General features: G+C 62.3%; 60 protein-coding genes (2 of these 60 running past the window's edge). 38 read left to right on the forward strand and 22 right to left on the reverse strand.

The window, feature by feature from the left end; genetic code table 11:
• A protein-coding gene (locus tag BLW80_RS10735; protein ID WP_093757895.1) for a serine protease crosses the window boundary here: on the reverse strand, window positions 1-433 show its 5' portion. Its footprint begins 929 nt before the window's first position; 433 of the gene's 1362 nt are visible here — the first part of the coding sequence; the start codon lies at window positions 431-433; the stop codon falls past the left edge of the window.
• A gap of 234 nt (window positions 434-667) precedes the next feature.
• Between BLW80_RS10735 and BLW80_RS10740 the strand changes: the two genes are divergently transcribed.
• Entirely contained in the window at window positions 668-1468 is an 801-nt protein-coding gene (locus BLW80_RS10740; RefSeq protein WP_093757896.1) for a HesA/MoeB/ThiF family protein, read from the forward strand.
• A gap of 65 nt (window positions 1469-1533) precedes the next feature.
• Here BLW80_RS10740 and BLW80_RS10745 read toward each other — a convergent pair whose 3' ends face one another.
• The gene (locus BLW80_RS10745) at window positions 1534-2535 is read right to left on the reverse strand and encodes an aldo/keto reductase (protein ID WP_093757897.1); all 1002 of its coding nucleotides are present in this window, start codon (window positions 2533-2535) and stop codon (window positions 1534-1536) included.
• A 118-nt stretch (window positions 2536-2653) separates the two neighbouring features.
• On the opposite strand from BLW80_RS10745, the gene BLW80_RS10750 reads away from it, so the two are divergent.
• A complete protein-coding gene (locus BLW80_RS10750) occupies window positions 2654-3607 on the forward strand; it encodes a LysR family transcriptional regulator (RefSeq protein ID WP_093757898.1) in 954 nt (317 codons plus the stop codon).
• Here the strand turns inward: BLW80_RS10750 and BLW80_RS10755 are convergent.
• Window positions 3584-4687 (reverse strand): DUF2336 domain-containing protein, encoded by a 1104-nt coding sequence (locus tag BLW80_RS10755; RefSeq protein ID WP_089266433.1) that lies wholly within the window; start codon window positions 4685-4687, stop codon window positions 3584-3586. The genes BLW80_RS10750 and BLW80_RS10755 overlap by 24 nt on opposite strands.
• Window positions 4688-5049: 362 nt before the next feature.
• Here BLW80_RS10755 and rimP point away from each other — a divergent pair, with 362 nt between their 5' ends.
• The 13 genes from rimP (at window position 5050) to BLW80_RS10825 (ending at window position 19189) form a co-directional block, all read left to right on the forward strand.
• Window positions 5050-5829, forward strand: a complete 780-nt coding sequence (gene rimP, locus BLW80_RS10760) for a ribosome maturation factor RimP (RefSeq protein ID WP_093757899.1) — start codon at window positions 5050-5052, stop codon at window positions 5827-5829.
• 3 nt (window positions 5830-5832) lie between these two features.
• Complete coding sequence (nusA, locus tag BLW80_RS10765; RefSeq protein WP_068734140.1) at window positions 5833-7437, forward strand: transcription termination factor NusA; 1605 nt, start codon at window positions 5833-5835, stop codon at window positions 7435-7437.
• Between the two features lie 16 nt (window positions 7438-7453).
• A complete protein-coding gene (locus tag BLW80_RS10770; RefSeq protein WP_093758215.1) occupies window positions 7454-8242 on the forward strand; it encodes an RNA-binding protein in 789 nt (262 codons plus the stop codon).
• Window positions 8243-8251: 9 nt separating this feature from the next.
• Entirely contained in the window at window positions 8252-11035 is a 2784-nt protein-coding gene (gene infB, locus BLW80_RS10775) for a translation initiation factor IF-2 (protein WP_093757900.1), read from the forward strand.
• Window positions 11036-11203: 168 nt separating this feature from the next.
• The gene (gene rbfA, locus BLW80_RS10780) at window positions 11204-11620 is read left to right on the forward strand and encodes a 30S ribosome-binding factor RbfA (RefSeq protein ID WP_068734171.1); all 417 of its coding nucleotides are present in this window, start codon (window positions 11204-11206) and stop codon (window positions 11618-11620) included.
• Window positions 11617-12777 (forward strand): tRNA pseudouridine(55) synthase TruB, encoded by a 1161-nt coding sequence (truB, locus tag BLW80_RS10785; RefSeq protein ID WP_093757901.1) that lies wholly within the window; start codon window positions 11617-11619, stop codon window positions 12775-12777. The genes rbfA and truB overlap by 4 nt, the downstream gene beginning before the upstream one ends.
• 2 nt (window positions 12778-12779) lie before the next feature.
• A complete protein-coding gene (gene rpsO, locus BLW80_RS10790; RefSeq protein ID WP_068734145.1) occupies window positions 12780-13049 on the forward strand; it encodes a 30S ribosomal protein S15 in 270 nt (89 codons plus the stop codon).
• A 323-nt stretch (window positions 13050-13372) separates the two neighbouring features.
• On the forward strand, window positions 13373-15520 hold the full coding sequence (gene pnp, locus BLW80_RS10800) for a polyribonucleotide nucleotidyltransferase (protein ID WP_089266441.1): 2148 nt from the start codon (window positions 13373-13375) through the stop codon (window positions 15518-15520).
• A 168-nt stretch (window positions 15521-15688) separates the two neighbouring features.
• Window positions 15689-16141, forward strand: a complete 453-nt coding sequence (locus tag BLW80_RS10805; protein ID WP_093757902.1) for a MarR family winged helix-turn-helix transcriptional regulator — start codon at window positions 15689-15691, stop codon at window positions 16139-16141.
• 29 nt (window positions 16142-16170) lie between these two features.
• On the forward strand, window positions 16171-16734 hold the full coding sequence (locus tag BLW80_RS10810; RefSeq protein WP_089266445.1) for an isochorismatase family protein: 564 nt from the start codon (window positions 16171-16173) through the stop codon (window positions 16732-16734).
• 1 nt (window position 16735) lies between these two features.
• Window positions 16736-17065: a hypothetical protein gene (locus tag BLW80_RS10815; protein ID WP_089266447.1), complete on the forward strand. Its 330-nt coding sequence runs from the start codon at window positions 16736-16738 to the stop codon at window positions 17063-17065.
• Window positions 17062-18306, forward strand: coding sequence for an MFS transporter (locus tag BLW80_RS10820; RefSeq protein WP_093757903.1), 1245 nt, complete (start codon window positions 17062-17064; stop codon window positions 18304-18306). The genes BLW80_RS10815 and BLW80_RS10820 overlap by 4 nt, the downstream gene beginning before the upstream one ends.
• Window positions 18307-18442: 136 nt before the next feature.
• Complete coding sequence (locus BLW80_RS10825) at window positions 18443-19189, forward strand: superoxide dismutase (protein ID WP_089266451.1); 747 nt, start codon at window positions 18443-18445, stop codon at window positions 19187-19189.
• A 167-nt stretch (window positions 19190-19356) separates the two neighbouring features.
• Here BLW80_RS10825 and BLW80_RS10830 read toward each other — a convergent pair whose 3' ends face one another.
• The gene (locus BLW80_RS10830; RefSeq protein ID WP_093758216.1) at window positions 19357-19956 is read right to left on the reverse strand and encodes a septation protein A; all 600 of its coding nucleotides are present in this window, start codon (window positions 19954-19956) and stop codon (window positions 19357-19359) included.
• Between the two features lie 13 nt (window positions 19957-19969).
• Window positions 19970-20914 (reverse strand): signal recognition particle-docking protein FtsY, encoded by a 945-nt coding sequence (ftsY, locus tag BLW80_RS10835; RefSeq protein ID WP_093757904.1) that lies wholly within the window; start codon window positions 20912-20914, stop codon window positions 19970-19972.
• 163 nt (window positions 20915-21077) lie between these two features.
• Here ftsY and BLW80_RS10840 point away from each other — a divergent pair, with 163 nt between their 5' ends.
• Window positions 21078-21713, forward strand: a complete 636-nt coding sequence (locus BLW80_RS10840; RefSeq protein WP_244528182.1) for an RluA family pseudouridine synthase — start codon at window positions 21078-21080, stop codon at window positions 21711-21713.
• Between the two features lie 44 nt (window positions 21714-21757).
• Here the strand turns inward: BLW80_RS10840 and BLW80_RS10845 are convergent, their stop codons facing one another.
• Window positions 21758-22450 (reverse strand): RhiA family protein, encoded by a 693-nt coding sequence (locus tag BLW80_RS10845; protein ID WP_093757905.1) that lies wholly within the window; start codon window positions 22448-22450, stop codon window positions 21758-21760.
• Window positions 22451-22601: 151 nt separating this feature from the next.
• Window positions 22602-23474, reverse strand: coding sequence for a diaminopimelate epimerase (dapF, locus tag BLW80_RS10850; protein WP_093757906.1), 873 nt, complete (start codon window positions 23472-23474; stop codon window positions 22602-22604).
• Window positions 23475-23669: 195 nt separating this feature from the next.
• On the opposite strand from dapF, the gene BLW80_RS10855 reads away from it, so the two are divergent.
• Together BLW80_RS10855 and BLW80_RS10860 are read left to right on the forward strand one after the other, a co-directional pair.
• Complete coding sequence (locus BLW80_RS10855; protein WP_089266456.1) at window positions 23670-24410, forward strand: GyrI-like domain-containing protein; 741 nt, start codon at window positions 23670-23672, stop codon at window positions 24408-24410.
• 66 nt (window positions 24411-24476) lie between these two features.
• Window positions 24477-25190 carry an SIMPL domain-containing protein gene (locus BLW80_RS10860; protein ID WP_093757907.1) on the forward strand — a complete coding sequence of 238 codons (714 nt, stop codon included), beginning with the start codon at window positions 24477-24479 and terminating at the stop codon, window positions 25188-25190.
• A 167-nt stretch (window positions 25191-25357) separates the two neighbouring features.
• Here the strand turns inward: BLW80_RS10860 and BLW80_RS10865 are convergent, their stop codons facing one another.
• Both BLW80_RS10865 and BLW80_RS10870 read right to left on the reverse strand, forming a co-directional pair.
• Complete coding sequence (locus tag BLW80_RS10865) at window positions 25358-26422, reverse strand: MBL fold metallo-hydrolase (protein WP_170849634.1); 1065 nt, start codon at window positions 26420-26422, stop codon at window positions 25358-25360.
• A 109-nt stretch (window positions 26423-26531) separates the two neighbouring features.
• Window positions 26532-27140, reverse strand: a complete 609-nt coding sequence (locus BLW80_RS10870) for an NAD(P)-dependent oxidoreductase (protein WP_093757908.1) — start codon at window positions 27138-27140, stop codon at window positions 26532-26534.
• 105 nt (window positions 27141-27245) lie between these two features.
• On the opposite strand from BLW80_RS10870, the gene BLW80_RS10875 reads away from it, so the two are divergent.
• The 4 genes from BLW80_RS10875 to rimM all read left to right on the forward strand — a co-directional run bounded on the left by BLW80_RS10875 (window position 27246) and on the right by rimM (window position 30286).
• A complete protein-coding gene (locus tag BLW80_RS10875; protein WP_089266461.1) occupies window positions 27246-27656 on the forward strand; it encodes a winged helix-turn-helix transcriptional regulator in 411 nt (136 codons plus the stop codon).
• Window positions 27657-27855: 199 nt separating this feature from the next.
• Window positions 27856-29373 carry a signal recognition particle protein gene (ffh, locus tag BLW80_RS10880; protein ID WP_093757909.1) on the forward strand — a complete coding sequence of 506 codons (1518 nt, stop codon included), beginning with the start codon at window positions 27856-27858 and terminating at the stop codon, window positions 29371-29373.
• A 49-nt stretch (window positions 29374-29422) separates the two neighbouring features.
• Window positions 29423-29755, forward strand: a complete 333-nt coding sequence (gene rpsP, locus BLW80_RS10885) for a 30S ribosomal protein S16 (RefSeq protein ID WP_089266465.1) — start codon at window positions 29423-29425, stop codon at window positions 29753-29755.
• Between the two features lie 6 nt (window positions 29756-29761).
• Window positions 29762-30286 carry a ribosome maturation factor RimM gene (gene rimM / locus BLW80_RS10890; protein ID WP_093757910.1) on the forward strand — a complete coding sequence of 175 codons (525 nt, stop codon included), beginning with the start codon at window positions 29762-29764 and terminating at the stop codon, window positions 30284-30286.
• Between the two features lie 3 nt (window positions 30287-30289).
• Here rimM and BLW80_RS29840 read toward each other — a convergent pair whose 3' ends face one another.
• Window positions 30290-30586 carry a hypothetical protein gene (locus tag BLW80_RS29840; protein ID WP_139285804.1) on the reverse strand — a complete coding sequence of 99 codons (297 nt, stop codon included), beginning with the start codon at window positions 30584-30586 and terminating at the stop codon, window positions 30290-30292.
• Between the two features lie 110 nt (window positions 30587-30696).
• Here BLW80_RS29840 and trmD point away from each other — a divergent pair, with 110 nt between their 5' ends.
• From trmD to BLW80_RS10915, 4 genes are all read left to right on the forward strand, one after another.
• Entirely contained in the window at window positions 30697-31458 is a 762-nt protein-coding gene (gene trmD, locus BLW80_RS10895) for a tRNA (guanosine(37)-N1)-methyltransferase TrmD (protein ID WP_093757911.1), read from the forward strand.
• A 122-nt stretch (window positions 31459-31580) separates the two neighbouring features.
• Window positions 31581-31979, forward strand: coding sequence for a 50S ribosomal protein L19 (gene rplS / locus BLW80_RS10900; RefSeq protein WP_089266471.1), 399 nt, complete (start codon window positions 31581-31583; stop codon window positions 31977-31979).
• 354 nt (window positions 31980-32333) lie between these two features.
• Window positions 32334-33749 carry a 3-isopropylmalate dehydratase large subunit gene (gene leuC, locus BLW80_RS10910; RefSeq protein ID WP_093757912.1) on the forward strand — a complete coding sequence of 472 codons (1416 nt, stop codon included), beginning with the start codon at window positions 32334-32336 and terminating at the stop codon, window positions 33747-33749.
• A 79-nt stretch (window positions 33750-33828) separates the two neighbouring features.
• On the forward strand, window positions 33829-35007 hold the full coding sequence (locus BLW80_RS10915; RefSeq protein WP_502688592.1) for a winged helix-turn-helix domain-containing protein: 1179 nt from the start codon (window positions 33829-33831) through the stop codon (window positions 35005-35007).
• Window positions 35008-35179: 172 nt separating this feature from the next.
• Here the strand turns inward: BLW80_RS10915 and BLW80_RS30595 are convergent, their stop codons facing one another.
• The 3 genes from BLW80_RS30595 to BLW80_RS10930 form a co-directional block, all read right to left on the reverse strand.
• The gene (locus BLW80_RS30595; protein ID WP_210185316.1) at window positions 35180-35836 is read right to left on the reverse strand and encodes a hypothetical protein; all 657 of its coding nucleotides are present in this window, start codon (window positions 35834-35836) and stop codon (window positions 35180-35182) included.
• A gap of 311 nt (window positions 35837-36147) precedes the next feature.
• Window positions 36148-36594, reverse strand: coding sequence for a hypothetical protein (locus tag BLW80_RS10925; RefSeq protein ID WP_093757914.1), 447 nt, complete (start codon window positions 36592-36594; stop codon window positions 36148-36150).
• 163 nt (window positions 36595-36757) lie between these two features.
• On the reverse strand, window positions 36758-37045 hold the full coding sequence (locus BLW80_RS10930; RefSeq protein ID WP_093757915.1) for a hypothetical protein: 288 nt from the start codon (window positions 37043-37045) through the stop codon (window positions 36758-36760).
• Window positions 37046-37286: 241 nt separating this feature from the next.
• Here BLW80_RS10930 and BLW80_RS29855 point away from each other — a divergent pair, with 241 nt between their 5' ends.
• Window positions 37287-37502: a hypothetical protein gene (locus tag BLW80_RS29855; protein WP_139285806.1), complete on the forward strand. Its 216-nt coding sequence runs from the start codon at window positions 37287-37289 to the stop codon at window positions 37500-37502.
• Between the two features lies 1 nt (window position 37503).
• Here BLW80_RS29855 and BLW80_RS10940 read toward each other — a convergent pair whose 3' ends face one another.
• Entirely contained in the window at window positions 37504-37791 is a 288-nt protein-coding gene (locus BLW80_RS10940) for a hypothetical protein (protein ID WP_502688598.1), read from the reverse strand.
• Window positions 37792-37996: 205 nt separating this feature from the next.
• On the opposite strand from BLW80_RS10940, the gene BLW80_RS10945 reads away from it, so the two are divergent.
• The 3 genes from BLW80_RS10945 to BLW80_RS10955 all read left to right on the forward strand — a co-directional run bounded on the left by BLW80_RS10945 (window position 37997) and on the right by BLW80_RS10955 (window position 39888).
• Complete coding sequence (locus BLW80_RS10945) at window positions 37997-38398, forward strand: metallopeptidase family protein (protein WP_093757918.1); 402 nt, start codon at window positions 37997-37999, stop codon at window positions 38396-38398.
• Between the two features lie 71 nt (window positions 38399-38469).
• Window positions 38470-39075 carry a 3-isopropylmalate dehydratase small subunit gene (gene leuD / locus BLW80_RS10950; protein WP_089266479.1) on the forward strand — a complete coding sequence of 202 codons (606 nt, stop codon included), beginning with the start codon at window positions 38470-38472 and terminating at the stop codon, window positions 39073-39075.
• 21 nt (window positions 39076-39096) lie between these two features.
• Window positions 39097-39888, forward strand: a complete 792-nt coding sequence (locus tag BLW80_RS10955; protein WP_093757919.1) for a glycosyltransferase family 32 protein — start codon at window positions 39097-39099, stop codon at window positions 39886-39888.
• A 239-nt stretch (window positions 39889-40127) separates the two neighbouring features.
• Here BLW80_RS10955 and BLW80_RS10960 read toward each other — a convergent pair whose 3' ends face one another.
• A complete protein-coding gene (locus tag BLW80_RS10960; protein WP_093757920.1) occupies window positions 40128-41006 on the reverse strand; it encodes an HpcH/HpaI aldolase/citrate lyase family protein in 879 nt (292 codons plus the stop codon).
• Between the two features lie 209 nt (window positions 41007-41215).
• Between BLW80_RS10960 and BLW80_RS10965 the strand changes: the two genes are divergently transcribed.
• A complete protein-coding gene (locus BLW80_RS10965) occupies window positions 41216-41866 on the forward strand; it encodes a carbonic anhydrase (protein ID WP_093757921.1) in 651 nt (216 codons plus the stop codon).
• 102 nt (window positions 41867-41968) lie between these two features.
• Here BLW80_RS10965 and BLW80_RS10970 read toward each other — a convergent pair whose 3' ends face one another.
• Window positions 41969-43003 carry an aspartate-semialdehyde dehydrogenase gene (locus BLW80_RS10970; RefSeq protein WP_068737914.1) on the reverse strand — a complete coding sequence of 345 codons (1035 nt, stop codon included), beginning with the start codon at window positions 43001-43003 and terminating at the stop codon, window positions 41969-41971.
• A 115-nt stretch (window positions 43004-43118) separates the two neighbouring features.
• Here BLW80_RS10970 and BLW80_RS10975 point away from each other — a divergent pair, with 115 nt between their 5' ends.
• The gene (locus tag BLW80_RS10975; protein ID WP_093757922.1) at window positions 43119-43922 is read left to right on the forward strand and encodes a hypothetical protein; all 804 of its coding nucleotides are present in this window, start codon (window positions 43119-43121) and stop codon (window positions 43920-43922) included.
• A gap of 186 nt (window positions 43923-44108) precedes the next feature.
• Entirely contained in the window at window positions 44109-44486 is a 378-nt protein-coding gene (locus BLW80_RS10980; RefSeq protein WP_089266485.1) for a hypothetical protein, read from the forward strand.
• A 224-nt stretch (window positions 44487-44710) separates the two neighbouring features.
• Here BLW80_RS10980 and leuB read toward each other — a convergent pair whose 3' ends face one another.
• Window positions 44711-45823, reverse strand: coding sequence for a 3-isopropylmalate dehydrogenase (gene leuB, locus BLW80_RS10985; protein ID WP_093757923.1), 1113 nt, complete (start codon window positions 45821-45823; stop codon window positions 44711-44713).
• A gap of 132 nt (window positions 45824-45955) precedes the next feature.
• On the opposite strand from leuB, the gene BLW80_RS10990 reads away from it, so the two are divergent.
• On the forward strand, window positions 45956-47149 hold the full coding sequence (locus BLW80_RS10990) for a YbfB/YjiJ family MFS transporter (RefSeq protein ID WP_244528184.1): 1194 nt from the start codon (window positions 45956-45958) through the stop codon (window positions 47147-47149).
• On the opposite strand, the gene BLW80_RS10995 is transcribed toward BLW80_RS10990, so the two are convergent.
• From BLW80_RS10995 to BLW80_RS11005, 3 genes are all read right to left on the reverse strand, one after another.
• Entirely contained in the window at window positions 47136-47918 is a 783-nt protein-coding gene (locus tag BLW80_RS10995; protein ID WP_093757925.1) for a molybdopterin-dependent oxidoreductase, read from the reverse strand. The genes BLW80_RS10990 and BLW80_RS10995 overlap by 14 nt on opposite strands.
• 11 nt (window positions 47919-47929) lie before the next feature.
• Window positions 47930-48565 (reverse strand): cytochrome b/b6 domain-containing protein, encoded by a 636-nt coding sequence (locus BLW80_RS11000; protein ID WP_093757926.1) that lies wholly within the window; start codon window positions 48563-48565, stop codon window positions 47930-47932.
• 255 nt (window positions 48566-48820) lie between these two features.
• Window positions 48821-49408, reverse strand: coding sequence for a fasciclin domain-containing protein (locus BLW80_RS11005; protein ID WP_093757927.1), 588 nt, complete (start codon window positions 49406-49408; stop codon window positions 48821-48823).
• A 414-nt stretch (window positions 49409-49822) separates the two neighbouring features.
• Between BLW80_RS11005 and BLW80_RS11010 the strand changes: the two genes are divergently transcribed.
• Window positions 49823-51337 (forward strand): malonate--CoA ligase, encoded by a 1515-nt coding sequence (locus tag BLW80_RS11010; protein WP_093757928.1) that lies wholly within the window; start codon window positions 49823-49825, stop codon window positions 51335-51337.
• 76 nt (window positions 51338-51413) lie between these two features.
• On the opposite strand, the gene BLW80_RS11015 is transcribed toward BLW80_RS11010, so the two are convergent.
• Both BLW80_RS11015 and BLW80_RS11020 read right to left on the reverse strand, forming a co-directional pair.
• On the reverse strand, window positions 51414-52274 hold the full coding sequence (locus BLW80_RS11015; RefSeq protein WP_502688593.1) for a cation diffusion facilitator family transporter: 861 nt from the start codon (window positions 52272-52274) through the stop codon (window positions 51414-51416).
• A gap of 232 nt (window positions 52275-52506) precedes the next feature.
• On the reverse strand, window positions 52507-53355 hold the full coding sequence (locus BLW80_RS11020) for a sulfite exporter TauE/SafE family protein (RefSeq protein ID WP_093757929.1): 849 nt from the start codon (window positions 53353-53355) through the stop codon (window positions 52507-52509).
• Between the two features lie 246 nt (window positions 53356-53601).
• Here BLW80_RS11020 and sdhC point away from each other — a divergent pair, with 246 nt between their 5' ends.
• The 3 genes in view from sdhC to sdhA are tightly spaced (at most 3 nt apart) and all read left to right on the forward strand, a layout consistent with a single transcriptional unit that may run on beyond the window.
• A complete protein-coding gene (gene sdhC / locus BLW80_RS11025; RefSeq protein ID WP_068737900.1) occupies window positions 53602-54000 on the forward strand; it encodes a succinate dehydrogenase, cytochrome b556 subunit in 399 nt (132 codons plus the stop codon).
• The gene (gene sdhD, locus BLW80_RS11030; protein ID WP_089266497.1) at window positions 53997-54398 is read left to right on the forward strand and encodes a succinate dehydrogenase, hydrophobic membrane anchor protein; all 402 of its coding nucleotides are present in this window, start codon (window positions 53997-53999) and stop codon (window positions 54396-54398) included. The genes sdhC and sdhD overlap by 4 nt, the downstream gene beginning before the upstream one ends.
• A gap of 3 nt (window positions 54399-54401) precedes the next feature.
• Window positions 54402-54782 carry the 5' end (the start) of a succinate dehydrogenase flavoprotein subunit gene (gene sdhA / locus BLW80_RS11035; protein ID WP_089266499.1) on the forward strand. Its footprint extends 1458 nt past the window's final position, so 381 of the gene's 1839 nt are visible here — the first part of the coding sequence; it begins with the start codon at window positions 54402-54404; its stop codon lies off the right edge, out of view.

Here is a 54782-nt window from a genome sequence, read left to right on the forward strand (position 1 = left end):
GCACCAGCTTGCCGGGAATGCCAAGCCGTGCGCCGGTCACCATGTCGGTGACCATTTTCCAGCCGACATTGTCCTGAAGTTTCCTCGCTGCCGCGCGCAGCAGATCGCGCTCCTGCGGGTTCAGGACGCCCGTTTGCTTGGCGCCGTTGTCCTTCTGGAACGTCTTGATCGCATTGACCATGCGATCCGAGACCTCGCCGGTAATGGCGCCGTTATATTGCCCGGTCCATGCCAGATCCGACTGGATCCCCAGCCGCTCGGCCTGCGCCATGGCATTGGCGGTGTCGGCAGGGGTCTGCAGCGCCGGACGGATCGGTGTGGTGGTGACCGGCTTCGGCTTGATGCCCTGCACCGCGGGAGGCGTCGCCTGCACCTGTGCGTGAGCCGCAGAGGCCGTCACGATCATCAATGTTGCTGAAAGCATCGATCTCATGACATGTCCGGTCTTGAAGCTGGTGATTGATTTCGGTGGAATTAAGCACATCTCGTGGGTCGGTGACAGCGCGGGAAGGGTTCACGACAATGCGGGACCTGATCTGTGGCCTCTTCCTGAGGAGGCGCTTCTTCAGCGCCGTCTCGAAGGATGAGCTGTTCATCTCATGGTTCGAGACGCGCGCAAGAAGCGCGCTCCTCACCATGAGGGTCGGAGTTTGGAGCGACTATTGCGATGCTGAATGCCGATGAACTCGAGCGCTATGCGCGTCACATTGTGCTCCGCGAGGTCGGCGGTCCCGGCCAGACTGCGCTGCAGGGCGCGAAGGTGCTGGTGATCGGCGCCGGCGGGCTGGGCGCACCGGCGCTGATGTATCTGGCGGCCGCGGGCATCGGCACGCTCGGTGTGGTCGATGACGACACGGTGTCGCTGTCGAACCTGCAGCGGCAGGTCATTCACGCAACGCCGGATATCGGCGCGTTGAAGACCGACAGCGCCGCGGCAAAGATCCATGCGCTCAATCCGCATGTCAGATTTATCGGCCATGCCGTCAGGCTCAATGCAGCGAATGCGATGGCGCTGTTGTCGGGCTACGACATCGTGCTCGATGGTTCCGACAATTTCACCACGCGCTATCTGCTGTCGGATGCCTGCTATCTCGCAAAGAAGCCGTTGATCTCCGCGGCGCTCGGCACTTTCGATGCGTCGCTGACCACGATCCGTGCCCATGAGGCCAACGCGTCGGGCGCATTGAACCCGACCTATCGCTGCCTGTTCCCCGAAGCGCCGCCGCCGGGCACGGTGCCGAGCTGCCAGGAAGCCGGCGTCATGGGCGCGCTGGCCGGCATGGTTGGCTCGATGATGGCGCTGGAAGCGATCCGCGAGATCGTGGGCTTTGGTGAAGGGCTGGTCGGGCGTCTGCTGATGATCGACGCCCGCAACATGCGCTTCGAGACGCTGCGTTACGGGCGCGATCCGGCGAATCCGCTCAACGGGGATGCGCCGAGCATCAGGGATTTGAGCGCATATTTGTGAGGCGCTTCTTGTCCCTCCCCACTGCGCTGCGCTTGGGGGAGGGAGGCCACTAGCGTCTTCGCGTCTCACGCCCGCTTCTTTTCACTGTCCATATGCGCGAGATGCTCGTCCGGATAACGGCCGCCGGCTGCCGCATCGGCCGGGATCGCCTCCGCCAGCGCCCTGAGATGCGCGGGCGTGAGTTTCACATCCAGCGATCCCAGCGCTTCAGTGAGCCGATCCCGTCGGCGGGCACCGACCACGGGCAGGATATCCTGGCCCTGTGCGGCGACCCAGGCGATGGCGACCTGTGCGACCGAAGCGCCGATGTCGTCGGCGACAGCGCGGATTTTGTCGACCAGCGCCAGATTCTGATCGATATTCGCGGCGCTGAAGCGTGGGCTGTGGCTGCGATAGTCCTTCGCGTTCATGCCGTTCTTGGTGAAGTGGCCGCCGATCAGGCCGCGCGACAGCACACCGTAAGCCGTGATGCCGATGCCGAGCTCGCGGCAGGTCGGCAGGATGTCATCCTCGATACCGCGCGAGATCAGCGAATATTCGATCTGCAGGTCGGTGATGGGATGCACCTTGTGGGCACGGCGGATGGTCTCGGAGCCGACTTCGGAGAGGCCGATATGTTTGACATAGCCGGCCTTGATCAGGTCGGCGATGGCGCCGACGGTGTCCTCGATGGGCACATTGGGGTCGAGCCGCGCGGGGCGGTAGATGTCGATGACCTCGACGCCGAGCCGCACCAGGGAATAGGCCACGAAATTCTTGATCGCTATCGGGCGGTTGTCGAAGCCCATGAAGGCACCGGCGGGATCGCGCATACCGCCGAATTTGACCGAAAGCTGCAGGCTGTCGCGGCTGCGGCCGCGCAGGGCTTCGGCGATCAGGAGTTCGTTGTGGCCCATGGCGTAGAAGTCACCGGTGTCGATCAGGGTGACGCCGGCCTCCAGCGCGGCGTGGATGGTGGCGATGCTTTCGCCTCGGTCGGCCGGGCCGTAGACATCCGACATGCCCATGCAGCCGAGGCCGAGCGCGGCCACTGTGGGGCCAGTCTTTCCGAGTTGAAGGTGTTTCATGGTGGTTCTCCCAGAAGGCGGCCGGACCGATCCTTTGCCGCTGCCGCCCCGATATGAGCCCGCTCCATTGATCCGATAAGCTGGACAATCCCGAAAGGCTTGTTCACTCTGTCGAACAATGAGCGATCTCGATCTGCGCGATCTGGCGGCCTTTCTGGCGGTGGCCCGGACCCGGAATTTCCGGCGGGCTGCAGTAGAGACCCATGTCTCGGTGTCCAGCCTGAGCCAGCGGCTGCGCGATATGGAAGAGCGGCTTGGCGTTCGTTTGCTGCATCGCACAACGCGCAGTGTTGCGCTTACCGAAGCCGGAGAATTGCTGCAGCGCAAAATCGCTCCGGCTATGGGCGATGTCCATGCTGCGTTGCAGCAAGTTCGCGATTTCGGTGATGTGCCGTCTGGCCGCCTCAGGATCAACGGTCCGGCGCCAGCCATCGATATCGTGGTGGCGCCGATGGTTACGCCATTTCTGCAGCAATATCCGCAGGTTGAGCTCGAGATCGTTGCCGAAACGTCATTGATCGACATCGTCGCCAAGGGGTTCGACGCCGGCATTCGTTATGGCGAGGATCTGGCGCAGGACATGATCGCGGTCTCGCTGGGGCCACCGCAACGCTTCGTGATGGTGGCTTCTTCGCAATATATTGCGCAGCATGGGCGACCTATTGCACCGCAGCAATTGCTGCAGCATTGCTGCATCAGAACGCGTTTCGACAACGGTTCTATCCCAGAATGGGAGTTCGAAAAGGACGGCCAAGTGGTCAGGATCCCGCCGCGGGGGCCGCTGCTGGCGAGTTATTCCCGGCTCGGGCTGGAAGCGGCCCGGGACGGACTTGGCTTTTACGCGGTGTTTGAGGGCTATGTGCGGGACGACCTCGCGACCGGGAGGTTGGTCAGCGTGCTGGAGGACTGGCTGCCGCCATTCCCGGGGCCGTTCCTGTATTATCCAAGTCGTCGGCAGCCGCCGCCGGCTTTGGCGGCGTTCGTGAGTTTTGTGGCGGAGTGGCGCAAACGGGAGCGGCGGGCTGCGGCCCCGGAGAATCCCAGTGGATCAGAGCGGCAGGGGGATCGCTGAGGCGGTCTCGCGGGTCTGCCAGAAGGTCAGCACGCGCTGTGCCGTGGCGGGCACCAGGCGCTCGAAATTCTGTCGGGCTTCCTCGACATCGGCGGCGGCAGGCGAACGGCCGGGGCCGAGACGCAGCGTCATCAGGGCGCGGACGGTGGCCCAGGAAATCCCGATTGATTTGCCGAGGATCAGCATCGGATCGTCGCGGTCGCCCTTGAGGAGCTGGTCAATGGTCCCGATCCGCACGCCCGACAGAGCGGCGAGGGCGGCGGCGGTTTCCTCATATTGATGGGCGCGGGCAAAGCGCAACAAAGCCCCTTCGTCCAGCTCGTCGGCCTGGTGGAGCTTGCGAATGGCACGCTGCGCGGTGGCGAAGTCGCGGGTGACGGCCAGATGCGTCGGCGTACCGGTGATGTCTTGCATCGCGCGGTTGATCGCGTTGCGCAGTTGGGGGGCGGCGGCATCGAACAGCCGGCGGCGAACCACCTCCACCGACTGCGCCAACAGGTGTTTGAGCTGTTCCGGCGCGAGATCGTCGCGTTGCCCGACCGTGACGGCGAGGGCGCCATCATCGCTGGCGCGGCGAATGAGGCCGGTATAGCCGAGCTGCGAGAAAGCCGCACCGGCGTTGCCGGCCACGCGGCGGATCACATCGCGGTCGCCGCGGCGGACGATCACGTCGGTAATGCGCGGGGTCAGCGTCGAGCGATCGGAGATCGCCAGCAGATGCGACTGGCCTTGGGCCTTGGCGATGTCGACCAGTGTCGGTTCGTCGATCAAGGGTGAGCGGCGCAACAGCGGCCCGGCGATCAGGATCTCGTCATCGCGGACGAGCAAGGCCACCAGTTGCGGCGGTGCGTTGACGAGATCGGACAGCCGTTCGGCCAGCTCGGTGCGTGCTTCGACCTCGGTTTGTGGAACCAGACTCGTCAGAACGCCGTCGAACAGATCGACATGGGCCGGTTGAAAACGGGATGCGCCCCTTAGGAAAAGCTCAGAAATCTTACGCACCGCCTCGCCGCGCCGCTTGGGATCGCCATCTCTGACGATGTTCTCCAGCCCGGGAATGAGCGATTTCGCCTCAGCCATCAAAAAATACTCAACACCACCATACGGAAAGGCTGGGGCACCCTAGATGGGGTTGATGAAGGAACGGTTAGTCCGCAGGATTGGGCTACCGCGGGTTGCAGAAATATTGCGGGGCAGCCACTGCGGCCTTGCCGGGGCGCCGGAAAAGGGCTATATCGCCCACAACTTATTAGGTTCTCATACGATCGCGTTTGAGAGTGGGCCCCTCGGGACCCGCTCTTTTTTATTACCTGAACGGACCTTGGCCGATAATCCGGCGGGGCTCGCCCGGGTCAAAAAGGGCCGAAAGCCCGACGCGATACACTTCTGCAGGCTGCACGCGTATTCAGACATCCTCCAACCGGAATACTTCGATCCTGGACATGACCGACCAAAACCCAGAAACCGTTGATACCGAGCTGCTTTCCGAGCCGCGCCTGGTGATCGAGCCGGGTGCTGCGGCGCGGGTATCGGCAGTCGCCACGCCCGTGCTTGAAAACCTCGGTTACCGGCTGGTGCGGATCAAAATTTCCGGCGAGCTCGGCTGCACCGTGCAGATTATGGCGGAGCGGCCGGATGGCACCATGCTGGTCGAGGACTGCGAGGCGATCTCACACGCGCTGTCGCCGGTGATGGACGTCGCCGATCCGATCCAGCGCGCCTATCGCCTCGAAATTTCCTCGCCCGGCATCGATCGTCCGCTGGTCCGACGCTCCGATTTCGAGCGCTATCATGGCTATCTGGTTAAGATCGAGATGGCTGTCGCCGTCGGCGGCCGCAAACGCTTCCGTGGCCTGCTCGGCGCTATCGAAGGCGACGTCGTCCTGATCGATCGGGAAGGCGCCCGCGACGGCGAAGACCCCATCACGCGGTTGCCGCTGGAAGATATCTCCAATGCCAGCCTGGTGTTGACCGACGAGCTGATCGCCGAGTCCATGCGCCGCGGCAAGCACGCCGAGCTTGATCTCAAGCGGGAGCTCGGTCTCGCGCCGCCGCCGGCACCGCATGCCAAGCGCAGCGATCCCAAGAAGAGCTTTGCGCCGAAGCCGAAACTCAAGGTCGCGAAAGCTACCAAGAAGCCTTTGCCGAAGAATACCAAAGAACATCGTCTGGCCGCCGACCGTGCGCGCCGAGGCGAAATCGATCCCATCGAAGGAGAATGAGCTATGGCCGCTGTCAGCGCCAATAAACTCGAACTGCTGCAGATCGCCGACGCCGTCGCGCGCGAAAAATCGATCGACCGCAACATCGTCATCCAGGCGATGGAAGAGGCGATCGCGAAAGCGGCCCGCGCGCGTTACGGTTCCGAGACCGATGTGCATGCCGAGATTCATCCCAAGACCGGCCAGCTCTCTCTGACCCGCCACATGCTGGTGGTCGAGGACGTCGAGAATTCGTCTTTCCAGACCTCGCTGTTTGACGCGCAGCGCGCCAATCCGGGTGCGCAGATCGGCGATACCATCGCCGACACGCTGCCGCCGCTGGAATACGGCCGTATCGCCGCGCAGTCCGCCAAGCAGGTCATCGTGCAGAAGGTGCGCGAAGCCGAGCGTGACCGGCAGTACCAGGAATTCAAGGATCGCATCGGCGAGATCGTCAACGGCATCGTCAAGCGCGTCGAATACGGTTCGGTGATCGTCGACCTCGGCCGCAGCGAAGCCATCGTGCGTCGCGACGAGATGCTGCCGCGCGAAGTGTTCCGCAACGGCGACCGCGTTCGCGCCTATGTGTTCGACGTGCGCCGCGAGACCCGTGGTCCGCAGATCTTCCTGTCGCGCACCCATCCGCAGTTCATGGCCAAGTTGTTCGCGCAGGAAGTGCCTGAAATCTATGACGGTATCGTTGAAATCAAGGCCGTGGCCCGCGATCCCGGTTCGCGTGCGAAAATTGGCGTGATCTCGCGCGACTCGTCGGTGGATCCGGTCGGCGCCTGCGTCGGTATGCGTGGTTCCCGCGTGCAGGCCGTGGTCAACGAGCTGCAGGGCGAGAAGATCGACATCATTCCATGGTCGCCGGATATCGCCACTTTCGTGGTGAACGCGCTGGCGCCGGCAGAAGTCTCGAAAGTCGTGATCGATGAAGATCGTGAGCGCATCGAGGTTGTCGTTCCCGACACCAATAACCAGCTATCCCTTGCGATCGGTCGTCGCGGCCAGAATGTGCGCCTGGCTTCGCAGCTGACCGGCTGGGATATCGACATCCTGACCGAGCAGGAAGAATCCGAACGTCGCCAGGCCGATTTCGAAAATTCCACGCGCGTCTTCATGGAAGCGCTGAACGTCGACGAAGTCGTCGGTCAGCTGCTCGCGTCGGAAGGTTTCACCTCGGTGGAAGAACTTTCGATGGTCGATGCCAAGGAACTGTCGGGCATCGAGGGCTTCGACGACGAAACAGCGGCCGAATTGCAGAGCCGTGCACGTGAATACCTCGAGCAGCTCGAAGCTGAACTCGAAGGCAAACGTAAGGAACTGGGTGTGGAAGACGCTTTGAAGGACGTTCCGGGCGTGACCCTCAAGATGATGGTCAAGTTCGGCGAAAACGACATCAAGACCGTCGAGGATCTTGCCGGCTGCGCCACTGACGATCTGGTGGGCTGGACCGAACGCAAGGAAGGCTCCGAGCCGACCAAGCACCCGGGCATTCTCGATGCCAGCGAAATTTCGCGTGAGGACGCCGAGCATCTGATCATGCAGGCCCGCGTCGTGGCCGGCTGGATCACCCAGGCCGATCTCGACAAGGGTGCGCCGCTCGACGCCACCGAAGAAGCGTAAGGACAATGCCACGCGCATGCTCGCCATTGCTGACCAAGCAGATCTGGACAACGGCCCCCGGAGCACCAAGCCCGGGACCGAGCGGATGTGCGTGGTTACGCGGAGCGTGCGCCCGATCGATGATCTGATCCGGTTCGTCGTCGCGCCCACGGGCGAGGCGATCCCGGATCTGAAGCGCAAGCTTCCCGGCCGCGGCCTCTGGGTCACGGCCTCCCGCAAGGCGGTGACCGAGGCGGCGAAGCGCAATCTTTTTGCCAAGGGCTTCAAGAAAGCGGTCAAGGCGTCGCCGACCCTGGCCGACGACACCGACAAGCTCATGGTGCGCGGCGTCATCGAGGCGCTGGCCATAACTGCCAAGGCCGGTCAGGTGGTTTCCGGCTTCACCAAGGTCGAAGACGCCCTGCGCCGCGGAACGGTCGGTGTTCTTCTCCACGCCTCCAACGGCGCCCCCGACGGAATCCGCAAACTGGACAGCGTTGCCCGGCAACGCGTGGAATTTGACGCGGAATCCGGCGACGACGCGCCGAAACTGCCGATCATTACGGTTTTAAGCTCCGATGAATTGGATTTGGCATTGGGGCGGTCAAATGTGATACATGCTGCCGTGCTTACGGGCCCGGCGGGCAAAACGTTCCTGTCGCGCAGCCAGACTCTGGTCCAATACCGGCTGGCTGACGACGACATCAACGCAAGCGCCAAAGCTTCGCTGACAACTGCTGCGCCGGAGACGGAGCCGCTGACGCCAACGATCTCGCTGATCGAAACTTCGACGACTGTGCGACCGCGCACAACGCAACAAGATTAGGACTGCTGAATGGTTGATACGAAAACGCCTGGTGACAAGACTCTGAGCGTTCCCAGCAAGACCTTGACGCTCAAGCCGCGCGTCGAGCAGGGCACTGTGCGCCAGAGCTTCAGCCATGGCCGCACCAAGCAGGTGGTGGTCGAGAAGCGCGGCAAGCGCCGTATGCCCGGCGATGCGCCCGCGGCTGCGCCTGTCGCCGCACCAGCAACTGCTGCTCCCGCACCTGTCGAGACTGCTGCACCAGCTCCCGTTGCTGCTGCGCCGGCTGCTCCCGCTGCAACTGCTGCGCCCGCGGCGCCGGTTGCGCGCGCTGCTGCGCCTGCACCGGCCGCACCGGCTTCCCGCACCGCTGCCCCTTCTCCCGCAGGACGCAGCTCCGCTCCGCCTCCCGCAGCGCCGCCGTCGCGCGCGCCGCAGCGCCCGCAGCCTCCGGCCCGTTCAGGTTCGGGCGTCGTGCTCCGCACCCTGACCGAAGAAGAGCGCAATGCCCGCGCCAGCGCGCTGGCCGATGCCCGCGTGCGCGAGCAGGAAGAGCGTCGCCTCGCCGAGATCGAGGCTGCCCGCCGCAACACCAAGGAATTCAAGGAACAGGAAGAGCGTGAAGCTGCCGAAGCCCGTCGCAAGGCCGAGGAAGAGCGTCACCGCCAGGAAGAAGAAACCAAGCGCCGCGCCGAAGTCGAGGCCAAGCGCCGTCAGGCTGAAGCCGATGCGAAGGCCGCCAAGCCGGCCACGACGACGGCCCGTCCCGGCGCCCCCTCAACTACGCCTGCGCGTGCGCCCGGCGTCGCTGCCGACGGCACCGACGAGGATGAAGGTCCACGCGTCATTCGCCGTGGTCCCGGCGGCGCCGCGCGCCCCGTGATCGCGCCGAAGCCTACTGCCAAGCCCGGTCCGCAGAAGGAGCGCGGCCGTCTCACCGTCGTTACCGCGCTGTCCGCTGGCGACGTGCGCGAGCGTTCGATCGCCTCGTTCCGTCGCCGCACCCAGCGTCTGAAGGGTCATCAGTCAAACGAGCCGAAGGAAAAGCTGGTTCGTGAAGTCACGATCCCGGAAGCGATCACGATTCAGGAACTCGCCAACCGTATGGCTGAGCGTGCCGTGGACGTGATCCGCTTGCTGATGAAGCAGGGCGCGATCCACAAGATCAACGACGTCATCGACGCCGACACCGCGCAGCTGGTGGCCGAAGAAATGGGCCACACCGTCAAGCGCGTTGCCGAATCGGACGTTGAAGAAGGTCTGTTCGACAAGGTCGATGATTCCACCGATACCGAGCCGCGTTCGCCGGTCGTGACCGTCATGGGTCACGTCGACCACGGCAAGACCTCGCTGCTCGACGCGTTGCGTCATGCCAATGTGGTGTCCGGCGAAGCCGGCGGCATCACGCAGCATATCGGCGCTTATCAGGTCACGTCGCCTGAGAGCGGCAAGAAGATCACCTTCATCGATACGCCAGGCCACGCTGCGTTCACCGCGATGCGTGCCCGCGGCGCCAAGGTCACGGATATCGTCATCCTTGTGGTGGCGGCCGATGACGGCGTCATGCCGCAGACCATCGAAGCCATCAACCACGCCAAGGCAGCCGGCGTGCCGATGATCGTGGCGATCAACAAGATCGACAAGCCTGATGCCAAGGCGGAGCGCGTGCGCACCGAACTGCTGCAGCATGACGTGCAGGTCGAATCCTTCGGCGGCGACGTGGTCGACGTCGAAGTGTCGGCGAAGAACAAGACCAACCTCGACAAGCTCCTGGAAATGATCGCGCTGCAGGCCGATATTCTCGACCTGAAGACCAATTCGGAGCGTCCGGCGGAAGGTACCGTGATCGAAGCCAAGCTCGATCGTGGTCGTGGTCCGGTGGCGACCGTGCTGGTTCAGCGCGGCACCCTGAAGGTTGGCGACATTATCGTGGCCGGTGCCGAAATGGGCCGTGTCCGCGCGCTGATCTCCGATCAGGGCGAGACGTTGACCGCGGCAGGTCCGTCGGTGCCGGTCGAAGTGCTCGGTTTCAACGGTCCGCCGGAAGCTGGCGATCGTATGGCCGTGGTCGAGAACGAAGCCCGCGCCCGTGAAATCACCGGCTACCGTGCGCATCAGAAGCGCGAGAAGTCCGCGGCCTCCACCAACGGCATGCGCGGCTCGCTCGAGCAGATGATGAGCCAGCTGAAGACCTCGGGTCGCAAGGACTTCCCGCTGATCATCAAGGCCGACGTGCAGGGTTCGCTCGAAGCCATTCTCGGCTCGCTCGAGAAGCTCGGCACCGATGAAGTCGCTGCGCGCATCCTGCATGCGGGCGTCGGCGGCATTTCGGAATCGGACGTCACGCTGGCGGAAGGCTTCAACGCCGCCATCATCGGCTTCTCGGTTCGTGCCAACAAGGAAGCCGCTGCTGCTGCCAAGCGCAACGGCATCGAAATCCGCTACTACAACATCATCTACGATCTCGTGGATGACGTGAAGAAAGCCATGTCCGGTCTGCTCGCGCCCACACTGCGCGAAACCATGCTGGGCAATGCGCAGATCCTCGAAGTGTTCAACATCTCGAAGGTCGGCAAGGTTGCGGGTTGCCGCGTCACCGACGGAACCGTGGAACGCGGCGCGAATGTGCGCCTGATCCGCGACAACGTCGTGGTGCACGAAGGCAAGCTGTCGACACTGAAGCGCTTCAAGGACGAAGTGAAGGAAGTGGCGTCAGGCCAGGAATGCGGCATGGCGTTCGAGAACTACGGCGACATGCGCGCCGGCGACGTGATCGAGTGTTACCGCGTAGAGACCATCCAGCGCTCCCTGTAAGTCCAAATCTTACAGAGAGACCGGATTTAAACGAGACGTCATGCCCGGCCTGCGCGAAGCTAGCTTCGCTAGATGGCCGGGCATCCACGTCTTTGAATTTCAAAAGAGCAGTCGTGGATGGCCGGGACAAACCCGGCCATGACGAATTTTGTTTTCGTAGGGAAACCGATGCCCAAGCATCACCAAAAATCTGCCGCGCCGGGCGGCTCGCAGCGTCAATTGCGCGTTGGCGAGCTGATGCGCCACGCGATTGCCGATATCCTGTCGCAGGGTGGGGTCCACGATCCCGTTCTGCAGACCACCATCATCACCGTGCCCGAGGTGAAGATGTCGCCCGATCTCAAGCTCGCCACCGTCTATGTGATGCCGCTCGGCGGCCAGAACACCGAACCGGTGCTGAAGGCGCTCGCGGCGAACAAGAGCTTCCTGCGAACCGAGGTCGCGTATCGCGTGAACCTCAAATACGCCCCCGATCTCCGCTTCCGCATCGATGAGCGCTTCGACGAAGCCGAACGCATCGACAAACTTTTGCGCACGCCTGCCGTTGCGCGCGACCTCAAACCAGACTCGGACGAAAACGAATGACTGTGACGACCCCAGCCGCCGCCCTCGATTCACGCCTCGATGAAGCGGGCAATGGCGAGCCCACCCTGTCTCCGGCCGTGCAGCACGGCGACCACGGTCAGCAAGGTGACCGCGGCGGCAATGACCAGCGTCAGCATCAGGGCCATCGCGGCAATAACGATCCCCGCCATCAGGGCGGCAAGCAGCGTCAGCAGGGCCAGGTCCGGCGCGACAAGCGCGACGTTCATGGCTGGGTGATCCTCGACAAGCCGATCGGCATGACCTCGACCCAGGCCGTCGCGATCGCCAAGCGCCTGTTCCAGGCCAAGCGCGCCGGCCATGCCGGTACCCTTGATCCGTTGGCGTCCGGCGGTCTGCCGATCGCGCTCGGCGAAGCCACCAAGACGGTTCCGTTCGTGATGGACGGCCGCAAGCGCTATCGCTTTACGGTCGCTTGGGGCGAGGAACGCGATACCGACGACACCGAGGGCCGTGCGACCTTCACCAGCCCGAATAGGCCAACGGCCGACCAGATCAGGGCTCTGCTGCCGCAATTTACCGGCAATATCGAACAGACCCCGCCGCAATACTCGGCGATCAAGATCCAGGGCGAGCGCGCCTATGATCTCGCCCGCGACGGCGAGGTGGTGCCGCTGGTTCCCCGACCGGTTGTGATTCACGAATTAGTCCTGACAGAACAGCCAGATAGCGACCATGCCGTGTTCGAAGCCGAGTGCGGCAAGGGCACTTACGTGCGTGCGCTGGCCCGCGATATCGGCCGTTTACTCGGCTGCTACGGCCATATCAGTGCGCTCCGGCGTACCCTGGTCGGACCTTTCGCCGAAGCCGACATGATTCCGCTGGAACAGTTGGAGGCTTTGTGCGATAGAGCCGCGTCTGGCGAGGGTAGCCTCGCCGACGCGCTACTGCCCGTTGAGACCGCGCTGGACGACATCCCGGCACTGGCCGTCACACGGGCGGATGCGGCAAGGCTCCATCGGGGCCAGGCCGTTTTGTTGCGCGGACGGGATGCGCCCGATTGTAGCGGCACAGTTTATGTCACGGTGGCAGGGCGATTATTGGCCCTCGCTGAAGTTGGCAACGGCGAACTCATCCCCAAGCGCGTGTTTAACCTGACCGGACTGACCGCCAGTTCGGCCCGCAAAGAAAGTAACTGACGATGTCGATTACCGCAGAACGCAAAGCGGAAGTCATCAAGACCAATGCCAACAAGACCGGCGACACTGGTTCGCCGGAAGTCCAGGTTGCGATCCTCTCCGAGCGCATTGCCAACCTGACCGGACACTTCAAGACCCACACCAAGGACAACCATTCCCGCCGTGGTCTTTTGAAGCTCGTCTCCACGCGTCGTTCGCTGCTTGACTACATCAAGCGCAAGGACGAGGCGCGCTACAAGGCGCTGCTCGAGAAGCACAACATTCGCCGCTAAGCGAAATCACGCGCGCAAAAACCCTTTGCGCGCGTTTTTTGTAGCGGAAGCCATGTGCGGCTTTCGCGATAACGTTCAGAAGCAATCCGGCAACTGGACGATGACGGGCAAGGTGCCCGTCGCGCGGCGCGATCCTCCAAAGATCCCCGCGACCATCGGAAGGATGGACGCCATTCAGAATACCAGAGCCATGGCAGGATCGCCGGACGCTGATTTCGCGACATCGCGAACAGCTTCTTGCCGTCTTGCGCATGGCTTTTGTGTTTTGGACTTCAGTGTTTTTGGCCGTCACGTCCTCCGTGAACCCATGAAAGAAACCTAAGATGTTTAATGTTCACTCCGTCGAGATCGATTGGGGCGGTCGTCCGCTCAAGCTGGAAACCGGCAAGGTTGCCCGTCAGGCTGACGGCGCCGTCATCGCCACCTATGGCGAGACCGTCGTTATCGCCACCGTCGTCGCCGCGAAGACTGCCAAGGATGGCATCGACTTCCTGCCGCTGACCGTCGACTACATCGAGAAGACCTATGCAGCCGGCCGCATTCCCGGCGGCTACTTCAAGCGCGAAGGTCGCCCGACCGAGAAGGAGACGCTGGTCTCCCGCCTGATCGATCGCCCGATCCGCCCGCTGTTTGTCGATGGCTGGCGCAACGAAACCCAGATCGTCGTCACCGTGCTGTCGCACGACATGGAAAACGATCCGGACATTCTCGCGCTGGTCGCCACCTCGGCTGCCCTGACGATTTCCGGCGCCCCGTTCCAGGGCCCGATCGGTGCAGCCCGCGTCGGCTTCATCAATGATGAATACGTCCTCAACCCGACCCTCGACGAAATGGCCGACACCAATCTCGACCTCGTCGTCGCCGGCACCGGCGATGCCGTGCTGATGGTGGAATCGGAAGCCAAGGAGCTCAACGAAGACGTGATGCTCGGCGCCGTGATGTTCGGTCACCGCCACTTCCAGCCGGTCATCAAGGCGATCATCGAGCTCGCCGAGAAGGCCGCCAAGGAGCCGCGCGAGGTCAAGACCATCGATGACAGCGAAATCGAGAAGGAAATGCTCGGTCTCGTCGAAACCGAGCTGCGCGCTGCTTACGCGATCCCTGTGAAGCAGGACCGCTACGCCGCCGTCGGTGCCGTCAAGGCGAAGGCGATGGCGCACTACTTCCCGGAAGGTCAGGAGCCGAAATACGACAAGCTCCGCATCGCCGGCGTGTTCAAGGAACTGGAATCGAAGATCGTTCGCTGGAACATCCTCGACACCAAGAAGCGCATCGACGGCCGCGACCTGACGACGGTTCGTCCGATCGTCGCCGAAGTTGGCGTGCTGCCGCGCGCCCACGGTTCGGCGCTGTTCACCCGCGGTGAAACCCAGGCGCTGGTCGTGACCACGCTCGGCACCGGTGAAGACGAGCAGTACATCGACTCGCTGTCGGGAACGTACAAAGAGACGTTCCTGCTGCACTACAACTTCCCTCCCTACTCGGTCGGCGAGACCGGTCGTATGGGCGGCACCAAGCGTCGCGAAATCGGCCACGGCAAGCTCGCCTGGCGCGCAATCCATCCGGTTCTGCCGGGTCACCACGAATTCCCGTACACCGTGCGCGTGGTGTCGGAGATCACCGAGTCCAACGGTTCGTCGTCGATGGCATCGGTTTGCGGTGCTTCGCTGGCGCTGATGGATGCGGGCGTTCCGATGAAGCGTCCAACGGCGGGTATTGCCATGGGCCTGATCCTCGAAGGCGCACGCTACGCGGTTCTGTCGGACATCCTGGGTGATGAAGATCACCTCGGCGACATGGACTTCAAGGTGGCTGGTACCGATACCGGCATCACCTCGCTGCAGATGGACATCAAGATCGCCGGTATCACCGAAGAGATCATGAAGGTCGCTCTGGGTCAGGCCAAGGAAGGCCGCATTCACATTCTCGGTGAGATGTCGAAGGCGCTCAACAACGCCCGTGCCGAGCTCGGCGAATACGCGCCGCGCATCGAAACCTTCAAGATCGCCACCGACAAGATCCGTGAAGTGATCGGCACCGGCGGCAAGGTGATCCGTGAGATCGTCGAAAAGACCGGCGCCAAGGTCAATATCGAAGACGACGGCACCGTGAAGGTGGCTTCGTCGGATGGTGAGTCGATCAAGGCTGCGATCAAGTGGATCAAGTCGATCGCTTCGGATCCGGAGCTCAACGCGATCTATGAAGGCACCGTGGTCAAGGTCATGGAGTTCGGTGCATTCGTGAACTTCTTCGGCGCCAAGGACGGTCTGGTTCACATCAGCCAGCTCGCCGGCGGCCGCGTGCAGAAGACCTCCGACGTCGTCAAGGAAGGCGACAAGGTCAAGGTCAAGCTGCTCGGCTTCGACGATCGCGGCAAGACGCGTTTGTCGATGAAGGCTGTCGATCAGGAGACCGGTGAAGATCTCGAAGCCAAGCAGAAGGCTGCCGAAGGCGCGACTGCAGCGGAGTAATTTTCGCGACATTGCGAAGTACGAAAGGGCGGCCGAAAGGCCGCCCTTTTTGTTTAGCGGCAAGACACCTGCCCCCATCACTGCGAGGTTTGAAACGACACGGCGATGTGATCGAAAGATATGAAGCTTTCCTTTGTAGTTTTCCTTCGTATCCTGTAGTCCGAGGTTATGACGGACCATCATGACAACCCCGAAGATGCCCGGGCGCTGGCATTGGCGACCGAGATTCGCGACCTGATCGGTCAGGTGAAGCGCAGATTGCGTGAAAAGGCCGGCATCGGCGACCTGACGATGTCCCAGGTGGCGGTGCTGAGCCGGCTGGATCGCGACGGCCCGGCGACGGTGACCCACCTTGCTCGCGCCGAGGGCGTGCGGCCGCAATCCATGGGCGCCACGGTGGCAGCGCTGGAGACCACCGGGCTGGTCAGCGGCACCCCCGATCCGAATGACGGTCGCCAGACCATTTGGGCGCTCACCCCCGCCTGTAAGGAATGGATCCGTGTCGGTCGCGCCGCCCGTGAGGACTGGCTGTTCCACGCCATCCAGAAAACCCTGACCGCCGTGGAGCAGGATCAGCTCGCCGGCAGCATCGGGTTGCTCAAGCGCATCGTCGACGCCTGATCGCGCCGTCGCATTCAAAGGAGAGCTCCATGGCCCTCACCATGCTCGATCCGAACACCGCACTTATTGTCGTCGATCTGCAGCAAGGCATCGTCGCGCTGCCGACGGTGCATCCGATCGGGGACGTCGTGAAGCAGACACGTGTGCTGCTCGACGCGTTTCGCGTCCGCGAATTGCCGGTCGTGCTCGTCAACGTGGCCGGCGGTGCGCCGGGCCGCACCGAACAGCTGCGCCGATCGGTGCCGCTTGCCGAGGACTGGACCGATCTCATCCCTGAACTAGATCAGCAACCCCGCGATATCACCGTGACCAAGCACAGCTGGGGCGCGTTCGCCACGACCGATCTCCAACAGCAACTGAAGTCGCGCGGTGTCACGCAAGTCGTCATCGCCGGTGTTGCGACGGGAACCGGTGTCGAAGCCACTGCGCGCCAAGCCTATGAAGCGGGCTTCAACGTCACGCTCGCCGTCGATGCGATGACGGATATGCGCGCCGAAGCGCATGATTGCAGCATCGCCAACGTCTTCCCCCGTCTCGGTGAGACCGGCACCACGCAGGACGTCATCAACCTGCTCGACAAACGGAGTGCGTGAGATGCTTTGGCTTCATTATCTCGCCTGGTTCTTCGGTGGCGCTTTCCTCATCAATGTGATCCCGCACCTCGTGAGCGGCGTATCCGGCCGGCCGTTTCAAAGTCCGTTCGCGAAGCCGCCGGGCAAGGGACTGTCGTCCTCGACGGTCAATGTGATCTGGGGCTTCGTCAATCTGGTGATCGGCTATCTTCTCGTCGTCCGCGTGGGCGATTTCGATCTGCATTCCACGATCGATGTCACCGCTTTCGGTCTTGGCGCTCTGCTGATGGCGATCTTTACGGCGCGGCTGTTCGGGCGCCTTCACGGCGGCAACACACCGCTCGGTTCATGAGTATATCGGCCACCGGTACGTTCCGCTCGCTGCGCGGTTTCAACTATCGCGTCTGGGCAGGTGGTGCGCTGGTGTCGAATATTGGCTCGTGGATGCAGCGCACCACGCAGGACTGGGTGGTGCTCACGCAACTCACCGACAACAACGCCACCGCGGTCGGCATCGTGATGGCGCTGCAGTTCGGGCCGATGCTTCTGCTGTTGCCATTCACGGGCTATGCCGCCGATCATCTGGATCGCCGCAAGCTGCTGATCGCGACGCAGGTGGCGATGGGGCTGCTGGCGCTTGGGCTGGGACTCCTTCTCCTCAGCGGTCACGTGCAGCTCTGGCATGTCTATGTGTTCGCGTTCCTGCTCGGCTGTGTTGCGGCCTTCGATTTTCCGGCACGGCAGACCTTCGTCTCCGAACTGGTCATCGAGGCCGATCTGTCGAATGCCGTCGCGCTCAACTCGACCTCGTTCAACGCGGCGCGGATGATCGGTCCGGCGGTTGCTGGCCTCTTGATTGCCCATGTCGGCTCCGGATGGGTGTTCATTCTCAATGCGGTCTCGTTCATGGCGGTGCTTGGCTCCCTCATGCTTCTGCGCGCCGATGAGATGTATCCGGCGCAGCGTTCTGCAGGTGGCCGCGGCAGTCTGGTCGAAGGCTTTCGCTATGTCTGGAAACGGCCGGACCTGAAAGCCATCCTGCTGATGCTGTTCCTGATCGGCACCTTCGGTTTGAACTTTCCGATTTTCATCTCGACCATGTCGGTCACGGCCTTTCATGCCGGCGCCGGCCAGTATGGCGTCCTGACATCGATCATGGCGGTCGGGTCGGTGATCGGTTCGCTGCTGGCGGCGCGGCGCGACAGGCCGCGCCTCAGTCTTCTGATCGTCGGTACCGCTGTGTTTGGTGCAGGCTTCGTCCTCGCCGCCGCGATGCCGAGTTACTGGTTGTTCGGTCTCACGCTGATTGTCATCGGTATCGCAGCTCAAACCGTGACCACCTCGACCAGCAGCCTGGTGCAGCTCTCGACCGAGCCGGCCATGCGTGGTCGCGTGATGGCGATCCTGCTGGCCATTGCACTTGGTGGTACGCCGATCGGTGCGCCGATTGTCGGCTGGGCCGCTGATCGATTCGGTCCGCGCTGGGCGCTAGCCATCGGCGCGATCTCGGGAATGGCTGCGGCCCTGGTCGGCCTGCATTATCTCCTGAAGCACCGCGACGGCCAACGCAGCGTCCGGCCCGGTGGATCCTGATTCGCCCCATGTGAGACGGTATCTCAGACCTGTGATGTGCTATGTCGCGCTGCGTCACAATGCCCGCACACAAAACTGCCAGAGATGCGGTGCGTATTTGCCAGACGTAGCAGTCCATATTCAAGGGAGAAGCCCCATGTCATCGATGTCCCGACGCCATCTCATGCTCGCTGCGACCGGCATCGCTGCCGCGGTCGTCGCGCCCCGTCTTGCTTTCGCCCAGGCGGCTGCGCCGGCCACCCCTACTGCCGGCAATGCGCCATTCATCCTGCCGCCGCTGACCTATCCGGTCACGGCGTTTGAACCGCATATCGATGCCAAGACGATGGAGATCCATCACGACAGGCATCACGCCGCCTACGTTGCCAACATGAACAATTTTGCCAAGGATACCCCGGTGATCGGCGAGAAGCCGCTGGTCGAGGTGCTCGGCAATCTCAACAGCGTGCCTGACGCGATCCGCACCGGCGTGCGCAACAATCTCGGCGGCCATGCCAACCACACCATGTTCTGGCAGATCATGGGCCCGAATGGCGGCAAGCCGGAAGGCGATGTGCTCGCGGCGATCGATCGCGACCTCGGCGGCCTCGAGAAATTCCAGACCGATTTCAACGCCGCCGGCGGCCGTCAGTTCGGTTCTGGCTGGGTGTTCGTGATCGTCGACAAGGACGGCAAGCTGTCGATCGAGACGCGTCCGAATCAGGACAATCCGATCATGGACGGCAAGCGCGCGCTGATGGGCAACGACGTCTGGGAGCATGCTTATTATCTGACCTACCAGAACCGTCGCGCTGATTATCTCAAGGCGTGGTGGAATACGGTCAACTGGACCAAGGTCGGCGAGCGCTATGCGGCGGCAAAGGCCGGCACGCTGGCGGTGTAGTGTTTTCCTTCTCCCCGCTTGCGGGGAGAGGGTGGCGCGGACGAAGTCCGCGACGGGTGAGGGGGAGCTAGCGAGTGAAACACTGGCTCCCCCTCACCCGGATTACTCGCTGCGCTCGCAACCCGACCTCTCCCCGCAAGCGGGGCGAGCTTAAGTAAGAGCCGTTTCTACTTCCTCAGATCACCTTCGTCCGCCGTGCTCTCCGCGAGCGTAGCCGGCTCGATGCCGTAGCGCTTGATCAGCGGCATCTGCGCCACCGCGAAGACCATGGTCAGCGGGATCACGCCGAACGCCTTGAAGGCTACCCAGAAATCCGTGCTCTGGGTGCGCCAGATCGCTTCGTTCAGAAGCGCCATGGCGAAGAAGAACAGCGCCCAGCGCTTCGTCAGCGCACGCCAGCCTTCGTGTGTGAGATTGAACATCTGGTCGAACATGATGGCGATGAAGGATCGGCCGAACAACAGGCCGCCGCCGAGGATCGCTGCGAACAGGCCATAGATGATGGTCGGCTTGACCTTGATGAAGGTCTCGTCATGCAGCACTAGCGTCAGCGTGCCGAACACCAGCACGATGACGGCGGTGACAAGCGCCATAATCGGCACATGCCTGACCACGACATAGGACGCGATCATCGCCGCGACGATCGCCACCATGAAAGCGCCGGTGGCGACGAACAGGTTGAACTTCGCATTGGCGACGAAAAACACGATCAGCGGGCCGAGCTCGGTGGCGAGCTTGAATAGCGGGTGCGGCTGCTTCTTGTCGATCACGTCAGTCATGTCAGCTTTCAATTCCTGCAATCGCCTGCGCGAAATCCCTGGCGGTGAATGGCGCGAGATCGTCGATGCCTTCGCCGACGCCGATGAAATGCACCGGCAGTTTGTACTTTTCCGACAGTGCCACGAGGATGCCGCCGCGCGCGGTGCCGTCGAGCTTGGTCATCACAAGGCCGGTGACGCCAGCCGTACGATGAAACGCTTCGACTTGCGACAGCGCGTTTTGTCCCACTGTGGCATCGAGGACCAGCAGCACCGCATGGGGCGCCGAGGCATCGACCTTCTTGATGACGCGCACGACCTTCTCGAGCTCGACCATGAGTTCGGTCTTGTTCTGCAGGCGGCCGGCGGTGTCGATCAGCAGCACGTCGCGTTTGTCGTCGCGCGCCGCGGTGACGGCGGTGAAAGCGAGGCTCGCGGAATCCGAACCCTGCGCACCGGCGATGACCGGCACCTTGTTGCGCTCGCCCCAGACCTTGAGCTGCTCGATGGCTGCCGCGCGAAACGTATCGCCGGCGGCGAGCATCACCTTGCGGCCTTCGGCGGAGAAGGTGGACGCCAGTTTGCCGATGGTGGTGGTCTTGCCGGAACCGTTGACGCCGACCACGAGGATCACGAACGGCTTGTGCGAAGTATCGATCACCAACGGCTTGGCGACCGCCGAGAGCACTTTCTCGACCTCGGTGGCCACAACGGTTTTGACCTCGTCGGCCGAGATCGCCTTGTCATAGCGGCCATGGCCGACGGCGGCGGAAATCCGCGCCGCCACGTCGGTACCCAGATCGGCGCGCAGCAGCACGTCCTCGATATCCTCGAGCATGGCGCGGTCGAGCTTGCGCTTGGTCACGAGGTCGGCGACCGCGGTGCCGAGGGCGCTCGAGGTGCGCTTCAGCCCGCCGGAGAGCCGTCGCCACCAGCTCAGTTTTGGCGTTTCGGGAGTGTCGCTCATGTCGGGGGTGTGTTAGCCGTTTCGCGCCATGATTCAAAGTATGACCAGTGAAAGTGACGAAGACGTAAGCTTGGAGGCCGAGCCCCGGCTGGAACCCCGCACCGATGCGGTGGAGCTGACCGAGGCCGAGATTCTGGCGCGGGTGCTGCACCGTGACGGCCTGATGCTGGTGATCGACAAGCCAGCCGGCCTGCCGGTGCATCGCGGCCCCAAGGGCGGCGCCAATCTGGAAACATCGTTCGAATTCCTGCGCTATGGCCTGCCGCGTGCACCTGTTCTGGCACATCGGCTGGATCGCGACACCTCAGGCTGCCTGGTGCTCGGCCGGCACCGCAAGGCGACAGCGTCGCTGGGCCTGCTGTTCAAGCACAGCCGCATCCGCAAGACCTATTGGGCGGTGGTCGAGGGCGGGCCCGCCGAGGAGTCGGGCGTCATCGACATGCCGCTCGGGCGGCTCAATGCCGATCGGGGCTGGTGGATGAAGCCGGATCCCGAGGGTCTCAAGGCCGTCTCGAATTTCACCGTGCTCGGCCGCGGCGGTGGCATGAGCTGGCTGGCGCTGGAGCCGGTGACGGGTCGCACGCATCAGCTCCGCGTGCACTCTGCGTCATCCGGATTTCCGATTGTCGGCGACAATATCTACGGCAACGGGCCACGCTTCGGCGAGCCGACACTGCATCTGCATGCCCGGGAGATCGTGATCCCGATTTCGCGCAACAAGGACCCGATTCGTGTCGTCGCGCCGGCCCCGCCGCATCTGCATGAGCGGCTGAAGGAGTGCGGCTGGAACGGGGAGTAACGCGTCGGGATAGCGCGCAGCACCCGCGCTATAACAGGCCACGCTCACGCGGCAGCGCCGTTCTGAACTGTCACCGTGCCATCGGGGTTTAACGTGACGGTGAGTGCACACATGTTCGGTTCGAAAACCAATGGCACGACGACCGCCAGCTTGGACGGATCGAAGATTTCGCCCTGCACGACATCAGCGAGCGTCATCCAGTATCTCGCCGTCGACGTGAACGTAAATGTCATGTTCGGCGCGGCCTGCATCACCTCGGTCGCTGATCCGGCCATGCCAATGCCGACGTTTGCCGTGTCCATCGGGATCGTTCCGTCGCATGTGATCATCAGGGAGTCGTTTTGCCCCTGCCGCTGGTCGATGAAGCCAAAGGCCTCGCTGCCATAGGTCAATGTGACGAGGCTGCTGGCTGGCAGTGTCGCCGGCAGGACCTCTACCGCGGCGAATGCAATACCCGGCGCGAGCTTGCCGCTCTCCATCCAGACGAAATCATAGCTCGGCTGCCAGGAAAAGATCAGCTCCGTCCTCGGGCCGACCCGCATGACGAACCAGGCAGGGACAAGCCCGGAAGGCGCGTTCTGGCTGGATTGAAAGCAGACGAATGTCTGTGTTGAAGCGCTGTTATTGAAAAATTTCAGTTCGTAAACCGGCAGGCCACCCGCAATGGCCGATGCAGCCGTCGCACCGGGCTCGCCATTTCTGTGGTCTGCGAAATTGATGCGGACGACTGACGGCATGCCCCACCTCCATCGCGCACCGTTGCGATGGCGCGTAGGATTAATATATCGCAACCATGGGTTGAATGAAAGGGGCGTCTGTCTAAAACAATGTGGGCGATGGATGCGTAGCTCACGAACAGATCGATTGCCCTGGGACGCGAAGCTTGTTTCAGGCAACCGAAGCGAACAGCTTCGGATCGAACGTGCCCTCATATTCAAACGCGGCCGGCCCCGTCATCAGCACGTGGTCGTCGCTCTCGCGCCATTCGATGGTGAGTTCACCGCCGGGCAGCGTCATATGCACAGTGCGATTGGTCCGGCGCAGGCGAGCGGCGGCAACAGCGGTTGCGCAAGCCGCGGAGCCACAAGCCTTGGTGAGGCCGGCGCCGCGCTCCCAGGTGCGCATCACGATGTGATCGCGATCGACGATATGGGCCAGCGTGATATTGGCGCGGTCCGGGAAAATCGGGTGGTTTTCTAAGAGCGGGCCGAACTTCTCGAGGTCATAGGCCTGGATGTCGTCCACCCAGAAGATGGCATGAGGGTTGCCCATCGAGACCACTGACGGGGTGTGCAGGATTGGCGCGTCGATCGGGCCGATCTGCAGCTCGATGCCGCGGGTGTCACGGAATTCCTCGGCCAGCGGAATGTCCTGCCAGCCGAACTTCGGCGTGCCCATGTCCACCGTGTAGAGATCCGGCGTCGGGCCTTGCCAGCAATTGATCAGGCCGGCCTTGGTCTCGAATGTGAGTGCCGTCTTGTCGCCGCCGGCAAAGGTCTGCCGCGCCACGCAACGCATGCCGTTGCCGCAAGCGCCCGCCTCGGAGCCGTCATTGTTGTAGATCGAGACGAACGCGTCAGTGCCGGCCAGCCGGGGCTTCTGCAGCACCATCAACTGGTCATAGGGCACCCCTTCGGGGGTGGCCACGGCCCGGGCGTCGGCAGGCGTGATACCGGATGCCGTATCGCGCAGGTCGATCACGACGATCTCGTTGCCGATGCCGTTCATCTTGGCGAAGGAATGGTTGGCCAGTGCGCTCATGCTCGGTCCCGTTGATCTCAGCCTTATATGGCGAGGCCGGGCAGATTGGCCAGTGCGGCGATTCTGTGTCGGCTGTTTTGAATGGCCCTGCGCAATTTGGGGAGGGGACGAAAGCTGCGGCTGCGTGTTACCATGGTGCCGTATCGCGCATGTTGCCGGACGCTGCGCTGCAGGATGTCACTGGAGACCCTTCGAATGACCCGTTCTCGCCTGTCCCGCCTCGCCACTGCGGCGCTGATCCCGGCAGCCGCGCTGACGCTGAACGCCGCGGCCTGGGCACAATCTCCGCCTGCCACGCCGCCAGCGGCAAGCTCCCCGGCCACCCCGCCCGCGCCGGCGACACCAGCTCCGGCGGCAACGGCTCCCGCCACACCCGCTCCCGCCACACCGGAGACGCCGGCCCCCGCCGCGCCGGCAACGCCGCCCGCCGCGGCGCAGGCCCCTGCAACGCCACCCGCGCCTCAGGTCCAGGTTGCCGATCCGTTCGGCGAGGAAATCACGCTGTCGCCGAAGCAGATGGTGACGTTCGTCGGCAAGGCCAATTGGGATTCGGCCTTCGATACGCTGATGGATGCGTTCAAGCAGATCACGACCGTGCTCGACAAACAGGGCGTCAAATCATCCGGCAATCCGATGATCGTCTATACGACCACCGACGACACCGGCTTCACCTTCCTCGCGGAAATCCCGGTCGATCAGGAGGTGAAGAACCTGCCGAAGGCGATGAAGATGGGCCTGTCACCGGATGGTAAGGCGCTGAAGTTCGTCCATCGCGGCTCCTACGACAATATGGACAACACCTATGAGGCGATCACCAATCACCTCGATGACAAGAAGTTAGAGGCGAAAGACACGTTCATCGAGGAATACATGACCGATCCCTTGAAGACGGCAGAAGACAAGCTGGTCATCAATGTCTATGTGCCGCTCAAGTAGCCGAGCCGTAGCTCTGTCATAGCCTCTGGTCATAAAGAAGCCTTGGACGGTCGCGAGAGAATGGGCATGACAAATCATTTCGCTCTCGCTTCGCTGGCCATTGCGCTCATCGCCACTCCTGCGCTCGCGCAGGTCAATCCACCGCCGGTGATTTCCGTCTCCGGCGAAGGCACCGTCTCGGTGCCGCCGGATCTTGCTGTCGTCGATGGCGGTGTCACGACTGATGCCAAGACGGCACGCGAGGCCGCCGAGGCCAACAATACCGCGATGGCCAAGGTGCTGGCGGCCCTGAAAAGCGCGGGTATCGCCGAGAAGGACATGCAGACGTCGCGGTTGTCGCTGTTTCCGCAATATGCGCAGCAGACCCGTCCCAATCCCAATCCTGGCCCCAACGTCATCTCGGGCTATCGTGCGAGCAACCGCGTCACCATCCGCGTACGCGACGTGACCAAGGTCGCCGGCACCATCGACGCGCTGGTGTCGTCGGGCGCCAATGAGGTTGGCGGCATCAATTTCATGGTGACCAAGGCGTCGCAACTTCTCGACGATGCGCGCAGCGACGCGATTGCGGATGCGCGGCGCAAGGCAGAGATTTACGCCAAGGCTGCCGGCGTCAAGCTCGGCGCGCCGATCAGCATCTCCGAGGACTCCGGCAGCGCGCCAGCGCCAATGATGTTGCGCAAGATGGGCGCCGATGTGGCATCGGCTCCGGTGGCGCAAGGCGAGGAAGTGCTGCGCGTGAATGTCAGCGTGAGCTGGGAAATCAAGCCGGCGCAGTAACTACAAACTCGGTCATGGCCGGGCAAAGCGCGAAGCGCGGCTTCGCCAGATGTCCCGGCCATCCATGTCTTAGTCTTCAGTCTTCGCTAAAGACCTGGATGCCCGGCACATCTAGCGAAGCTCGCTTCGCGCTGGTCGGGCATGACGACTGAGAGTTCGTGCTCTCCTTAAATCTCCACCACCTGTCCCGGCTTAAGCGCCATAAACTTCTCACTGGGCAATTCCGCCGCGGTGCATGCGGCAGCCAATCCTTGCACCGGTCCGTCGATCGCTTCATCGGTGAGCTGGAATGTGCTGTGATGGCTGGCTAGCGCCTGCTGCGCGCCGCAATCGCCAAAGGCTTTCACGGCGTCTTCCGGATTCATGTGCTGGTCCTTCATGAACCAGCGTGGCTCATAGGCGCCGATCGGCAGGATCGCGAGCCTGATAGCACCATGGGCTTCGCGCACGCGGCGGAAGTGGAGGCCGTCGCCATAACCGGAATCACCGACGATGTAGATCTTGCCCGCCGGCGTCTCCAGCACGAAGCTCGCCCACAGCGACTTGTTGCGATCGAACAGACCGCGCGCCGTCCAGTGTCGCGTCGGCACCAGCGTGACCGCGAGACCGTTGCCGAGCTCGACGCGATCTGTCCAGTCATAGGCCTCGGCCTTGATCGCGCTGTCGGCGCTCTTCATGGTGACGTCATTGCCGAGCGGCGTGATCACGCGCGGCGCAAATTTTGCGGCGAGCTTTGAGAGCGTCGGAAGATCGAGATGGTCGTAATGACCGTGCGACACCAGCACGATGTCTATTTTCGGCAGCTTGTCGAACGCGATGCCGGGTGCGGTGTGGCGCTTCGGGCCGGCGAACGAGAATGGCGAGACACGGTCGGACCACACCGGGTCGAACAGGATGTTGATTCCCGCGGTCTGGATCAGCCAGCTCGCGTGACCCACGTAACTAAAGCGAACGCCCGTACCCTCGACCTTGGCCGGCGGCGTATCGGCAAACTCGTTCTCGACCCAGTCGGGCCAGACCTCGCGCGTACGGCCGCCGCCGAATTGCCACCGCAGCACTTCGCCGAGCGACTTGGGCGGCACGCCGTCGGGATCGAAGAAGATCTTGCCGTCGAAGTGATCGGAGACGGGGCCGTCATAATTGGTCATGCGGGAAGCCCAGAAGGCCGACAGCCCAGCGGCTGCGGCGAGACCGCCCAGCGACGTCAGAAGGCGGCGGCGGGTGAGAATCATGGAGCTGGATCAAATCCGGTGGGACGACGGGCTGCGCCCAACGAGGCGCAGCCCGCATCAGATGGAATTTGTCAGTGGATTCCGCAACCCGCGCCGATCCTTTGTTCGCTCAGTAGCCGACGGTGAACCGCTTGCGCGTATGCGCAGGCGTCTCGATCTCGTCGGCCATGGCGATGGCATAATCCTCAAAGGAAATGCTGCTGCCCTTGTCGTTGGCGAGCAGTTGATCGCCGCCAAGCCGGAATGTCCCGGTGCGCTCGCCCGGGATGAACAGGGCCGAGGGCGACAGGAAGGTCCAGTTGAGCTCCTTGTCGTGGCGCAGGATGTCGAGGAACAGGCCGCCTACCGCGGCCTCGGCCCGGTACTCCGCCGGAAATCCCGGGGTCTCGATCAGCTTCAGGCCGGGAGCGACTTCGAGGCTGCCGGCGCCGCCGACCACCAGATAGCGCGGAACGCCCGCCGCCTTCACGGCCGCGATCAGCTTGTGCGGGTCGCTGACGAGGAAATGGATCGCGCTGACAGCGACGTCGTGGCCCTTCAGGGCGGCAGTGAGACCGGCAACATCGTTGGCGTCGGCCTTCAGTGGCGTCACCCCGGCCAGAACAGGGGCTTTCTCCGGGTTGCGGGCGATGGCGGTGACGGTATGACCGCGGCGGGACAGTTCAGCGACAATTTGCGAGCCGGCGCGGCCGGTGGCGCCGATCAGGGCGATTTTCATTTGATATCTCCATATGGTAACCAATAGAAACTTGCTATTCATTTCGGCAGTAGCTGTGAAGAAGGCACTTTTGCGTTAGCTGGTTACCCCGAGGAGACCGCCGCCATGCAGACCGATATCGAAAGCGCCGCCCAGCGCTGGAAAGCCGGCAACGTCTATGCGAGCAGCTGCCCAACCCGGCTGGTTCTGGACCGGATCGCCGATAAATGGGCGGTTCTGGTGCTGGGCCTGCTCACGGACGGCCCCGTTCGCTTCAACCAGCTGCGGCGGCAGATCGAGGGAATCTCGCAGAAAATGCTGTCGCAGACCCTGAAAAGCCTGGAGCGCGATGGCCTGGTGAGCCGCAAGGCGATCCCCACCGTGCCGGTCACGGTCGAATATGCGATCACTCCGCTCGGACGAACCCTGTCGGATACCGTCGATGCGCTGCGGGTCTGGGCTGAAAACCATATGGGCCAGGTGCTTGAGGCACAGCAGCACTATGATGCCGGCGGAACACGGAGCGCGGCCGCCTGAGCAGGCGATCGCGCTGCAAACCTTGACTTATCGGGCTCCAGCACTGTAAATCCCGCCACTTCTCGAAAAGTTCTCTTTTCGACCCGCCGACCGGTCCTGGAGACCGGAGGTCAACGCCCGACAGCGCGATGCGCCCTCGGGCGCAAAAGTGTTTGGTTATTTGCCATCGTGGGGATGGCACGAGCGGAAGCGACAATCGATGTTCGACAGTCTGTCGGAACGGCTTGGCGGAATTCTCGATCGGCTCACCGGGCGCGGTGCGCTGTCGGAGGCTGATGTCGATGCCGCCATGCGCGAAGTCCGCCGGGCGCTGCTCGAGGCCGACGTCTCGCTCGACGTGGTCCGCAGCTTCGTCGATCGTGTCCGTGAACAGGCCATCGGCGCCACCGTCGTCAAGTCGGTCACCCCCGGCCAGATGGTCGTCAAGATCGTCCATGACGAGCTGGTCGCCACGCTCGGCGCCGACGGTGAAGGCGGCATCGATCTGCAAGCCGTGCCACCCGTCGCCATCATGATGGTCGGTCTGCAGGGTTCCGGTAAAACCACCACCACTGCAAAGCTCGCCCGCCGTCTCACCCAGCGCGACAAGCGCAAGGTGCTGATGGCCTCGCTCGACGTCTATCGTCCGGCCGCCATGGAACAGCTCGCGGTGCTCGGCCGCGATCTCGACATCCAGACGCTGCCGATCGTCGAAGGGCAAAAGCCCGCTGACATCGCCAAGCGTGCGCTGTCGGCCGCCAAGCTTGGCGGCTACGACGTGGTTCTGCTCGACACCGCCGGTCGCACGACGCTCGACGAAGAAATGATGTCGGAAGCGATCGAGATCAAAGCGATCGCCAATCCGCATGAAGTGCTGCTGGTCGCGGATGCATTGACCGGTCAGGACGCCGTCAATCTCGCGCGCTCCTTCAACACCCGCGTCGGCCTTACCGGCATCGCGCTCACGCGCGTCGACGGCGATGGCCGCGGCGGTGCTGCACTCTCGATGCGTGCGGTCACCGGCAAGCCGATCAAGCTGATCGGTACCGGTGAAAAGACCGATGCACTGGAAGACTTCCATCCGAGCCGTATCGCCGGCCGTATTCTCGGCATGGGCGACGTCGTCTCGCTGGTTGAGCGCGCCGCTGCGAATATCGATGCGGAAAAAGCTGCGCGCACTGCCGAGCGCATGCGCAAGGGTCAGTTCGATCTCACCGACATGCGTGAGCAACTGATCCAGATGACCAATATGGGCGGTCTCTCCGGCCTGATGGGCATGATGCCCGGCATCGCCAAGATGAAGAACCAGATCGCTTCCGCCGGTCTCGACGACCGTGTGGTGAAGCGCCAGATCGCCGTCATCGATTCGATGACGCGTCAGGAGCGCAAGAATCCCGACATCCTCAAGGCCAGCCGCAAGAAGCGTATCGCTGCTGGCGCCGGCCTCAAGGTCGAGGAAGTCAACAAGGTGCTGAAGATGCACCGGAACATGGCCGACATGATGAAGGCCATGGGCTCAGGCAAGCGCGGCCCGATGGCCGGCATCGCGCAGGCCATGGGCTTCGGCGGCGGTGGCATGCCGTCGCCCGAACAGATGAAGGCGATGGCCGAGAAGATGCCGGGCGGGCTGCCGCAGGGCATGCCGTCATTGCCGAAAGATTTCCCGGGCCTGTCGGGCCTGGGCAAACCGACGCTGCCGGGACTCGGCGGCTTTCCCGGTCTCGGGAAAAAGAAATAACGCGACCCATTCAACTCACATTCAAATCGAACATACTTAGGAGAATCCCATGTCCGTCGTTATCCGCCTCGCTCGTGCAGGCACCAAGAAGCGCCCCGTCTATCACGTCGTCGTCGCCGACTCGCGTTTTCCCCGCGATGGCCGCTTCATCGAGCGTCTCGGTTACTTCAATCCGCTGCTCGCCAAGGACAACGAGCTGCGCCTGAAGCTCGACCTCGACAAGACCAAGGCCTGGATCGCCAAGGGCGCACAGCCGTCGGATCGCGTTGCTCGTTTCCTCGATGCCGCTGGCGTTCAGAAGCGCGAAGCCCGCAACAATCCCGAGAAGGCCGTGCCGCGCAAGGAGCGCAAGGCCAACGCTGAAGCCGCCGCCAAGAAGTAAGGCGGAATGACCTCCGCGCAAATCTGCGTCGCGCGCATCGGCGCGCCGCATGGTGTGCGCGGTCAGGTCCGGCTGTGGACCTTCACCGAAGATCCATTCGCCGTGCTCGACTACGGTCCGCTTGCCACCAAGGACGGCAAGCGGAGCTTTGAGGTCGATGATGTCCGCGAGGCCAAGGGCCATCTGGTCGCGACGCTGAAGGGCGTTGCGTCCCGCGAAGACGCCGAGCGCCTCAATGGCGTCGAGCTCTTTGTGGCGCGCGATGCGCTGCCCGACACCGAAGACGATGAATATTACCACGCCGATCTGATCGGCCTCGCTGCGGTCAATGCTGCGGGCGACTCGATCGGCCGTGTCGTCGGTATCCATAATTTCGGCGCCGGCGATATCATCGAGATCGCGCCGCTAGAGGGCGCGACCCTGCTGTTGCCTTTCACCAATGCGGTGGTGCCGACCGTCGATCTTGTGGCTGGACAGGTCGTGATCGAATTGCCGGGTGAGATCATCGGCGACGATCCCACTGCGGCGTAGGGTTTACGCTTTCAACGCCTCCGCTATCGTTGTTGCGAACGGCGTCGTCTTCCGCCCGATCAGCTTACTCAGCGTATGGCTGTCATCGAACAGCGCGCCGTCGGCTGCCGCCGTGTTTGACGTCGCGATCAGATCCGCGAGTTCTTCCGGAAGGCCGCATTGAGCATGATGGCCTTGAATTTGGCTTCCGGCAGACGAACGTATGGGACTGTTTTGTCGCTCTGCTTTCGGTCGAATATCGGCTGTCGCCGCTGGGACAATCGGCCCTCGGGCCGCTGAGCGCAGCTTCGCGGAGATCAAGGCCGCTCGCGCCGCCTTCGATGCGGGTGACACCAGCGAGCAGATGTCGGCGGCCTGACGCGGCGATCGCCGGGGTTTGACGCCTCGCGCCGGACGCGCGATGGAAGGTCATGACTTCCGATCCTTCATCCGCGCCATGGCGCGCGACGGTGCTGACGCTGTTTCCGGAGATGTTTCCGGGTCCGCTCGGCATCAGCCTTGCTGGCAAGGCGCTGGCTTCCGGCCTGTGGGTGCTGGAGGCACGGGATATCCGTGCCTCGGCCACCGACAAGCATCGCAGCGTCGATGACACGCCTGCCGGCGGCGGACCGGGCATGGTGCTGCGCGCCGATGTGCTGGCCGCAGCGATCGATTCGGTGGAGGCTTCTGAAGGCCGTCCCAAGCTCGTGATGAGCCCCCGCGGTCGGCCATTGACCCAGGCGCGGGTGGCGGAGCTGGCGGCCGGGCCGGGGCCATTGATCGTCTGCGGCCGCTTCGAGGGCATCGATCAGCGCGTCATCGACGCCCGAGGGCTCGAGGAAGTCTCGATCGGGGACTATGTGCTGTCCGGCGGCGAAATCGGTGCCATGACGCTGATTGATGCCTGCGTGCGGCTTCTGCCGGGTGTCATGGGTAAGTTGGCGTCTGGAACCGACGAGAGTTTCTCTGATGGGCTACTCGAATACCCGCAATATACCCGCCCGCAGACCTTCGAGGGGCGTCAAATCCCGGATGTCCTGATTTCGGGCGACCATGCGAAGGTTGCCAAATGGCGGCTGGCCGAGGCGGAAGCGCTTACCCAGGAGCGCCGGCCCGATTTATGGGCGGCTCGCCCGAAAGCCCCGGAATCGGGCAGAAAGCGAAAACCGCCAAAAATCACGACGGGCGAGTGACAGAGACGGGTGACAACGGCTTCGCTTTCCCGTATAGCAGCGCCAAATCCGTGCAATGGCAGGGTAAGAGTTTCGAGCGCAGCCCGCGCAACGTCTGGGCGCGCCGCCGATGGAGATTTTCGATGAACCTGATTCAGACGCTTGAAAAAGAGCAGTTCGACCGCCTTTCCGCCACCAAGTCGATCCCGGAATTCGGTCCCGGCGACACCCTCATCGTCAACGTGAAGGTTGTCGAAGGCGAGCGCTCCCGCGTGCAGGCCTATGAAGGCGTCTGCATCGGCCGCAACGGCGGCGGCATCAATGAGAGCTTCACCGTTCGCAAGATTTCATACGGCGAGGGTGTCGAGCGCGTGTTCCCGCTGCTCTCCCCGATGATCGACTCGATCAAGGTTGTGCGTCGCGGCAAGGTGCGTCGCGCCAAGCTGTATTACCTGCGCGATCTGCGCGGCAAGTCGGCCCGCATCGTCGAGAAGAAGACCGAGCGTCCGGCCAAGGTCGCGGCTGTGGCTGCAGCTAAGTAATTTTCCGCATCATCGAATGTGCGAGACGAAAAGCGCGGCGCAAGCCGCGCTTTTTTGTTACGTGAAGACTGCATACCTCCGTCGCATTGGCGTCGTGATCGCTGAGTGCTATATGACTGGAATGTTTCTAGACCTGCACCAGCACGCTTTGCGCATCGTCATCGACGATCATAGTCGGCTGCCCGGTCGCTTCTTCGGTCGCTTCACCACGTCGATCGTGGGCGCGCTTAGAAGCGCGTGAGCAATCTCACGCGTTTCTTTTCCCGTTTCTCAGTTGCTCGCTTTGCGCCGTCGATGCGGCGAATCATTTAGCAGCACGCAACTGGCCCACGTTTTCTTTTGAGGCCTGATCTCATGACTGACTCTGCAAAGCCGACCACCCTGTACGACAAGATCTGGAACGACCATCTGGTCGAGGAAGCCGCTGACGGCACCTGCCTGCTCTATATCGATCGCCATCTGGTGCACGAAGTGACGAGCCCGCAGGCGTTCGAAGGCCTGCGTGCCGCCGGCCGCCGTGTGCATGCGCCAGAGAAGACGCTCGCCGTCGTCGATCACAACGTGCCGACCACCGATCGCACCAAGCCCAATCCCGATCCGGAAAGCACCGAGCAGATCGCGACTTTGGCCGAGAACGTGCGTGAATTCGGCATCGAATATTACAACGAGTTCGACAAGCGCCAGGGCATCGTCCACGTCATCGGTCCCGAGCAGGGTTTTACGCTGCCGGGCACGACGATCGTTTGCGGTGACAGCCACACCTCGACGCACGGCGCATTCGGCGCGCTGGCGCATGGCATTGGCACGTCGGAAGTCGAGCACGTGCTGGCGACGCAGACGCTGATCCAGAAGAAGGCGAAGAACATGCGCGCCACCGTCGATGGCAAACTGCCGGACGGCGTCACCGGCAAGGACATCATCCTGGCCATCATCGGCGAGATCGGCACCGCCGGCGGCACCGGCTATGTGCTGGAATATGCCGGCGAGGCGATCCGTGCGCTGTCGATGGAAGGCCGCATGACGGTCTGCAACATGTCGATCGAAGGCGGCGCCCGTGCCGGCCTGATCGCACCTGACGAGAAGGCCTATGAATTCCTGAAAGGTCGCCCGATGTCGCCGAAAGGCGAGATGTGGGAACAGGCCGTGCGCTACTGGGAAACACTGCGCTCCGACGAAGGCGCGCATTTCGATCACGAGATCCGTCTCGATGCGGCGAAGCTGCCGCCGATCGTCACCTGGGGCACCTCGCCCGAGGACGTCATCTCGATCTCCGGCAAGGTGCCGAACCCCGCCGACATCGCGGATGAAGCAAAGCGTCTCTCCAAGGAGCGTGCGCTGGCCTATATGGGTCTGACCGCAGGTACGAAAATCACCGACATCAAGCTCGACCGCGTCTTCATCGGTTCCTGCACCAATGGTCGTATCGAGGATCTGCGCGCCGCGGCCAAGGTCGTCGACGGCAAGACCGTCAACGGCCATGTCTCGGCGATGATCGTGCCGGGCTCGGGTCTGGTGAAGGAGCAGGCGGAAGCTGAAGGCCTCGACAAGATCTTCCTGAAGGCCGGTTTCGAATGGCGTGAGCCGGGTTGCTCCATGTGCCTGGCGATGAATCCCGACAAGCTGGCGCCGGAAGAACGCTGCGCTGCCACCTCGAACCGCAACTTCGAGGGCCGTCAGGGCCACAAGGGCCGCACCCATCTGGTGTCGCCGGCGATGGCGGCTGCGGCTGCGATCGCGGGACACTTCGTCGATATCCGCGAGTGGCATTAATTTAGCTGCACGGGGCGGCACATCCTCGGTAAGATCGACGGCCTGCTGATGTAGGTCGTCTTTCTATGAGCTCCGTAATTTGTCCCGCATGCCTCGCGCACTCGTCAAACCCTTCGGACTGACCGACACGACGGCCCGACGCATTTGGCTGCGCGCGCAGCGGCTCGATGCGCGTGCGCCGTTCGGTGACGGCGCGGAGGCGGTGAAGGCTGCCGTCCAGCATCTTGGCTATGTGCAGATCGACACCATCAATGTGATCGAGCGCAGTCACCATCACATCCTGTTCTCACGGATCCCGAACTACAAACGCGCCGATCTCAGGCAGGCGCAGACGCACGACAAGAGCGTGTTCGAATACTGGACCCACGCGCTCGCTTACGTGCCGACCGATGACATCGGCTTCTTCGTGCCGGACATGAAATATTATCGCCGTGAGGGCCATGGCTGGTTCGCGTCGGTGACACCGGCGGACAAGCGCAAGGTGATGCGGCTGGCCAAGGCCGGCCCGTTGTCGATTCGCGATATCGATGACGATGTGCTGCGCGAGAAGGATCACGAATGGGCCAGCCGCAAGCCGTCAAAGCGAGCGCTGCAGCTGGCGTTTTATGAGGGGCATCTCACGATCTCCGAACGGCAGGGCATGCTGAAGACCTATGATCTTCTGCTGCGGCATTTCGGCTGGGAGACGCTGCCGAAAGCCGCGAGTGCTACGGAGAAATACGCCTATCTGCTGGATCGCGCGCTGCGGTCGCAGGGCATCGTCAGTCTGGACTCGATCTGCCACCTGGATGCACCGAGCAAGGCCGGCATACGCAAGCTGATCGAGGCCCGTGTGCGCAAGGGCGAGCTGATGGCCGTCGCGCTCGATGGCGCCGGCAAGCAGGAACACTGGACGACGCCCGCGGCTATCGAGGACCCTAGCCCGGGCGAGGCCGGGCTGGTCCATGTGCTGTCACCGTTCGATCCTCTCGTGATCCAGCGCAAGCGCACGAATTTGTTCTTCGGGCATGACCATCGCTTCGAGGCCTATGTGCCGAAGGAAAAACGCCAGCTCGGCTACTTCGCACTGCCGGTGCTGGTGGATGATCAGATCGTTGCAGCGGTCGATCTCAAGACCGATCGGCAGAAGCGCAAATTGCTGATGCAGCAATGGAGCTGGGTCGGTGAGGGCACCAAGCCGAAAACACCGCGCAAGGAATGGAAGCGCCGCATCGAGGAAGAGCTCGGGCGGTTCGAGGCGTTTCAGTTGGGGGAGTGAGCTCCGGCGCGTGCACTACACTCCGTCGTCATCCGCGGGCTTGACCCGCGGATCCACGTTTTGGCAACAAGCAAAGACGTAGATGGCCGGGACATCCAGCGAAGCCGCGCTTCGCGCTATGCCCGGCCATGATGGAGTGTGTGGAGAGTCGCTTCAGTCAACCCGACCCATCTCACCAATAAATATTGAAGCGATGGTAATGCCGCCGGTGGTGCCAGTGGCGGTGATGCCAGGGGCGATAGCGGCAGATCTTGCGTGGGCCGTAATAGGTCCAGACGATCCGGCAGAAACGGCGCGGTTGGTAGTAGCGCGGGCCGTAATAATAGCTCGGCGCATAGGCGTAATAGCGCGGGCGGAAATGGCGGCGATAGCCGTAATGGCGCGCGCCGTAGTAGCGTGTCGGCGCATAATAAGGGCGCCGGGCGATCAATGGCGCCGCGTATCGATAGCCGCCGCCGTGGAACGCGGGGCCACGCCGGAAACCGCCGCCGACAAAGGCCGGCCCCGGACGGAAACCGCCTCCGCCACGGAATGCCGGCGCTGCGGCTCGGAAGCCTCCGCCGCCACCTCCACCCCGAAACGCCGGCATGCCGCCGCCACGAAATCCGCCGCCGCCTCCGCCTCCGCCATGAAAGGCGTGACCGCCGCCGCCACCGCCGCGGAAACCTCCGCCGCCGCGTCCACCGCGATGCTGGACCTGGAGCAGCGCGTCGCTCGCCTGCTTGGCTGCGGGTGCCGCGCCGGGATTGATCAGCGAGACCGCCCGTGCCGATGGCGTCAGCGATATCATCATCGCTGCGGCGGCAGCCACGCCGAGCGAGCGCGTCATGAATTGTCTGATCGCAAAACCTCGATCGGCATTCAGGACAGGTTGTCGATTCTGAACATCTCTCATCGGAAACATCCTCCCTCGATCGGCGCATGGGACATCGATCGCGCAAACCTGACAGTGCAGGTCCTCGTTTGCGCGAACGGTGCATTTGCGCATGGTCGTGTCATGTGAATTGTCGCGCCTTGACCGAAAATTAAGGATGTCGATCTGAACGCGTCATGAATGACGCATGCGGAAGCCGCGCGGCACGCACAAAAAAACAGGCGCCGCAAAGGGCGCCTGTCAATATCGTCTAGAGATCCTGGAATTTACCAGCGGCCGAAGCTGAAGCCGACGCTGAGCGGGCCGCCGCCGAAACCGACGCCCGGGCCATAACCATAGGCGCCATAGGGACGATAGCCGCCATAATAGCCGTAGGGCCGGTAGCCGTATCCGCCGTAGTAAGCAGGGCGATAGGCATAGGGACGTCCGTAATAGGCGGGGCCGTAATATGAGCGGTACGGGCGATAGCCGTATCCGTAGCCATAACGCGGGCCGTAATAGCTGCGATACCCGTAATGCCGGTGGCCGAAGTGATGATGGCGGTGGTGAAAGTGACGATGGCGCCGCTGCGCGCTGAAGTCCGTCGCCTTTGCCTTGTTGTCTGCCGCAGCCTTTTGAGGCGTCTGTGCGTCAGCCATTGCGGGGGCGCTGGTCAATGCGCCACCGAGTGAAAGTGTTGCAGCCAGCATGGCTGCGCCTACCCAGTTCTTCATGATTTTTCCTTGCCTCGATCGCTTTCCATCGATCGTCTTTCGTCGCCTTCACCCCATAACGCATATGGAGGCTGCGATTTCCCGCGACAGAGAGACGCGGTCAACATCCCGTCAACGAGAACAGGCGCACTTGCGCGCGCCTGTTTCCATTTCCGAAATATTCTCAGTGGCGCCAGTGAGGACGCACATGGTGCGGCCGGTGCCAGCCATGATGACGGCGGACGTGATGCGGGCGGTGCCAGCCGTGGTGACGGCGCACGCCGTGATGCGGGCGATAGCCGCGATTGTGGTGATGACGATACTGAACCTCGGTCGTCAGTTTCTCGCCGCTTTGCACGGACGATGCGATGCCCGGGCCGTTCAGCGAAACAGCGTTCGCCTGCTGCGTTGGCGCTGCGACGAACAGCAATCCTGCGATGGCAGCGAAGCCAAAAATTTTCTTAACGTTCACGTGTGCTCTCCTCAGGTCTGCGCGCATCTCAAATGCACGCTGCAAATGGATCATCGCCCATGCTGATGACGCTAGGGTTCGGGAGGTGAACGCGATGTGAATGGTGCGTGAGCGATATGACGCGGTGGCGGACTGTCGCAGCCGCGGAACGAATGCGCGTCATCGCGCCAATGTGAAGCACGGTTGTAAAACCAAATCGCTGCACGACGCGTATCTCGATCATGCAATGATGGAGGCCGTCATGATGCGTTTGATCTCGACGATTGGTGTCACGCTCGCATTCGTCTCCACGGGCCTGGATCTGTGGATCGAACAGGCGCAGGCGTCGCAAGGCCCGGGCGTGATACCCGGCACCGCAGGCGCAGCAACACAACTCGCCATGGCGATTATCGTCTATGGCGGTTCGGCGATGGTGATTGCAGCGGGTCTGATCGGTGCCGCGCGGCAGCGCCGCTAGTTTAGCCGCGGCGCCAGTAGCAGTTCATCCGCGGTACGATCACGGTGCCGCTCGGGCGATATTCCTGCACCAGATTGGCGGTGCAATCGCGGACGGCATTCGGGCCGGGATTGTAGCTGGGATAGACACCGCGTTCGTCTGGGGTGCGATAGATACGAACGCGCGGGCGCGCACGGTGGGGCTGAACGCTGTCGTCGGATTGGGCGACCTGTGTGGCCGTCTGCGCCTGTGCGGTGTTCGCCATCGGCAAGCCGCCGAGCGCAACCGCCAATCCCAGTGCCGCCATCATGATCCGCATTGTCACGCCCCAAACTGCCATAAGCATGATCCCGAAAAGTGGATGCCGGTTTTCACCGACAAACGGGTTCGTTTGTCGGGAGATCATGCTTCAAAAGAATGCCGCAAAGTCTCCGATTGACGCCCGCCCGTCAACCGCCGGGACAGCCCTGTGCCGGCGCATTGCCATGTCATGGGAATTGGCTAGACAGGGAAACATGTGGCACCAGGCAAAAGCTCCCGATCTCGCGGAAATGGAAGACATGGCCCATGCCATGCTCGCCCTCCTGCCAGAGGATTTCCGCAAGCTCTGCGAAGGCGTGATCATCCGGGTCGATGACTTTCCCAGTGACGAGGTGCTGGAGGAGATGCAGGCGGAGACCGAATTCGACCTGCTGGGCCTGTTCCAGGGCGTCGGACTGCCGTTTCAGAGCCAGGACAATACCGGGCAGCTCCCGAACATGATCTGGCTGTATCGCAGGCCGATCCTGGATTACTGGGCCGAGCATGACGAAACCCTCGGCCATATCGTCCGCCATGTGCTGATCCACGAGATCGGCCACCATTTCGGCCTGTCGGACGCCGATATGGAGGCCATCGAGGCTGGCGTCGCCGATTAGCCCTGCATAAATCACCCTTGGACGGGCCGCCCGATCGGGCTAAAACGCCGGCTCAATCCGAGGATACGTTCATGGACAAGTTCACCACGCTGGAAGGCGTCGCGGCACCGCTGAAGATCATCAATGTCGATACCGACATGATCATCCCGAAGCAGTATCTGAAGACCATCAAGCGTACCGGTCTTGGCAAGGGCCTGTTCTCGGAAGCGCGCTACCTCGATGACGGCAGCGAGAACCCGGATTTCGTGCTCAACAAGCCGGCCTATCGCAATGCCAAGATCATGGTGGCCGGCGATAATTTCGGCTGCGGTTCGTCGCGCGAACACGCGCCGTGGGCGCTGCTGGATTTCGGCATCCGCTGCGTGATTTCGACCTCGTTCGGCGACATCTTCTACAACAATTGCTTCAAGAACGGCGTGCTGCCGATCCGCGTCTCGCAGAAGGATCTCGACGCGTTGTTCGACGATGCCGAGCGCGGCGCCAATGCGACGATCACTATCGACCTGCCGAACCAGGAAATTCGTGGCCCCGACGGTGGCACGGTGAAGTTCGAGATCGATCCGTTCCGCAAGCATTGCCTGCTCAACGGTCTCGACGATATCGGCCTGACGATGGAGAAGAAGGCCTCCATCGACAGCTACGAAGAGAAGCTCAAGACCGCACGCGCCTGGGCCTGATCTCACTTCGGAAGGTGACGCGTGATTCCTGACGTCGTCACCTTTTGGGAGGGCCCGCTCGATGCGTTGCGCAGGCTGTGCCTGAGATCGCAGGTCGAGGCCGGCCACCGCGTCACGCTCTACAGTTTTGCACCGATCACCGATCTGCCGGATGGCGTGAGCAATGCCGATGCGGAAGCTGTGTTGCCGCGGGCTTTCGCCGAGCGGCTGCGCCCATCAGCTCCCGATGGCGCGTGGGTTGGCTGGACCCCGCTGCAGTTCAGCGATTTCTTTCGCATCCGGCTGATGGCCGAAGGTCTTGGCCTCTGGCTCGACGCGGATGTGCTGCTGCTGAAGCCCATCGAGATCGATCCGGCAAAGCCTTATTTCGCCTGGGAGAAGCGACGTCAGCTCGGCAATTCGGTGCTGTATCTGCCGCCTGACGATCCGATCGTTGCGGCGTTCGAGGCGCTGATCAGGCAGGACGAGTTGACGCCAGACTGGATGTCATTGCGCCATCGCCTCGCTTTCGCATGGCGCAAATGGCGCGACAGCACGAAGCGCGCCAGCGACGTCCGCGTCGCGATCTTCGGCCCGGCATCGCTGACGGCGCTGGCGAAGCGCCATGGCGCGCAGCATCACGCGCTGCCGCGGAAGTCGTATTATGCGATTCATGCCGAGCCGAAACTGTTCTTCGAGCCATCGAATTTCAAAGCGCTGCTCGATGATCCCGGGATTCTAGGCTTCCACATCTCGCCGAAGGGGCGCGGGAAGGAAGCGCCGATGCCGGGAAGCTTTTATGCGTGGGCGACGGAGCAGGTCGGCGCACGTTAGTATCAGCCTTTGAATCTACAAATTTCGCGCAACGGCCCGCGGTATCCCTCCCCCTTGCGGGGAGGGTCGACCGAACCTGACGATGCGAAGCATCGTTCAGGTGGAGGCCGGGGTGGGGGTGCCACACGTGAGAGCATCGCCTGTGGCACCCCCACCCGTCGCGCTGCTCGCTGCGCTCGCAACGCGCCACCCTCCCCGCAAGGGGGAGGGTGAAGAAAGCGCGTCGTTGCTGACTGGTACTAGCCCCCCATCGCCGCAATCGCGTCCGAGATCGCGATCGTGCGCTTGGCCATGTCCGCATGCAGCCGCTCGACCATCTTGCCGTCGAGCTGAATCGCGCCGCGCTTGGCGTTTTCCGGCTGTTCGAAGGCGGCGATGATGCGGCGGGCCTGGGCGACTTCGTCGTCCGGCGGCGTGAAGACCTTGTTGCAGGCCTCGATCTGGCTCGGATGGATCAGCGTCTTGCCGTCGAAGCCGATGTCGCGGCCCTGTTCGGCTTCGGCGATGAAACCCTCGGTATCGCTGAAATTGCTGTAGGGACCATCGAGAATTTCGAGACCATGCAACCGCGTCGCCAGCACGCAATGCGTGATCATCGGCAACATTGCCGCGCGACCGGGCATCATGCGGATGCGGGTCTCGCGGGCGATGTCGTTGGGGCCGAACACGAAGCCGGCCAGGCGATTTTCGGAATCGCGCGAGGCGGCCGCGAGTTCTTCCGCATGCAGGATGGCGCGCGAGGTCTCGATCATGGCCCAGACCTTGATCGACATGTCGGCGCCAATGTCACTCAGGCGATCAGCAACGGCTGAGAGATCCTCGACGCTGGAAATCTTCGGCACCAGGATGCCATCGGGCTTGGCCTTGCCGGCCATGGTCACATCGTCGATCCACCACGGCGAATCCAGCGCATTGATACGGATGATGACCTCGCGTTTGCCGAAGCCGCCGGCAGCCAGCGTCTGCCCGATGGCGTCGCGCGCTGTTCCCTTGGCATCCGGCGCCACGGCGTCTTCGAGGTCCAGGATGATGCCGTCAGCGGCCACGGTACGGGCCTTTTCCAGCGCGCGCGGGTTCGAGCCGGGCATGAACAAATGGCTGCGGCGCGGACGGATCATGGCGTCATTTCCCTGTGATTATGGCCTGTTCGTTATTCAGGCATCCGCGATAACATTTCAGCCCGCCGCCCGGAAGGCTTGTTCGCGCTGGCGTCCTATGGTTATCCGTGGGGACCGTATGTTTGAGCGTGATCTCTCGACAAACGACCCCGTTTGTCGGCGAAAACCGGTATCCACTTTTCGGGATCATGCTCCGAACGAGGCAGACTATGACATCATTTCCGAAGCAACTGATCGCCGGCTACCAGACCTTTACGTCGGAGCGATTGCCGACCGAGCAGTCGCGCTTCCGCGAATTATCGGAAAAGGGCCAATCGCCGGAAGTCATGGTGATCGGCTGTTGCGACTCGCGCGTATCGCCAGAGGTCATCTTCGACGCCAGCCCGGGCGAGCTGTTCGTGGTGCGAAACATCGCCAACCTCGTGCCGGTCTATCAGCCCGACGGCGGTGCCCACGGCGTCTCGGCGGCACTGGAATATGCGGTGCAGGTCCTGAAGGTGAAGCACATCGTGATCCTCGGCCACGCGCAATGCGGCGGCATCCGCGCTTTCGTCGACAATGCGGCGCCGCTATCACCGGGTGACTTCATCGGCCGCTGGATGTCGATGTTCATCAAGCCCGACGAGAAGGTTGAGATCCGCGAGCACGAGGCGTTTCAGGATTTCGTCACCCGTATCGAGAAGGCCGCCGTGTTCCGCAGTCTGGAAAACCTGATGACGTTCCCGTTCGTGAGCAGCAAGGTCGCGAAGGGCGAACTCGAATTGCACGGCGCTTATTTCGGCGTTGCTGTGGGCTCGCTCTCAGTGCTGGATCAGGTCGCGAAAGAATTCCGGCCGGTCAGTCAGGCAAAGGCCTCCTGATAATCTGACCTCACCATGAGGCAAATTCCACACGCTGTGAAAGAAAAAGCCCGGACGCTTGTGCGGCCGGGCTTCGTTGTTTCCTTGAAGGCTGCGTGAGGCTTACGCGGCCTTCTTTTTCGCCGTGATCAGCTTGCGGTTGATCAGGCATTCCGCAATCTGCACGGCGTTGAGCGCGGCGCCCTTGCGCAGATTGTCCGACACGCACCAAAGAACCAGACCGTTATCGACCGTCGAATCCGTGCGGATGCGGCTGATATAGGTGGCGTCTTCGCCGGCGGCCTCATAGGGCGTGACGTAGCCACCGGGCTCGCGCTTGTCGATCACGAGGCAGCCTGGCGCATTACGCAGGATGTCACGGGCTTCATCTTCCGAGATCGGGTTCTCGAATTCAATGTTGACCGCTTCCGAGTGGCCGACGAACACCGGCACGCGCACGCAGGTCGCGGACATTTTGATTTTGGGATCAAGAATCTTCTTGGTCTCCATCATCATCTTCCACTCTTCCTTGGTGTAGCCGTCCTCCATGAACACGTCGATCTGCGGGATGACGTTGAAGGCGATACGCTTCGGGAATTTGTTATTGACCAGCTCGCTGTTGGTGTAGACGGCTTTGGTCTGCGAGAACAACTCGTCCATCGCATCCTTGCCGGCGCCCGACACCGACTGATAGGTCGAGACGACGACGCGCTTGATGGTCGCCTTGTCATGCAGCGGCTTCAGCGCCACCACGAGCTGCGCAGTCGAGCAGTTCGGGTTCGCGATGATGTTCTTCTTGGTGAAGCCATCAACGGCCGAGGCATTCACTTCCGGCACGATCAACGGCACGTCCGGGTCCATGCGCCATGTCGACGAGTTGTCGATCACGACGGCACCGGCTGCGCCGATCTTCGGCGACCATTCCTTCGACACGGCTCCGCCGGCTGACATCAGGCAGATGTCGACGTCGCTGAAGTCATAGGTCGCGAGGTCTTTGCATTTCAGGGTTCTGTCGCCGAAGGAAACCTCAACGCCCATGCTGCGGCGCGACGCGAGCGCCACGACCTCGTCAGCGGGGAATTTACGTTCATCCAGAATGCTGAGCATTTCACGCCCGACATTGCCGGTCGCTCCGACCAGCGCGACTTTGTAACCCATCGTTCACTCTCCGAAGAAATATGCTTCACCCCCACATACCGTGGAAAGGGAAGAGCCGCGCTTCTATGCGAGAAACGTCGCAAAGACAACGTCCTAAGCGTGTTTGCGTGTGTTGATGCGTTCAATTTTGGTTTCGCACCACCCAAAGTCGGCAGGTGTCCATCCTGCCCTGCAGAGCTTTGCCGACGAGTGCGGTGCCATCGCCGTGCGTCTGCTCGCCTATATGGGGGTGCTGGCACTGGTTGTCATGGCCGCGGCTACGGTTTTCGACGGACTGGAATTTGACCTCAGCAGCGAACCGGCGGTCAAAGCCGGCTGGAGCGTCGCCAGCCGCTCCCATCCCGCTTTTGCCGTCAGCCAGTTTGATTCATCAGGTAAAACAGCCTCTTACGAGATTTTGAGGCACCCCGAAGGCGGCCGCAAGGATGTTTTGCGCTGGGCGTCGCCCGGGGAGCCCCCGGCGGCCGAGCTGGAATTGTATCGCCCTGGTGCCGAGGCCGAGCGGGCAGGTCCGCCGGCAGCGGACATTGCGGGCCGCATGGACCCCGGCGGCGTTCGCGAGGTGGTGGGCGAGGGCATTATCGACAGCAAGTTCGGGCCGGTCGCCCTGATGGGCTTTGCCGACCGGCTGAAAGACAACAAGCGCTGCCTCGGCTTCATGAAGACGCTGGAGGTGGCCAATCTCAGGATTTCCGGCTGGTCGTGCCAGGGAGACGGCCTGCCGGCGCGGCGGGCGGCGATCGCCTGCACCCTGAACCGGCTGGTGCTGCTCACCGCCGGCAATGAACCCCGGCTGCAGGAGGCCTTTGCCCAGGCAGATTTGAAGCGGGCCGGCTGCATCAGCGGCGCGGCGCTGTCGGCCACTTCAGCCGATTGGGTCACGGGCGCCCAGAACCCGCTGCTGCGCGGCAGCTTGTGACCTCTTCGTGATGGGTTGGACCAAGACCTTGGATTACATGCAACATTCGGCCACACCGCGCATTATATCGACGACTGTGGCCGGATAGACCTTGTGGCCGGATACCCCGGCCAGTTAAATTGACCGCAAATCGGATTTGCCGACTCGGCTTTTGAACGCCGATCTTCTGACTGCAATGAGGACCTGATGACCTTGAAATTCCCCGCCGCGAAAACTCTCGCCATGTTGTTCGCGACGGTTGCCGTCATCGCGACCGCCGTTGCCGTCTCGCCGGCCGATGCCGCCACCAAGAAGAAGGTTCGTGTTTCTGACCGTGACGCTGTTTATGGCGCGCGCGGCCCGAACGTGTCCTATCAGCAGGGCCGCACCCGCGTTTACGTGACGCGTCGTTCTTGGCTCGATGCCGGCGTCGAAGTGCTCCCGGGTGACCGCAAGTTCACTGATTATGCCTATCCGCCCGGTTACTCCTTCGCCCGCGACAACAACAACCGTCCGCTGGACCGCCAGCCGCTCAACTCGCAGTGGGATCTCGGCGGTTATCCCGAGCGCTTCCCGCTCTACTGAGCGCGGCGACATATCGATACGAAAATGCCCGGCTCAGCCGGGCATTTTTTGTTCGTGGGGAAGGTCTCTCCGATGTCGTCCCCGCGAAGGCGGGGACCCATACACGCCGAAGATCTAATCGAAGCGCTGTAGCCGCAACTCTGTCGCTTAACCCACGCTCATCGTGGTTATGGGTCCCCGCCTTCGCGGGGACGACAGATCGAGTGGCTTGAGCCTTCACGCGCTTAAGCGTGCAGCGTCTGCAATTCCTTCAGCAGTGCTTCGCCCATGCCGGATGTGCTCACCACTGTTGCGCCTTCCGACTTGATGTCCGCCGTCCGCAGACCCTTTGCCAGAACCGCGGCGATGGCCTGGTCGACCTTGTCGGCCAACTCGCCCATCTCCAGCGAATAACGCAGCGCCATGCCGAACGAGGCGATCATCGCCAGCGGATTGGCCATGCCCTTGCCGGCAATGTCCGGCGCCGAACCATGCACCGGCTCATACATTGCCTTGCGCTTTTTGGTCTTGGCATCGACTTCGCCGAGCGAGGCCGAGGGCAGCATGCCGAGCGAACCGGTCAGCATCGCCGCGATATCCGAGAGCATGTCGCCGAACAGGTTGTCGGTAACGATGACGTCGAACTGCTTCGGCCACTTCACGAGGTTCATGCCGCCGGAATCAGCGAGCTGATGCTCGAGCGTGACGTCCTTGTATTCGCGGCCATGCACCTGGGTGACAACCTCGTTCCAGAGCACGCCCGACTTCATCACGTTACGCTTTTCCATCGACGTCACCTTGTTCTGACGCTTGCGGGCCAGATCGAAAGCGACGCGGGCGATGCGCTCGATTTCATAGGTGTCGTAAACCTGCGTATCGACGGCACGCTTCTGGCCGTTGCCGAGATCGGTGATGGTCTTCGGTTCGCCGAAATAGACGCCGCCTGTGAGCTCGCGCACGATCATGATGTCGAGGCCCTCGACGACCTCACGCTTCAGGCTCGATGATTCCGCCAGCGCGGGATAGCACACGGCTGGACGCAGATTGGCGAACAGGCCGAGATCCTTGCGCAGGCGCAGCAGGCCGGCCTCGGGTCGATGCTCATAAGGCACGTTGTCCCACTTCGGACCGCCGACGGCGCCGAAGATGATGGCGTCGGCTGCATCCGCCTTGGCCATTGTGGCATCGGTGATAGGGAGCTTGTCGGCATCATAGGCGGCGCCGCCAACCAGGCCGTTCTCGATCGTGAATTTGGCGATGCCCTGGGCATCGATCCAGTCGATCAGGCGCTTCACCTCGGCCATCACTTCAGGGCCGATGCCGTCGCCGGGGAGAAGCAGCAATTTGTGCGTTGCCATATTCAAGTGCCCTTGCAATCCGTTACTGATTGCCGCGAGTGCTAAGACGTCATTGCGGGAATGGCAAGACAGTGTTGCCGAAGGGGTGATTGCGGGTGCCGTGAAACCTGCGACATTGCTGACGCAGCGGAGATCCCCGTGACGTCATCTGTGCCTTCCCCGGCGCGCCCTAACCCGGCGTGGCTGATACTCGTCCTGTCGCTCGCGCCGGCCATCGGGCTCGGCATCGGCCGCTTTGCCTATTCGCTGGTGTTGCCCGATATGCGCGACAGCCTGCAATGGTCTTATTCGGCGGCCGGCTTCATGAATACCGTCAACGCCGCGGGCTATCTCGCCGGCGCACTGGTTGCGGCCGGGCTCGGCAGGCGCTTCGGTCTGATCGCGGTGATTCAGGGCGGTACGCTTGCTTGCATCCTGTCGCTCATCGTTTGCGGCGTCACCGTGGATTTTACGCTGCTCAGCATCGCGCGGCTGGTCACCGGTTTTGGCGCGGCGGTTTCGTTCGTGGCCGGCGGCGCGCTCGCCGCCACCATCGGCCTCGCTTATCCCGAACGGTCGTCCTATCTGCTCAGTCTGTTTTATGCCGGGCCAGGTATGGGTATCCTCCTGTCCGGTCTGATCGCGCCGTTCGTGCTGCAGGGCTTTGGTCCGGGCTCCTGGTGGATCGTGTGGTTGGTCCTCGGTCTTGTCTCGGTCGTGATCGGCCTGCCGCTGTTGCGTCCGCGCGTCGATGCGTCCGATGACACGTCAACGGACGACAAGGTGCCGCTCGCGATCCGCCCGATGTGGATCTACCTCATTGCCTATTTCCTATTTGGCGCGGGCTACATCGCCTACATGACCTTCATGATCGCCTATGTGCGTGATGGTGGCGGAAGCGCCGTGGCGCAGAGTGCGTTCTGGTGCCTTATTGGCGTTAGTTCGTTCGCGTCGCCCTGGCTGTGGCGTAACGTGCTGGCGCGTGGCCAGAGCGGCCGCGCCATGGCAATCATTCTCGGCACCAATGCGGTAGGCGCAGCGATGCCGCTTCTCGGGCATTCGCCTGTGGTGCTCGGCATCTCCGCCGCCATTTTCGGCGTTGCATTCTTCGCGGTGGTTGCGGCAACCACGGCCTTCGTGCGCTTCAACTATCCTCGCGCGGCATGGTCGAAGGCCATCGCGGCGGTGACGATCGTGTTCGGCATCGGCCAGACTCTGGGTCCGATCGCGGTGGGTGCCATTTCGGACGCGACCGGCAGTCTCACATCCGCTCTTGTGGTCTCAGCAGCGACGCTGGTGTTCGGTGCGGTGCTGGCGATGTTCCAGAAACCGATCAGCTCCCGCTGAAATCGTTATAGCCCTGATCTTCCCAATAGCCGCCTTTGTAGTCGTTGGTGACTTCCATCGCGACGACGTATTTCGGATTCTTGAAGCCGAGTTTGGTCGGTACGCGGATCTTCATCGGGAAACCATAGGCCCGCGGCAGAAGCTGATTGTCGAACTTGAAGGTCATCTGCGTTTGCGCATGCATGGCCGTGGGCATATCGAGTGAGCTCGTATAGTCCTCGGCGCAGCGGAAATGAACCCACTTCGCATTGGTGTCCGCGCCGACCAGTTTCAGGAAGTCGCGCAGCGGCGTGCCCTGCCAGGAGCCGATGGCGCTCCAGCCTTCCACGCAGATATGGCGGGTGATCTGCGATACTTCCGGCAGCTTGTGCAGTTCATCCAGCGTCCAGGACCTCTTGTCCTGCACCAGACCGGAGACTTCGAGCTTCCACTCCTTGCCGTCCACATTCGGTGCGTCGTCCTCGGCGTAGAAGGCGTTGAACGGGAACGGACGCTTGATGTCTTTCTCGGAATAGGTCGGCGCCAGCGTGTTCGGATTGAAGATTCGGGCCTGAACCATGTCGTTGAACTTGGACATATGCGTCAGCAGGTTTTCAGCCGAGAGACTGTCACTCACGTCGCAGCCGGTGAGCAAAGTCAATGCGCCGAAGCTTGCACCCGACGCGATGAAACGGCGGCGCGACAGATCGGGCATCAGTTTGGTGGCATCCTTGACGAGGAGATTCTTGTCGACGCCGGGAATGATGAGGGAGCGGAGTTTCCTGATCATGGTCGTGTCCCTCAGCGTCCGATAATCATTGCACGCAGGCTCTTGGGCACGATCAAGGCCAAAGCCACGTGGATCACGAGGAAGCCGACAATAGCGGCCATCATGAAGAAATGCACATAGCGGGCGGTGTCGTAGCCGCCGAACAGCGCCGTAAGATATTGCAGCTGGACGGGCTTCCAGATCGCGAGGCCCGACAGGACGATCAGAATGCCGACCACGATAATCCCGGTATAGAGCAGCCTCTGCACCTGATTGTAGGTCGAGAGATCAGCGTGCGAGAGCTTGCCAGTCAGCGCAGCCTTGGTGTCGTCGAGCACACCTTTCGCCGAGATCGGCAGCAGCTTCTTGCGGAAGCGTCCGGTGACCATGCCAAGAGTGAGATAGACGAGGCCGTTGATCACCAGCAGCCACATGGCGGCGAGGTGCCACATGATGCCGCCGCCGAGCCAACCACCCAGCGTAATGGATGATGAGAATGTGAAATTGAACAGCGGCGAGGCGTTGTAGATCTGCCAGCCCGACATGATCATCAGCACGATCGCGACGGCGTTGATCCAGTGCACGACGCGTACCCAGGCGGGCTGGATGACTTTGGTATTCGTAACTTTGGTTGCGGCGCGATCGCCGGCGGCTGTGATGCTCGACATAGGCATATCCTGGGCTGAGCAGTGGTTCGATGGTGCTCGGTGACGCGAGTTGTTACCAGCTATACGGCATAACCGGTCGTTCGTTACGGCGGCTCTTATAACAACCCCGGTCGGGTCGGCTCATACCGATCACAAAAAAGCGAGCCGGGTTGCCCCGGCTCGCTCCTTTTGCGCCCCTCGGTATCCTTGGGGGACGCGCGCGCATCCAGTGGGGACAAGTCAGGATGCGCGAACTTGTTGCGCAGAAGCCGGAGATCAGGCTTTCGGCATCAGGACAGTATCGATGACGTGAATCACGCCGTTCGACTGGTTGACGTCGGCGATGGTCACGGTCGAGGAACCGCCCTTGGCATCGACGATCATCACCTTGCCGCCCGAAGCCTTCACGGTCAGCTCTTCGCCTTCCACGGTCTTCAGCTTCTGGCCGTCCTTGAGGTCGGCGGCGTTCAGCTTGCCGGGGACCACATGGTAGGTCAGGATCTTGGTGAGGGTCGCCTTGCTCTCAGGCTTCACCAGCGTGTCGACGGTACCAGCCGGCAGCTTGCCGAAGGCGGCGTTGGTCGGTGCGAACACCGTGAACGGGCCCTTGCTGGAGAGGGTATCGACCAGGCCGGCGGCCTTCACGGCGGCGACCAGCGTAGTGTGATCCTTCGAGTTGACGGCGTTCTCGACGATGTTCTTCGACGGATACATCGGCGCGCCGCCGACCATGACGGTCTTCTCGCCCGACATTTCGCTCTTCATCATCTTCTTGTCTTCGGCCTGCGCGGGGGCAAGCACGGCGCCAGTGATGGCGAGGGTGCTGAATGCGATGGCCGACAGAAGTGCAATGCGCTTGGACATGGATCGTCTCCCGAGTGATGTAAGTGACCAGCGATCTCGCTGGTGCGATGAATGGCATCAACCGCGGCAATCCCCTGGAGGCCAGATTGCGCCGTCGATGCCCGAGTTACGCGAGGTCTCGGGACCAGTTTCAGGCCATATTTTTCGGTGCCGCTGAAACTTTTGCGGGTGCATTTCGTTCGCGCGAGGCAATCAATGACGAGTGCGATGCATCGCGTTTGATACAATCATGAGCGGAAGTCGCGACGAGATGACGCGACCCGACGGGCTGATCCACCAGATATGGCGGTCCATCCGCCTGCAGGATGCGTTGCCTAGATATGGCCATTCTTGCTAAGGAACGGGACAAATTGACGCGATCGTTGGGCTAGCTGCACCGGTCGCTCCCGCACTCCTGCACCGCGTGACCTTGCCATGAACGCCAACCTGTTTTCTCGCCTGTTCGACAAACTCGACGATGCCTCGCGTCTCGCGATCGAGACGCCCGAGGGCAAGCACATCAGCTATGGCGATCTGATCGCGCTGGCGGGCCAGATGGCCAATGTGCTGGTGGCTCGCGGCGTCAAGCCGGGTGACCGTGTCGCGGCGCAGACCGAGAAGTCGGTGCCCGGTCTGGTGCTGTATCTGGCGACCGTGCGCGCCGGCGCGGTCTATCTGCCGCTCAACACCGCCTATACGCTGAACGAGCTCGATTACTTCATTACCGACGCCGAACCGTCGCTGGTGGTGTGCGATCCCTCCAAGGCTGAAGGCTTCGCCGCCATTGCGGCCAAGGTCGGTGCGAAGGTCGAGACGCTGGGCGCCGACGGCAAGGGTTCGCTGACCGATGCGGCAGCGAAAGAGAAGCCGGACTTCAGCACGGTCGAGCGCAAGAACGAAGATCTCGCCGCGATCCTCTATACGTCGGGCACCACCGGCCGCTCCAAGGGAGCGATGCTGGGCCACGACAATCTGGCGTCGAACTCGCTGAGCCTCGTTGAATACTGGCGTTTCACCAAGGACGACGTGCTGATCCACGCCCTGCCGATCTATCACACGCATGGTCTGTTCGTGGCGAGCAATGTGACGCTGTTTGCGCGCGCGTCGATGATCTTCCTGCCCAAGCTCGATCCGGAACTCATCATCAAGCTGATGGCCCGCGCCACCGTGCTGATGGGCGTGCCGACTTTCTACACGCGTATCCTGCAGTCGCCGAACCTGACGAAAGAGACTTGCAGCCACATGCGGCTGTTCATCTCCGGCTCCGCGCCGCTGCTGGCCGATACGCATCGCGAATGGTTCGCGCGCACCGGCCACGCCGTGCTGGAGCGCTACGGCATGACCGAAACCAACATGAACACGTCTAACCCTTATGACGGCGAGCGCGTGCCCGGTGCGGTCGGTTTCCCGCTGCCCGGCGTCTCCGTGCGCGTCACCGATCCGGAGACGGCCAAAGAACTCGCGCGCGACACCATCGGCATGATCGAGGTGAAAGGGCCGAATGTGTTCCAGGGCTATTGGCGGATGCCGGAGAAGACCAAGGCGGAGTTCCGCGACGACGGGTTCTTCATCACCGGCGACCTCGGCAAGATCGACGCCAAGGGCTATGTCCACATTCTCGGCCGCGGCAAGGATCTGGTGATCTCGGGCGGCTTCAATGTCTATCCGAAGGAAATCGAAAGCGAGATCGACGCCATGCCCGGCGTGATAGAAAGCGCCGTGATCGGCGTGCCGCATGCAGATTTCGGTGAGGGCGTCACCGCCGTGGTCGTGAGCGACAAGAAGACCGCGATCGACGAGGCCTCCGTGCTCAAGGCGCTGGATGGCCAGATCGCCAAGTTCAAGATGCCGAAGCGCGTGATCTTCGTCGACGATCTGCCGCGCAACACCATGGGCAAGGTGCAGAAGAACGTACTGCGCGATAGCTACAAGGATATCTACGCGAAGTAGGTCCTCGCACGATCCCTCGTGGTGAGGAGGCGCGCAGCGCCGTCTCGAACCATGAGATGCTATGTGTGGCCATACCCTAGATCACATGCTCCGGCGCGAGCGCGCAGGCCGAATTCGGGTCCATCTCGATCTGGATCGTCGCGTGCTCGATGCCGAAGTCGCGCTTCAGGCGTGCGGCGACTTCTATCAGATAGGCATCGCCGGGCGCGCCTGACGGGATCACCATGTGACAGGTCAGCGCCACTTCGGTGGTGCTCATCGGCCAGATATGCAGGTCGTGCACCTGCGCGACGCCGGGGCATTGTTCGAGGTAGCCGCGCACGGCAACGGGGTCGATGCCGCGCGGAACGGCGGCGAGCGACATCGCAGTGGAGTCGCGCAAGAGGCTCCAGGTGCCCCAGACGATCAGCACACAGATGACGAGGCTGGTCAGGGCGTCGATCCACAGCCAGCCGGTGAACATGATGACGATCGCGGCAATGACCACGCCAACCGAGACGGCAGCGTCGGCGACCATATGCAGATAGGCGCCGCGGATGTTGAGGTCGCTGTTGCGGCCGGAGGCAAACAGCCAGGCGGTCACGCCGTTGATGACGATGCCGATGGTCGCGACGATCATCACGGTGATCTCGGCCACGGGTTCGGGATTGAACAGTCTTAGTACGGCCTCCCAGGCGATGGCACCGACGGCAACCAGCAGGAACACGGCGTTGAAGAGCGCTGCGAGAATTGAGGACCCGCGCAAACCATAGGTGAAGCGCGGCGTCGGCGCGCGCTTCGACAGCACAGCTGCGGTCCATGCCGCGATCAGCCCGAGCACATCCGAGAGATTGTGCCCGGCATCGGCCACGAGCGCCATCGAGCCGCTGGCATAGCCGTAAATCGCCTCGATGACGACGAAGACGGTGTTGAGGCTGATGCCGATGGCGAAGGCCATGCCGAAACTCGCGGGCGCATGCACATGCCCGCCGGGACCGTGGGAATGACCGGCGTGATCGCCTTGCGCGTGGTCGTGGCCGGCATGGTCGTGTGTGTGACCGTGGTCGTCATGATCGTGATGTGAGTGCGCCATCGGTGTTCCGTCGCGTGGTCTGACGGCATCCATAGCAAGTTATGATCCGGATACTATTACGGTAGCTGTTGTGCGTCGGCCGCTCTGATTTACGGGGTCATATTAGAGCGATGACAAACCGGCTGCCGACGATGAATAGATAAATTCCAAACGCCATTTCCAGCGCGCGCTTCGACATCGCATGTGCCGCCTTCACGCCGAGCGGTGCAACCAGCAGGCTGGTCGGCATCACCAGCAGCGCGCCGATCAGCGAGACATAACCGACAGCGAAGGGCAGCTGCAGCGCTGCGACGTCGGGAAAGCGCGCAGCGGCCGGCCAGCCGGCATAGATGTAGCCGATGGCGCCGGGGATCGAGATCAGCACGGCGAGTGCTGAGGATGTCGCCACCGCCTGATGGATAGGCCGGCCATAAAAGGTCATCAGCAGATTCGAGAACAATCCGCCGCCAATGCCCATCAGTGTGGAGAGGAGACCAACGAAGAAGCCGTAGATCTTCATCAGCGGGCCGTCGGGCAGGTCGTTACCGAGTTTCCAGCCGTCGCGCGCGAGCAGCAGCCTTGCCGCCGCGGACCAGGCGACGGCAACGAAAACGATCTTGAACAGCCGCTCGGGGGCATAACGCGCTGTCACGCTGCCGATGACGACGCCGATCAGGATCGGCCACCACCACTTCCGCAGGATCTCCATATCTACGGCGCCGCGGGCCATATGGGCACGGAAGGACCGGATCGAGGTCGGGATGATAATGGCCAGCGAGGTGCCGATACAGAGCGGCATCCGTACTTCCAGAGGCACTCCGGCGATGCGGAAACACTCGTAAAATACGGGGACCAGGATGGCGCCCCCGCCTATCCCGAAGACACCCGCCAGGAAACCGGCCAGTGCGCCGACGGCAATAAGAAGCGCCGCCAGTTCGACAATCTCGGTTACATTGAGCCCAGCCATTCCCGCCCCGATTGCCATTTGCTATCGCATCATGAAGTTCTCATGAATCGCGCTTCACCAAGGCTGTCAGCAACAAGCCCGGCAACTGTCAATACCCGCAAATGCAAGGCTCATTTGAAGCTCTGAACGATTGTTCGGAGTATGTCATTTCGCGATTGCACTGGTTGTTTTGAGTTCGTAAATAGAATTGCTCTACGCGATCCCCAATCGGGCACCGTCTGCCCATTAACCTGTCAAAGTTGCTAAATGACCGCTCGGATCGAACGACCCCTTTCGCCGCATCTGCAAGTGTACCGCTGGACCCTGACGATGGCGTTGTCCATCGTGCATCGCGCTACCGGCGTCGCCTTGTATTTCGGCACCTTGCTTCTTGTCTGGTGGTTGATCGCCGCTGCGTCCGGCCCAGCCGCCTATGCCCATGTGCAGGCCTTCACAGGCAGCATCATCGGTCGCCTGATCGCATTCGGCTACACGTGGGCGCTGATCCATCATGCCATGAGTGGGATCCGCCATCTGGTCTGGGATCTCGGCTACGGATTCAAGCCATCCGAGCGCGAATGGCTCACCTGGGCCGCATTGATCGGCGGCATCGGCATCACCATCCTGCTCTGGATCATTGCCTACGCGATCGGAGGCGGACGATGAGCGGCTCCAATTCGCCCAAGTCGGTGCGCACGCCGCTCGGTCGCGTTCGCGGTCTCGGCTCCTCGCATTCGGGCACATCAGACTTCTGGCGTCAGCGCCTGACTGCAGTGGCCATGCTACTTCTGCTGATCCCTGTGATCTTCATCGTGATGTCGGTTTTCAGAAGCAATCAGGCCGGCGTCGCGCAGGTCCTTGGTTCGCCTATTGTCGCCATCGTCATGTTGCTCTTCATCGTTGCCAGCATCTGGCACATGAAGATCGGCATGCAGGTCGTGATCGAAGACTATGTCCATGACGAGAAGATCAAGCTGATCTCGATCATCGGCAACAATTTCTTCTCTGCCGCTGTGGCGCTGGCATCGATCTACGCCATCCTTAAACTTTCATCCGGAGTGTAGCGCATGGCCGTCAACGGCACTGGCGCGAACGGCGTTGGCGGCCCCGCCACCAACGGCCACGCCTATCCCATCGAAGATCACACCTATGACGTCGTTGTCGTTGGCGCCGGCGGCGCTGGGCTGCGTGCGACCGTCGGCTGCGGCGAAGCTGGCCTGCGCACCGCCTGTATCACCAAGGTGTTCCCGACCCGCTCGCATACGGTTGCAGCACAGGGCGGCATCTCCGCCTCGCTCGGCAACATGCACGAGGATAACTGGCGCTGGCACATGTACGACACCGTGAAGGGGTCGGACTGGCTCGGCGATCAGGACTCCATCGAATATATGGTGCGCAACGCGCCCGACGCCGTTTACGAGCTCGAACACTGGGGCGTGCCGTTCTCG

Source organism: Tardiphaga sp. OK245, assembly GCF_900108575.1.
GTDB classification, from domain to species: domain Bacteria; phylum Pseudomonadota; class Alphaproteobacteria; order Rhizobiales; family Xanthobacteraceae; genus Tardiphaga; species Tardiphaga robiniae.

Bases quoted from the DNA above. Each gene is read 5' to 3' on its own strand.
- BLW80_RS10995 (WP_093757925.1), bottom strand. From the start codon at position 47,918: ATGATCAGGAAACTCCGCTCCCTCATCATTCCCGGCGTCGACAAGAAT.
- BLW80_RS11015 (WP_502688593.1), bottom strand. From the start codon at position 52,274: ATGGCCTTCGCCATCGGCATCAGCCTCAACACCGTCTTCGTCGTCATC.
- BLW80_RS10755 (WP_089266433.1), bottom strand. From the start codon at position 4,687: ATGGCTGAGGCGAAATCGCTCATTCCCGGGCTGGAGAACATCGTCAGA.
- BLW80_RS10975 (WP_093757922.1), top strand. From the start codon at position 43,119: ATGCGTTCAATTTTGGTTTCGCACCACCCAAAGTCGGCAGGTGTCCAT.
- infB (WP_093757900.1), top strand. From the start codon at position 8,252: ATGGTTGATACGAAAACGCCTGGTGACAAGACTCTGAGCGTTCCCAGC.
- BLW80_RS10965 (WP_093757921.1), top strand. From the start codon at position 41,216: ATGACATCATTTCCGAAGCAACTGATCGCCGGCTACCAGACCTTTACG.
- BLW80_RS10970 (WP_068737914.1), bottom strand. From the start codon at position 43,003: ATGGGTTACAAAGTCGCGCTGGTCGGAGCGACCGGCAATGTCGGGCGT.
- BLW80_RS10865 (WP_170849634.1), bottom strand. From the start codon at position 26,422: ATGATTCTCACCCGCCGCCGCCTTCTGACGTCGCTGGGCGGTCTCGCC.
- BLW80_RS11020 (WP_093757929.1), bottom strand. From the start codon at position 53,355: ATGGCTGGGCTCAATGTAACCGAGATTGTCGAACTGGCGGCGCTTCTT.
- BLW80_RS10875 (WP_089266461.1), top strand. From the start codon at position 27,246: ATGCAGACCGATATCGAAAGCGCCGCCCAGCGCTGGAAAGCCGGCAAC.
- BLW80_RS11000 (WP_093757926.1), bottom strand. From the start codon at position 48,565: ATGTCGAGCATCACAGCCGCCGGCGATCGCGCCGCAACCAAAGTTACG.
- pnp (WP_089266441.1), top strand. From the start codon at position 13,373: ATGTTTAATGTTCACTCCGTCGAGATCGATTGGGGCGGTCGTCCGCTC.
- rbfA (WP_068734171.1), top strand. From the start codon at position 11,204: ATGCCCAAGCATCACCAAAAATCTGCCGCGCCGGGCGGCTCGCAGCGT.
- BLW80_RS30595 (WP_210185316.1), bottom strand. From the start codon at position 35,836: ATGACGCGCTCGCTCGGCGTGGCTGCCGCCGCAGCGATGATGATATCG.
- trmD (WP_093757911.1), top strand. From the start codon at position 30,697: ATGACTTCCGATCCTTCATCCGCGCCATGGCGCGCGACGGTGCTGACG.
- BLW80_RS10860 (WP_093757907.1), top strand. From the start codon at position 24,477: ATGACAAATCATTTCGCTCTCGCTTCGCTGGCCATTGCGCTCATCGCC.
- leuC (WP_093757912.1), top strand. From the start codon at position 32,334: ATGACTGACTCTGCAAAGCCGACCACCCTGTACGACAAGATCTGGAAC.
- BLW80_RS11005 (WP_093757927.1), bottom strand. From the start codon at position 49,408: ATGTCCAAGCGCATTGCACTTCTGTCGGCCATCGCATTCAGCACCCTC.
- dapF (WP_093757906.1), bottom strand. From the start codon at position 23,474: ATGAGCGCACTGGCCAACCATTCCTTCGCCAAGATGAACGGCATCGGC.
- BLW80_RS10925 (WP_093757914.1), bottom strand. From the start codon at position 36,594: ATGAAGAACTGGGTAGGCGCAGCCATGCTGGCTGCAACACTTTCACTC.
- BLW80_RS10945 (WP_093757918.1), top strand. From the start codon at position 37,997: ATGTGGCACCAGGCAAAAGCTCCCGATCTCGCGGAAATGGAAGACATG.
- BLW80_RS10960 (WP_093757920.1), bottom strand. From the start codon at position 41,006: ATGATCCGTCCGCGCCGCAGCCATTTGTTCATGCCCGGCTCGAACCCG.
- BLW80_RS10745 (WP_093757897.1), bottom strand. From the start codon at position 2,535: ATGAAACACCTTCAACTCGGAAAGACTGGCCCCACAGTGGCCGCGCTC.
- BLW80_RS10845 (WP_093757905.1), bottom strand. From the start codon at position 22,450: ATGCCGTCAGTCGTCCGCATCAATTTCGCAGACCACAGAAATGGCGAG.
- BLW80_RS10740 (WP_093757896.1), top strand. From the start codon at position 668: ATGCTGAATGCCGATGAACTCGAGCGCTATGCGCGTCACATTGTGCTC.
- nusA (WP_068734140.1), top strand. From the start codon at position 5,833: ATGGCCGCTGTCAGCGCCAATAAACTCGAACTGCTGCAGATCGCCGAC.
- leuB (WP_093757923.1), bottom strand. From the start codon at position 45,823: ATGGCAACGCACAAATTGCTGCTTCTCCCCGGCGACGGCATCGGCCCT.
- BLW80_RS29855 (WP_139285806.1), top strand. From the start codon at position 37,287: ATGATGCGTTTGATCTCGACGATTGGTGTCACGCTCGCATTCGTCTCC.
- BLW80_RS10805 (WP_093757902.1), top strand. From the start codon at position 15,689: ATGACGGACCATCATGACAACCCCGAAGATGCCCGGGCGCTGGCATTG.
- rimP (WP_093757899.1), top strand. From the start codon at position 5,050: ATGACCGACCAAAACCCAGAAACCGTTGATACCGAGCTGCTTTCCGAG.
- BLW80_RS10840 (WP_244528182.1), top strand. From the start codon at position 21,078: ATGCTGGTGATCGACAAGCCAGCCGGCCTGCCGGTGCATCGCGGCCCC.
- BLW80_RS11010 (WP_093757928.1), top strand. From the start codon at position 49,823: ATGAACGCCAACCTGTTTTCTCGCCTGTTCGACAAACTCGACGATGCC.
- sdhD (WP_089266497.1), top strand. From the start codon at position 53,997: ATGAGCGGCTCCAATTCGCCCAAGTCGGTGCGCACGCCGCTCGGTCGC.
- rpsO (WP_068734145.1), top strand. From the start codon at position 12,780: ATGTCGATTACCGCAGAACGCAAAGCGGAAGTCATCAAGACCAATGCC.
- rimM (WP_093757910.1), top strand. From the start codon at position 29,762: ATGACCTCCGCGCAAATCTGCGTCGCGCGCATCGGCGCGCCGCATGGT.
- truB (WP_093757901.1), top strand. From the start codon at position 11,617: ATGACTGTGACGACCCCAGCCGCCGCCCTCGATTCACGCCTCGATGAA.
- BLW80_RS10750 (WP_093757898.1), top strand. From the start codon at position 2,654: ATGAGCGATCTCGATCTGCGCGATCTGGCGGCCTTTCTGGCGGTGGCC.
- BLW80_RS10825 (WP_089266451.1), top strand. From the start codon at position 18,443: ATGTCATCGATGTCCCGACGCCATCTCATGCTCGCTGCGACCGGCATC.
- BLW80_RS10940 (WP_502688598.1), bottom strand. From the start codon at position 37,791: ATGATGGCGGCACTGGGATTGGCGGTTGCGCTCGGCGGCTTGCCGATG.
- BLW80_RS10820 (WP_093757903.1), top strand. From the start codon at position 17,062: ATGAGTATATCGGCCACCGGTACGTTCCGCTCGCTGCGCGGTTTCAAC.
- ffh (WP_093757909.1), top strand. From the start codon at position 27,856: ATGTTCGACAGTCTGTCGGAACGGCTTGGCGGAATTCTCGATCGGCTC.
- BLW80_RS10815 (WP_089266447.1), top strand. From the start codon at position 16,736: ATGCTTTGGCTTCATTATCTCGCCTGGTTCTTCGGTGGCGCTTTCCTC.
- ftsY (WP_093757904.1), bottom strand. From the start codon at position 20,914: ATGAGCGACACTCCCGAAACGCCAAAACTGAGCTGGTGGCGACGGCTC.
- leuD (WP_089266479.1), top strand. From the start codon at position 38,470: ATGGACAAGTTCACCACGCTGGAAGGCGTCGCGGCACCGCTGAAGATC.
- rpsP (WP_089266465.1), top strand. From the start codon at position 29,423: ATGTCCGTCGTTATCCGCCTCGCTCGTGCAGGCACCAAGAAGCGCCCC.
- BLW80_RS10980 (WP_089266485.1), top strand. From the start codon at position 44,109: ATGACCTTGAAATTCCCCGCCGCGAAAACTCTCGCCATGTTGTTCGCG.
- BLW80_RS10770 (WP_093758215.1), top strand. From the start codon at position 7,454: ATGCTCGCCATTGCTGACCAAGCAGATCTGGACAACGGCCCCCGGAGC.
- rplS (WP_089266471.1), top strand. From the start codon at position 31,581: ATGAACCTGATTCAGACGCTTGAAAAAGAGCAGTTCGACCGCCTTTCC.
- BLW80_RS10810 (WP_089266445.1), top strand. From the start codon at position 16,171: ATGGCCCTCACCATGCTCGATCCGAACACCGCACTTATTGTCGTCGAT.
- sdhC (WP_068737900.1), top strand. From the start codon at position 53,602: ATGACCGCTCGGATCGAACGACCCCTTTCGCCGCATCTGCAAGTGTAC.
- BLW80_RS10855 (WP_089266456.1), top strand. From the start codon at position 23,670: ATGACCCGTTCTCGCCTGTCCCGCCTCGCCACTGCGGCGCTGATCCCG.
- BLW80_RS10870 (WP_093757908.1), bottom strand. From the start codon at position 27,140: ATGAAAATCGCCCTGATCGGCGCCACCGGCCGCGCCGGCTCGCAAATT.